At 70.1% G+C, this 57671-nt stretch carries 52 protein-coding genes (1 of these 52 cut by a window edge); 41 read left to right on the top strand and 11 right to left on the bottom strand.

Annotated elements, in window-relative coordinates:
• Positions 1–93 precede the first annotated feature (93 nt).
• A complete protein-coding gene (locus BJ972_RS06320) occupies positions 94–318 on the bottom strand; it encodes an acyl-CoA carboxylase subunit epsilon (RefSeq protein ID WP_129172961.1) in 225 nt (74 codons plus the stop codon).
• Positions 315–1925 carry an acyl-CoA carboxylase subunit beta gene (locus BJ972_RS06315; protein ID WP_372487669.1) on the bottom strand — a complete coding sequence of 537 codons (1611 nt, stop codon included), beginning with the start codon at positions 1923–1925 and terminating at the stop codon, positions 315–317. Before BJ972_RS06315 ends, BJ972_RS06320 begins: the two co-directional genes overlap by 4 nt.
• 196 nt (positions 1926–2121) lie before the next feature.
• Between BJ972_RS06315 and BJ972_RS06310 the strand changes: the two genes are divergently transcribed.
• The 15 genes from BJ972_RS06310 (at position 2122) to BJ972_RS06240 (ending at position 18762) form a co-directional block, all read left to right on the top strand.
• Positions 2122–2922, top strand: coding sequence for a biotin--[acetyl-CoA-carboxylase] ligase (locus BJ972_RS06310; RefSeq protein ID WP_129172959.1), 801 nt, complete (start codon positions 2122–2124; stop codon positions 2920–2922).
• Positions 2923–2929: 7 nt separating this feature from the next.
• Positions 2930–3481, top strand: a complete 552-nt coding sequence (locus tag BJ972_RS06305; protein WP_129172958.1) for a PH domain-containing protein — start codon at positions 2930–2932, stop codon at positions 3479–3481.
• A gap of 100 nt (positions 3482–3581) precedes the next feature.
• Entirely contained in the window at positions 3582–4199 is a 618-nt protein-coding gene (locus BJ972_RS17650; RefSeq protein WP_129172957.1) for a TetR/AcrR family transcriptional regulator, read from the top strand.
• A 281-nt stretch (positions 4200–4480) separates the two neighbouring features.
• The gene (locus tag BJ972_RS06295) at positions 4481–6016 is read left to right on the top strand and encodes an ABC transporter substrate-binding protein (protein WP_129172956.1); all 1536 of its coding nucleotides are present in this window, start codon (positions 4481–4483) and stop codon (positions 6014–6016) included.
• 69 nt (positions 6017–6085) lie between these two features.
• Positions 6086–7027 (top strand): ABC transporter permease, encoded by a 942-nt coding sequence (locus tag BJ972_RS06290; RefSeq protein WP_129172955.1) that lies wholly within the window; start codon positions 6086–6088, stop codon positions 7025–7027.
• Positions 7024–8892 (top strand): dipeptide/oligopeptide/nickel ABC transporter permease/ATP-binding protein, encoded by a 1869-nt coding sequence (locus BJ972_RS06285; RefSeq protein WP_129172954.1) that lies wholly within the window; start codon positions 7024–7026, stop codon positions 8890–8892. The genes BJ972_RS06290 and BJ972_RS06285 overlap by 4 nt, the downstream gene beginning before the upstream one ends.
• A complete protein-coding gene (locus BJ972_RS06280) occupies positions 8889–9758 on the top strand; it encodes an ATP-binding cassette domain-containing protein (RefSeq protein WP_129172953.1) in 870 nt (289 codons plus the stop codon). The genes BJ972_RS06285 and BJ972_RS06280 overlap by 4 nt, the downstream gene beginning before the upstream one ends.
• Complete coding sequence (locus BJ972_RS06275) at positions 9755–11317, top strand: carboxylesterase/lipase family protein (protein WP_241830727.1); 1563 nt, start codon at positions 9755–9757, stop codon at positions 11315–11317. The genes BJ972_RS06280 and BJ972_RS06275 overlap by 4 nt, the downstream gene beginning before the upstream one ends.
• On the top strand, positions 11310–12506 hold the full coding sequence (locus tag BJ972_RS06270) for a CaiB/BaiF CoA transferase family protein (protein WP_129172952.1): 1197 nt from the start codon (positions 11310–11312) through the stop codon (positions 12504–12506). The genes BJ972_RS06275 and BJ972_RS06270 overlap by 8 nt, the downstream gene beginning before the upstream one ends.
• Positions 12503–13993 (top strand): carboxyl transferase domain-containing protein, encoded by a 1491-nt coding sequence (locus BJ972_RS06265; RefSeq protein WP_129172951.1) that lies wholly within the window; start codon positions 12503–12505, stop codon positions 13991–13993. The genes BJ972_RS06270 and BJ972_RS06265 overlap by 4 nt, the downstream gene beginning before the upstream one ends.
• 61 nt (positions 13994–14054) lie before the next feature.
• Positions 14055–15191 carry a 5-(carboxyamino)imidazole ribonucleotide synthase gene (locus tag BJ972_RS06260; protein WP_129172950.1) on the top strand — a complete coding sequence of 379 codons (1137 nt, stop codon included), beginning with the start codon at positions 14055–14057 and terminating at the stop codon, positions 15189–15191.
• Between the two features lie 127 nt (positions 15192–15318).
• Positions 15319–15786: a 5-(carboxyamino)imidazole ribonucleotide mutase gene (gene purE / locus BJ972_RS06255; RefSeq protein ID WP_179419970.1), complete on the top strand. Its 468-nt coding sequence runs from the start codon at positions 15319–15321 to the stop codon at positions 15784–15786.
• Complete coding sequence (locus tag BJ972_RS06250; RefSeq protein ID WP_129172949.1) at positions 15783–17159, top strand: LCP family protein; 1377 nt, start codon at positions 15783–15785, stop codon at positions 17157–17159. The genes purE and BJ972_RS06250 overlap by 4 nt, the downstream gene beginning before the upstream one ends.
• The gene (locus tag BJ972_RS06245) at positions 17156–18016 is read left to right on the top strand and encodes an ABC transporter permease (protein WP_129172948.1); all 861 of its coding nucleotides are present in this window, start codon (positions 17156–17158) and stop codon (positions 18014–18016) included. Before BJ972_RS06250 ends, BJ972_RS06245 begins: the two co-directional genes overlap by 4 nt.
• Entirely contained in the window at positions 18016–18762 is a 747-nt protein-coding gene (locus BJ972_RS06240; protein ID WP_129172947.1) for an ABC transporter ATP-binding protein, read from the top strand. Before BJ972_RS06245 ends, BJ972_RS06240 begins: the two co-directional genes overlap by 1 nt.
• Positions 18763–18772: 10 nt before the next feature.
• Here the strand turns inward: BJ972_RS06240 and BJ972_RS06235 are convergent, their stop codons facing one another.
• Positions 18773–19849, bottom strand: coding sequence for a glycosyltransferase (locus tag BJ972_RS06235; protein WP_164989881.1), 1077 nt, complete (start codon positions 19847–19849; stop codon positions 18773–18775).
• 122 nt (positions 19850–19971) lie between these two features.
• Between BJ972_RS06235 and BJ972_RS06230 the strand changes: the two genes are divergently transcribed.
• The 5 genes from BJ972_RS06230 (at position 19972) to BJ972_RS06210 (ending at position 27119) form a co-directional block, all read left to right on the top strand.
• Positions 19972–20928 (top strand): glycosyltransferase, encoded by a 957-nt coding sequence (locus BJ972_RS06230; RefSeq protein ID WP_129172945.1) that lies wholly within the window; start codon positions 19972–19974, stop codon positions 20926–20928.
• Complete coding sequence (locus tag BJ972_RS06225) at positions 20921–21769, top strand: glycosyltransferase (protein ID WP_308790465.1); 849 nt, start codon at positions 20921–20923, stop codon at positions 21767–21769. The genes BJ972_RS06230 and BJ972_RS06225 overlap by 8 nt, the downstream gene beginning before the upstream one ends.
• A 153-nt stretch (positions 21770–21922) precedes the next feature.
• Positions 21923–23851 (top strand): cell wall-binding repeat-containing protein, encoded by a 1929-nt coding sequence (locus BJ972_RS06220; RefSeq protein ID WP_129172944.1) that lies wholly within the window; start codon positions 21923–21925, stop codon positions 23849–23851.
• The gene (locus BJ972_RS06215) at positions 23845–25065 is read left to right on the top strand and encodes a glycosyltransferase (protein WP_129172943.1); all 1221 of its coding nucleotides are present in this window, start codon (positions 23845–23847) and stop codon (positions 25063–25065) included. The genes BJ972_RS06220 and BJ972_RS06215 overlap by 7 nt, the downstream gene beginning before the upstream one ends.
• 92 nt (positions 25066–25157) lie before the next feature.
• The gene (locus BJ972_RS06210) at positions 25158–27119 is read left to right on the top strand and encodes a DUF6541 family protein (RefSeq protein ID WP_129172942.1); all 1962 of its coding nucleotides are present in this window, start codon (positions 25158–25160) and stop codon (positions 27117–27119) included.
• Positions 27120–27122: 3 nt separating this feature from the next.
• Here BJ972_RS06210 and BJ972_RS06205 read toward each other — a convergent pair whose 3' ends face one another.
• Positions 27123–27479, bottom strand: a complete 357-nt coding sequence (locus tag BJ972_RS06205; RefSeq protein ID WP_129172941.1) for a DUF2304 domain-containing protein — start codon at positions 27477–27479, stop codon at positions 27123–27125.
• Positions 27479–28189, bottom strand: coding sequence for a glycosyltransferase family 2 protein (locus tag BJ972_RS06200; protein ID WP_129172940.1), 711 nt, complete (start codon positions 28187–28189; stop codon positions 27479–27481). The genes BJ972_RS06205 and BJ972_RS06200 overlap by 1 nt, the downstream gene beginning before the upstream one ends.
• Before the next feature lie 90 nt (positions 28190–28279).
• On the opposite strand from BJ972_RS06200, the gene BJ972_RS06195 reads away from it, so the two are divergent.
• The 9 genes from BJ972_RS06195 to BJ972_RS06155 are packed head-to-tail and all read left to right on the top strand — an operon-like array spanning position 28280 to position 38586.
• Positions 28280–28870, top strand: a complete 591-nt coding sequence (locus BJ972_RS06195) for an acyltransferase (RefSeq protein WP_129172939.1) — start codon at positions 28280–28282, stop codon at positions 28868–28870.
• Positions 28863–29972, top strand: coding sequence for a DegT/DnrJ/EryC1/StrS family aminotransferase (locus BJ972_RS06190; protein WP_129172938.1), 1110 nt, complete (start codon positions 28863–28865; stop codon positions 29970–29972). Before BJ972_RS06195 ends, BJ972_RS06190 begins: the two co-directional genes overlap by 8 nt.
• Positions 29972–30958, top strand: coding sequence for a Gfo/Idh/MocA family protein (locus BJ972_RS06185; protein ID WP_129172937.1), 987 nt, complete (start codon positions 29972–29974; stop codon positions 30956–30958). The genes BJ972_RS06190 and BJ972_RS06185 overlap by 1 nt, the downstream gene beginning before the upstream one ends.
• Positions 30959–30960: 2 nt before the next feature.
• Positions 30961–32127, top strand: coding sequence for a glycosyltransferase family 4 protein (locus tag BJ972_RS06180; RefSeq protein ID WP_164989880.1), 1167 nt, complete (start codon positions 30961–30963; stop codon positions 32125–32127).
• Entirely contained in the window at positions 32124–33242 is a 1119-nt protein-coding gene (locus BJ972_RS06175; protein ID WP_129172935.1) for a glycosyltransferase, read from the top strand. Before BJ972_RS06180 ends, BJ972_RS06175 begins: the two co-directional genes overlap by 4 nt.
• Positions 33243–33290: 48 nt before the next feature.
• Positions 33291–35096, top strand: a complete 1806-nt coding sequence (locus BJ972_RS06170) for an ABC transporter ATP-binding protein (protein WP_129172934.1) — start codon at positions 33291–33293, stop codon at positions 35094–35096.
• Positions 35093–36163 carry a glycosyltransferase gene (locus BJ972_RS06165; RefSeq protein WP_164989879.1) on the top strand — a complete coding sequence of 357 codons (1071 nt, stop codon included), beginning with the start codon at positions 35093–35095 and terminating at the stop codon, positions 36161–36163. The genes BJ972_RS06170 and BJ972_RS06165 overlap by 4 nt, the downstream gene beginning before the upstream one ends.
• A gap of 12 nt (positions 36164–36175) precedes the next feature.
• A complete protein-coding gene (locus BJ972_RS06160; RefSeq protein WP_129172932.1) occupies positions 36176–37414 on the top strand; it encodes a glycosyltransferase in 1239 nt (412 codons plus the stop codon).
• Positions 37411–38586 carry a glycosyltransferase family protein gene (locus BJ972_RS06155; protein WP_129172931.1) on the top strand — a complete coding sequence of 392 codons (1176 nt, stop codon included), beginning with the start codon at positions 37411–37413 and terminating at the stop codon, positions 38584–38586. The genes BJ972_RS06160 and BJ972_RS06155 overlap by 4 nt, the downstream gene beginning before the upstream one ends.
• A 16-nt stretch (positions 38587–38602) precedes the next feature.
• Here the strand turns inward: BJ972_RS06155 and BJ972_RS06150 are convergent, their stop codons facing one another.
• Positions 38603–39673, bottom strand: coding sequence for a glycosyltransferase (locus tag BJ972_RS06150; RefSeq protein ID WP_164989878.1), 1071 nt, complete (start codon positions 39671–39673; stop codon positions 38603–38605).
• An 80-nt stretch (positions 39674–39753) separates the two neighbouring features.
• On the opposite strand from BJ972_RS06150, the gene wecB reads away from it, so the two are divergent.
• Positions 39754–40821, top strand: a complete 1068-nt coding sequence (gene wecB / locus BJ972_RS06145; protein ID WP_129172929.1) for a non-hydrolyzing UDP-N-acetylglucosamine 2-epimerase — start codon at positions 39754–39756, stop codon at positions 40819–40821.
• Positions 40818–41900, top strand: a complete 1083-nt coding sequence (locus BJ972_RS06140; RefSeq protein WP_129172928.1) for an acyltransferase family protein — start codon at positions 40818–40820, stop codon at positions 41898–41900. Before wecB ends, BJ972_RS06140 begins: the two co-directional genes overlap by 4 nt.
• A gap of 22 nt (positions 41901–41922) precedes the next feature.
• Here BJ972_RS06140 and BJ972_RS06135 read toward each other — a convergent pair whose 3' ends face one another.
• A complete protein-coding gene (locus tag BJ972_RS06135; RefSeq protein WP_241830725.1) occupies positions 41923–43074 on the bottom strand; it encodes an acyltransferase family protein in 1152 nt (383 codons plus the stop codon).
• A gap of 84 nt (positions 43075–43158) precedes the next feature.
• On the opposite strand from BJ972_RS06135, the gene BJ972_RS06130 reads away from it, so the two are divergent.
• Positions 43159–44466, top strand: a complete 1308-nt coding sequence (locus BJ972_RS06130) for a nucleotide sugar dehydrogenase (RefSeq protein ID WP_129172927.1) — start codon at positions 43159–43161, stop codon at positions 44464–44466.
• 90 nt (positions 44467–44556) lie between these two features.
• Here the strand turns inward: BJ972_RS06130 and BJ972_RS06125 are convergent, their stop codons facing one another.
• From BJ972_RS06125 to rfbB, 3 genes are read right to left on the bottom strand one after another with little or no spacing between them, the layout of a single operon-like run.
• Positions 44557–45819, bottom strand: a complete 1263-nt coding sequence (locus BJ972_RS06125; protein WP_129172926.1) for a lipopolysaccharide biosynthesis protein — start codon at positions 45817–45819, stop codon at positions 44557–44559.
• Positions 45816–46667, bottom strand: coding sequence for a dTDP-4-dehydrorhamnose reductase (rfbD, locus tag BJ972_RS06120; RefSeq protein WP_129172925.1), 852 nt, complete (start codon positions 46665–46667; stop codon positions 45816–45818). The genes BJ972_RS06125 and rfbD overlap by 4 nt, the downstream gene beginning before the upstream one ends.
• Positions 46668–46671: 4 nt before the next feature.
• Positions 46672–47667, bottom strand: a complete 996-nt coding sequence (gene rfbB / locus BJ972_RS06115; RefSeq protein ID WP_129172924.1) for a dTDP-glucose 4,6-dehydratase — start codon at positions 47665–47667, stop codon at positions 46672–46674.
• A 92-nt stretch (positions 47668–47759) separates the two neighbouring features.
• Between rfbB and rfbC the strand changes: the two genes are divergently transcribed.
• The 5 genes from rfbC (at position 47760) to BJ972_RS06090 (ending at position 52466) form a co-directional block, all read left to right on the top strand.
• Entirely contained in the window at positions 47760–48371 is a 612-nt protein-coding gene (gene rfbC / locus BJ972_RS06110) for a dTDP-4-dehydrorhamnose 3,5-epimerase (RefSeq protein ID WP_129172923.1), read from the top strand.
• 3 nt (positions 48372–48374) lie between these two features.
• The gene (gene rfbA, locus BJ972_RS06105; protein ID WP_129172922.1) at positions 48375–49238 is read left to right on the top strand and encodes a glucose-1-phosphate thymidylyltransferase RfbA; all 864 of its coding nucleotides are present in this window, start codon (positions 48375–48377) and stop codon (positions 49236–49238) included.
• 103 nt (positions 49239–49341) lie between these two features.
• Positions 49342–51315: a DUF6541 family protein gene (locus BJ972_RS06100; protein ID WP_129172921.1), complete on the top strand. Its 1974-nt coding sequence runs from the start codon at positions 49342–49344 to the stop codon at positions 51313–51315.
• Between the two features lie 12 nt (positions 51316–51327).
• Positions 51328–52056 (top strand): glycosyltransferase family 2 protein, encoded by a 729-nt coding sequence (locus BJ972_RS06095; RefSeq protein ID WP_129172920.1) that lies wholly within the window; start codon positions 51328–51330, stop codon positions 52054–52056.
• The gene (locus BJ972_RS06090) at positions 52053–52466 is read left to right on the top strand and encodes a DUF2304 domain-containing protein (protein ID WP_129172919.1); all 414 of its coding nucleotides are present in this window, start codon (positions 52053–52055) and stop codon (positions 52464–52466) included. The genes BJ972_RS06095 and BJ972_RS06090 overlap by 4 nt, the downstream gene beginning before the upstream one ends.
• Here the strand turns inward: BJ972_RS06090 and BJ972_RS06085 are convergent.
• The gene (locus tag BJ972_RS06085; RefSeq protein ID WP_129172918.1) at positions 52463–53323 is read right to left on the bottom strand and encodes a glycosyltransferase; all 861 of its coding nucleotides are present in this window, start codon (positions 53321–53323) and stop codon (positions 52463–52465) included. The genes BJ972_RS06090 and BJ972_RS06085 overlap by 4 nt on opposite strands.
• A 94-nt stretch (positions 53324–53417) precedes the next feature.
• Between BJ972_RS06085 and BJ972_RS06080 the strand changes: the two genes are divergently transcribed.
• The 4 genes from BJ972_RS06080 to BJ972_RS06065 form a co-directional block, all read left to right on the top strand.
• Complete coding sequence (locus tag BJ972_RS06080) at positions 53418–54659, top strand: glycosyltransferase (RefSeq protein WP_129172917.1); 1242 nt, start codon at positions 53418–53420, stop codon at positions 54657–54659.
• Positions 54656–55912, top strand: coding sequence for a polysaccharide biosynthesis protein (locus BJ972_RS06075; protein WP_129172916.1), 1257 nt, complete (start codon positions 54656–54658; stop codon positions 55910–55912). Before BJ972_RS06080 ends, BJ972_RS06075 begins: the two co-directional genes overlap by 4 nt.
• A gap of 103 nt (positions 55913–56015) precedes the next feature.
• A complete protein-coding gene (gene glf, locus BJ972_RS06070; RefSeq protein ID WP_129172915.1) occupies positions 56016–57173 on the top strand; it encodes a UDP-galactopyranose mutase in 1158 nt (385 codons plus the stop codon).
• Positions 57173–57671: the 5' end (the start) of a glycosyltransferase gene (locus BJ972_RS06065; protein ID WP_129172914.1), read on the top strand. The gene runs 1487 nt beyond the window's last position; the window shows 499 of its 1986 coding nt (coding positions 1–499); its start codon is at positions 57173–57175; the stop codon falls past the right edge of the window. Before glf ends, BJ972_RS06065 begins: the two co-directional genes overlap by 1 nt.

The following is a 57671-nucleotide window of genomic DNA, read 5'->3' as shown; positions in this document are numbered from 1 at the left end:
AGTGGGTGTCACGCCTCCGAGGCTGCCCGGAGAACAACTCGACAGGCACCACGGGGCTATTCACCGGAAATTCCCAGTAAGTACGCGGCTGCGTCAGCCCGTGAAGCCGCGCCAGGCGGACGGGCCGGGCCACGTCGCGGCCCGGAGGCCCCGACTGCTCTTCTGCCAGGCGTCCAGACCGGTCGCTGCCGGGCGTCGAGCTCCCGCGGATTCCTCCGCGAGGAGCGCCTCGATGACGGCGAAGACCGTCGCCTTCTCCTCGGGCGACACGTCGCGCGTGACGAAGCGGACGAGCTCGTCCGGCTGCTCGTCGCTCACAGGGGGATGTTCCCGTGCTTCTTCGGCGGCAGGCTCGCCCGCTTGGTGCGGAGGGCCCGCAGCGCCTTCGTCACCGAGATGCGCGTCGCCGCGGGCTCGATGACTCCGTCGAGCTCACCGCGCTCCGCAGCGAGGAACGGGGACGCCACGTTGTAGGTGTACTCGTTCGCAAGCTTCGTGCGCACCGCGGCGACGTCTTCGCCGGCCTCTTCCGCGCGCTTGATCTCGCCGCGGTAGAGGATGTTGACGGCGCCCTGACCGCCCATGACGGCGATCTCGGCGGTGGGCCAGGCGAGGTTCATGTCGGCACCGAGCTGCTTCGAACCCATGACGATGTACGCGCCGCCGTAGGCCTTGCGCGTGATGACCGTGACGAGGGGCACGGTGGCCTCGGCGTAGGCGTAGAGCAGCTTCGCGCCGCGGCGGATGACGCCCGTCCACTCCTGGTCGGTTCCGGGCAGGTAGCCGGGAACGTCGACGAGCGTGAGGATCGGGATCGAGAACGCGTCGCAGAACCGCACGAAGCGGCTGGCCTTCTCGCCGGCCTCGATGTTGAGGGTTCCCGCCATCTGGTTCGGCTGGTTCGCGATGATGCCGACCGAGCGGCCTTCGACGCGCGCGAAGCCGATGAGGATGTTCGGCGCGAAGAGCGGCTGCACCTCGAGGAACTCGCCGTTGTCGACGATGCCCTGGATGACCGAGTGCATGTCGTAGGGCTGGTTCGGCGAATCGGGGATGACCGTGTTGAGGCGACGGTCGGCGTCGGTGATCTCGAGCTCGATCTCGCTCTCGTACACCGGCAGCTCGGCGAGGTTGTTGTCGGGGAGGTAGCTGATGAGCGAGCGCGCGTAGTCGAGCGCGTCGGACTCGTCGCTCGCGAGGTAGTGCGCGACGCCCGAGACCTTGTTGTGGGTGAGCGCGCCGCCGAGCTCCTCCATGCCGACGTCCTCGCCCGTGACCGTCTTGATGACGTCGGGGCCGGTGACGAACATCTGGCTCGTCTTGTCGACCATGATGACGAAGTCGGTGAGGGCGGGGGAGTACACGGCGCCGCCGGCGGCAGGGCCGCAGACGATCGAGATCTGGGGGATGACTCCGGAGGCCTGCGTGTTGCGGCGGAAGATCTCGCCGTACTTGCCGAGGGCGACGACGCCCTCCTGGATGCGGGCTCCGCCCGAGTCGAGGATGCCGATGATCGGCACACCGGTCTTCAGCGCGTGATCCATGACCTTGATGATCTTCTCGCCCGCGACCTCGCCGAGCGAGCCGCCGAAGATCGTGAAGTCCTGCGAGTAGACCGCGACCTGGCGGCCGTGGATCGTTCCGACTCCCGTGACGACGGAGTCGCCGTAGGGGCGCTTGGCCTCCATGCCGAAGGCGTGGGTGCGGTGTCGCACGAACTCGTCGAACTCGACGAAGGAGCCCGGGTCGAGCAGTTCGGCGATGCGCTCGCGCGCCGTCATCTTGCCCTTGGCGTGCTGCTTCTCGACCGCGGCCTCGCCGCTCGCCGTCACGGCTTCGTGATAGCGATCCTTCAGATCGGCGAGCTTGCCGGCGGTCGTGGACAAATCGGGGCCAGGAGTGGTCTCTTCGGTCACGTCGTTCACTCTACCGTCCACCTCTCGGGCCGAACCGTTGACGATTCCCCACAAAGCGCACCCCAACGACTGGCCCATTCCTCCGAGTCGCGCGCTCGCCGTCATCCGCTCGCCCGGCCGTTCGTGACTCCGTGATGTCGTTTTCGGGGGTCGAGAACGACACGAACGAGTCACAAACAGGGGAGGAGGGCGGGAGGATGGGGGGATGGGACGGGAATGGGCCGAGACGATCAGGGAGAGCGCCGCGATCGCGACGCTCGACGAAGCGGGATCGACGAACGACGAGCTCGCGCGGCGAGCGGTGACGGATGCCGCGGCCTGGCCCGACCTCTCCGTCGTGGTGACCGACACGCAGACGAACGGCCGCGGGCGCCTCGGGCGGGTCTGGGTCGCGCCGCCGGGCGAGTGCCTCGCGATCTCGGTGCTCGTGCGGCCGGCGACTCCCTCGGGGGCGGCGCTCGACCCCGAGCGGTTCGGCTGGCTGCCGCTCCTCGCCGGTGCAGCCATGACGCGGGCGTTGCGGCGGCTGACCGACGGCGCGGCGATCGACCTCAAGTGGCCGAACGACGTGCTGACCGAGGGGCGGAAGCTCTCCGGCATCCTCTCGGAACTGCTGCCCGACCTGTCGGGGGTCGTCATCGGAGCGGGCGTCAACGTGACCGTCGCGTCCGAGGCGCTGCCGACGCCGACGTCGAGCTCGCTGCTCGTGCTGACGGGGGAGCGGTTCGACGTCGACGCCGTCGCGAGCGCCTACTTGCGTGAGTTCCGGCCGCTCTACGATGCCTACCTCGCCTCGGGCGGCGACGCCGAGCGATCGGGCCTCCGCGCCGAGGTGCGCGGGGTGTGCGGAACGCTCGGCTCCCGCGTGCGAGTCGAGCTGCCGGGGGGCGCCGATCTGGTGGGCGTCGCGCGCGACATCGACGGCGACGGCCGGCTCGTCGTCGAGGACGAGAATGGCCGACTGCAGTCTGTCGCCGCCGGAGACGTGACCCACCTGAGGTATTAATGGGCATATGAGCAACACCGCTTCGACGCCCCGCGGCGCGGAGGCCCCTCCTGAGCGTGTGGTCGTCCGCCTGCGCAGCAACGCGCGTCGGCTGGTGTGGTCGGTGCTCGTGCTCGTCGCGGTCGCCGGTGCGCTCGGCTACTTCCTCGGCAACTTCGCCGAACCGTGGCACGAGATCGCGGCGCTCGCCGGTGCGGCCGCCATCGTGCTGCTCGCGTGCATCCTGCCGTTCTTCGGCTGGCTCGCGCGCCGCTACACGATCACGTCGCGCCGCCTGATCGTGCGGAGCGGGCTGTTCGTGCGCGTGCGACGGGAGATCCCGCACTCACGCGGCTACGACGTGACGGTGCGGCGCACGTGGGTGCAGTCGGCGTTCGGCTCGGGAGACGTCCGCGTCTCGACGGGCGCCGAGTCGCCGGTGACCCTGCGTAACGTGCCGAACCCGGGACTCGTGCAGTCGGTGCTCAACGAGCTCGTCGAAGCCGCCCGGCCCGCGATGGCGCCGTACCGCCCGCCGTCGACGGCGTACGACGACACCGTCGCGTGGGGCGGACGCTAAGGCGTCGCGCTCATCGCTTCGTACGCGCGAGAGACATCCCGACCGACTGATCGGTTCGACAATCCCCTCATCTCGTTGGGTATCGGCCTAGGATGACGGTGTGGGAGCAAAACTCGGTCAGAACAACGTCAAGGGCGAAGCGACGAAGGCGGCCATCCTCGATGCCGCTGCGGCGGCGCTCGCCGAGTCGGGCTACCGCGGCGCGAGTCTCGCGGGGATCGCCGAGCGCGCGGGCGTGACGCAGTCGGGGCTCCTCCACCATTTCGGATCGAAGGAGGACCTCCTCCTCGCCGTCCTCGACGAGCACGGCCGGCACGACGACGCCCTGCTCGCCCGGCCCCTCGGTCGCGGCGGCCTCGGCGTGATCGCGGGCCTCCGCGACCTGCTCGCCGAGTATGCGAACGACCGTGTGTCGGTGCGGCTCTTTGTCGTGCTCGTCGCCGAGAGCACGTCGCCCGAGCACCCCGGCCACGCGTACATGCGCGACCGCTACGAGAAGCTGCGCAATCGACTCGTCGGTTCGCTCCTCGTCGGCGTCGACCGCGGCGAGTTTGCGGCGGATGCCGACCTCGAGTCGCTCTCGACGGGCCTCATCGCCCTCATGGACGGCGTCCAGCTGCAGTGGGTGTACAACTCGGCGATCGACATGCCCGCAGCCTTCGAGGTGCTCGCGACGGCGCTCGCGCGCGATCTCGGCGCCCTCGGCCCCGCGGACTGACCTCCCCTCTTCCCTCGGTGTCGCACCGATTAACCGACCATGCGCGCTGAGAATACGCGCGGCCTCCGCGCGCTTACGGTATAAACCGTCCGTTCGCTCTGTCCTTTCCTTCCTCTCGCACGCTCTGATGCGCCTCGAAAGTGCCGGAATTCCGTCGATTTCGGCATACGCGCTGGCCTGTTCTGCGGTCGACGCCGCGCTTGTGCTTGATTTACCAACCGTGCACACGGTAAGTTAATTGACACGAGCCTCACGGCCGTCTCACACTCGAAGGAGAGAACATGAGAATCACAGCACGGCTCGCCACGGCGGCCGCCCTGATCGCCGCGGGCGCCCTCGCCCTCACCGGATGCTCGGCCGGAGGGACGACACCTGCGTCGACCTCCGCCGCCTCGGGCGGCACGCTCACCCTCGGCGCCGCGCTCGACGCGTCGTCGTGGGACCCGGCGGACGCCGAGTTCGGCAACCGGCTGCAGTACATGCAGCCCGTCTACGACTCGCTGCTCCACATCACCGCCGACCTCGAGATCGAGCCGTGGCTCGCGAGCGCCTACGAGTACGACGAGTCGCTGACGACCCTGACGCTCACGCTCCGCGACGACGTAGTGTTCACGGACGGCGAAGCCTTCACCGCCGACGTGGCCAAGGCGAACCTCGAGCACTTCGCGGCCGGCACCGGTCAGAACTCCATCACCCTCGCAGCCGTCTCCTCGATCGAGGCCCCGAGCCCCACCGAGCTCGTGCTCACCCTCTCGGCGCCCGACCCGGCGCTCCTCCGCAACCTCGCCCTCGTCTCCGGCATGCAGGCGAGCCCGGCCGCCCTCGAAGGCGGCGACCTGAAGACGACGCCCGTCGGCTCCGGTCCCTACGAACTCGACGCCGACGCGACCGTCGTCGGCAGCACCTACACCTACACGCGGAACCCCGAGTACTGGAACCCGGACGCCTTCCCCTACGACTCGATCGTCATCACTCCGCTGACCGACCTCACGGCTCGCCTCAACGCCCTCAAGTCGGGTCAGATCGACGCGGCGATCGCCGACGCGAAGAGCATGAAGGAGGCCGAGGTCTCGGGCCTCACCGTCAACACGATGGAGGGCGACTGGCAGGGTCTGTTCATCGTCGACCGCGCGGGCACGAAGGTTCCGGCCCTCGCCGACGCCCGGGTGCGCCAGGCACTCAACCTCGCCGTCGACGGCGACGCGATCCTCAAGAACGTGCGCCTCGGCCAGGGTTCGCCGACGACCCAGATCTTCAACCCGACGAGCACCGCCTACGACGAGGCGCTCGACGACGCGTACCCCTACGATCCCGAGAAGGCCAAGGAGCTCCTCGCCGAGGCCGGCTACCCCGACGGCTTCTCGCTCACGATGCCCGCGATCACGGGCTTCGAAGACCTGACGACGCTCGTGTCGCAGCAGCTCGGCGAGGTCGGCATCACGGTCGAGACGCAGCCCGTCACTCCCGACCAGGTCATCTCGAGCCTCCTGAGCGGCGAGTTCCCCGTCTTCATCTTCTCGTGGGGTTCGTCGAACTCGTGGCAGGACATCCTGAAGCTCGTGCAGCCGACGGCACCGTGGAACATGTACGCGAACGAGACCCCCGAGCTCGACGCCCTCATCCTCGCCGCGCAGCAGTCGACGCCGGAGGACGCGGAGGACGCCTTCCGCGCCGTGAGCGAATACCTCGTCGACGAGGCCTGGTTCGCGCCCTGGTATGTGCAGAACAACATCTACCTGAGCTCCGCCGACACGACGGTCACCATGCAGCCGCAGAACGTCGTTCCGTACATCTGGAACTACGCACCCGCGAGCTGATCCGCGTGCCCCGGCCGGTCCTGTGACGGCCGGCCGGGGCGCCGCACGACCTTCGAAAGCGACATCGACATGTTGATCTTCCTCATGAAACGCATCGCCGCAGGCGTCGTTCTGATCTTCGCGGTGGCGACGCTCACGTTCTTCCTCATGAGCGTCGGCGGCACCGATCCGGCACGGAACATCCTCGGCGAGGGCGCGACCGAGGCCCAGGTGGCGGCGAAGTCCGCCGAACTCGGCCTCGACCAGCCCCTGCTCGTCCGCTATGGCGAGTGGCTCTCGCACGCGGTGCAGGGCGACTTCGGTCGTTCGTGGTTCACGAACGAACCGGTCATCGACTCCCTCGCCAACAAGTTCCCCGTCTCGCTGTCGATCGTCGTGACCGCGATCATCCTCACCGCGATCGTGAGCGCCGTCCTCGGCGTCACGGCGGCCGTGCGTCGCGGCTGGGTCGACCGCTTCGTGCAGTTCTTCGCGATCTTCGGATTCGCACTCCCGAACTTCTGGGTGGCACTCGTGCTCGTGAGCGTCTTCGCCGTGAGCCTCCGCCTCCTCCCGGCGACCGGCTACACCCCGATCGCGACCGATCCCGCCGCGTGGGCGCTCGGGCTCGTGCTCCCGGTGCTCGCCCTCGTCACCGGCACCATCGCCTCGACGGCGCAGCAGGTGCGCGGTGCGACGATCGACGTGCTGCGGCAGGACTACGTGCGCACGCTCCGCAGTCGCGGCGTCTCGAAGAGCTCGCTGCTCTTCCGTCACGTGCTCCGGAACGCCGCGCCGCCGGCACTCACCGTGCTCTCGCTGCAGTTCGTCGGACTGCTCGGCGGCGCGATCATCATCGAGAAGATCTTCGCCCTCCCCGGCATCGGCTCGCTCGCGGTGAGCTCCACGATCCAGGGCGACCTGCCGCCGATCCTCGGCCTCGTCGTCGGAATGGTCGTGCTCGTCGTGCTCGTCAACCTCCTCATCGACCTCGCCACCGGCTGGCTCAACCCGAAGGCGCGTCTGTCATGACCGAATCGCTCTCAGCCCCCGTCACCATCGATCCGACATCCGTGCCCGCGAAGGGCCGCGACGCGCTCTGGCGGCGTGTGCTCAAGAACCCGATGGCGCTCGGAGCGCTCATCGTGCTCGGCCTCGTCATCCTCTCGGCGATCATCGGGCCGCTCCTCAGCCCCTGGGACCCGAATCGCGCCGACGTCGAGGCCGTGCTCGCGCCGCCCTTCGGCGAGCACCTGCTCGGCGCCGACGGCTCGGGTCGCGACGTGCTCGCGCGCCTCCTCTACGGCGGCCGCACGAGCCTCGTCGGTGCGGCCATCGCCCTCGTCGTGGCACTCGCCATCGGCATCCCCACGGGTCTCGTCGCCGGGTACTACCAGGGCTGGTTCGACACGGTCTCGAACTGGTTCGCCAACCTGCTCATGGCGATGCCCGGCCTCATCGTGCTGCTCGCGGCCATCTCGGTCATGGGCCCCGGCATCATGTCGCTCATGGCGATCTTCGGCGTGCTGCTCTCGCCCGGCGTCTACCGGCTCACCCGCTCGGGAGTGCTCTCCGTGCGGAACGAGCTCTACATCGACGCCGCCCGCGTCTCGGGCCTCACCGACGCGCGCATCCTCGCTCGTCACGTACTCGGCGTCGTGCGTGCCCCCCTCGTCATCCAGGGCTCGATGATGGCGGGAATCGCGATCGTCCTGCAGGCCGGCCTCGAGTTCCTCGGCGTCGGCGACTCGCGCACCGCGAGCTGGGGCCAGATGCTGAACGACGCGTTCATCAACATCTACGTGTCGCCACTCGCCTTCCTCTGGCCCGGACTCATCATCGGCGTCACCGTCGGTTCGCTCGCCGTCTTCGGTGCGGCGCTCCGCGACGTGGTGCAGGGCTCAGAGGCGAAGCCGCGGCGCCGGTCGCGATCGGCGAGTGCTCCGGCGAGCGAGTCGACGACGGCGATCACGGTCGCCGACGACCCGCTCACGGATGCCGTCGCGACGGCCTCATCCGACAGCCTCCTCGTCGTCGACGGGCTGCGTGTCGGGTACCCGCTGCCGGGAGGCGGCGAGAAGATCGTCGTCGACGGCGTGAGCCTCCACGTCGAGCGCGGCGAAGTGCTCGGACTCGTCGGGGAGTCGGGCTCGGGCAAGTCGCAGACGGCCTTCTCGATCCTCGGTCTCCTGCCCGAGGGTGGCGAGGTCGTCGGCGGTCGCATCACCTTCGCGGGCGAGACGCTCGCGGGCGCCGACGGCGGCGGGCGCGACCGAGCACGGCGCATCCGCACGATCGAGAAGCTCCGCGGCAGCCGCATCGGCTACATCCCGCAGGAACCGATGTCGAACCTCGACCCGACGTTCACGCTCGGCTTCCAGCTCGTCGAGCCCATGCGCCGCATCCTCGGCCTCAGCAAGGCCGACGCCAAGAAGCGCGCGCTCGCACTGCTCGATCGGGTCGGCATCGTCGACCCGGCGCGCACGTTCGACGCCTACCCGCACGAGGTCTCGGGCGGCATGGCGCAGCGCGTGCTCATCGCGGGCGCCGTCGCGTGCGATCCCGAACTACTCATCGCCGACGAGCCGACCACGGCGCTCGACGTCACGGTGCAGGCCGAGGTGCTCGACCTGTTGCGCTCGCTGCAGCAGGAACGGCGGATGGGCGTCATCCTCGTCACCCACAACTTCGGTGTCGTCGCCGACATCTGCGACCGCGTCGCCGTCATGCAGACGGGTCGCATCGTCGAGCAGAACACGGCGGAGCGTCTCTTCGACGCCCCGCGGCACCCCTACACGCAGGCCCTGCTCGGGGCGACGCTCGAAGACGCCGAACCGCGCAGCGGGCTCGTCGCTCGACACGACGCACCGGCGACCTCCGAAAGGACCGAGGCATGAGCACGAACACCGCACCCCTCCTCGATGCGACGGACGTCGTCGTCGAGTACCCGATGAAGGGATGGCGGACGCCGCCGTTCCGCGCCCTGAAAGGCGTCTCAGCCCGCATCGAGGCCGGGCGTACCCTCGGTCTCGTGGGCGAATCCGGTTCGGGAAAGACGACGCTCGGCCGTGCCGTGCTCGGCCTCGCTCCGGTCACGGGCGGGAGCATCCGCTTCCGCGGGCAGGAGATCGCGCACCTGCCGCGCGCGGAGCGCCGGGCGCTCTCGAGCGAGATCCAGGTCGTGTTCCAGGACCCGTACACGTCGCTCAACCCCGCGATGACGGTCGGCGACATCCTCTCCGAACCCCTCGAGGTCGCCGGAGTCGCGCGTGTCGCGGCGCGCGACCGCATCCGCGAGCTGCTCGACCAGGTGAATCTGCCCGGAGACTCGATCGATCGCCTTCCGCGCGAGTTCTCCGGCGGTCAGCGCCAACGCGTCGCGATCGCCCGCGCGCTCGCCCTCGACCCGGCCCTCATCGTCTGCGACGAGCCCGTCTCGGCGCTCGACCTGTCGACGCAGGCCCGCGTGCTCGACCTCTTCATCGAGATCCAGGAGCGCACGGGGGTCGCGTACCTCTTCGTGTCGCACGACCTCAGCGTCATCCGTCATATCTCGCACGACGTCGCGGTCATGTACCGCGGCGAGATCGTCGAGACGGGCGACGCCGAGCGCGTCACGAGTTCGCCCTCGCACCCGTACACGCAGCGGCTCATGATGGCGGCGCCTGTCGCGCACCCGCGTCGTCAGGCCCTCCGCCGCGCCGAACGGCGCGAACTGCTCGACGCGCAGGCCGCCGCCGACGTCCTCGAGGTCGCTTCGTGATCGTCGACACCCCGAACGGCAGGATCGCCGGCACGACGACGCTCACGAAGCGCGCCGACGTGCAGTGCTACCTGGGGATCCCGTTCGCGCAGGGCCCCGATGGCGACTTCCGCTTCCGCCCGCCGGTCGCCCCTGAACCGTGGGAGGGTACGCTCGACGCGCGTTCGTCGGGCCCGGCGGCTCCGCAGAACCCCGATCCTCTCCTCGCGCAGAGCGGGTTCCGGCAGGCGCACTGGAGCGAGCACGGCTCGCTCACGGTCAACGTCTGGACCCCGCGCGCCGACGAACGACGGCGCCCCGTGCTGGTCTGGTTCCACGGCGGTGCGTACGTCTCCGGCTCGAACTCGTCGGGCTACAACAACGGTGCCGAGCTCGCCGCGACGTTCGAGGTCGTCGTCGTGTCGATCAACTACCGGCTCGGAGCGTTCGGCTTCCTGAACCTCGCGCACGTGCTCGGCGAGGGCTACGAGGACTCCGGCAACGTCGGCGTGCTCGACATGATCGCCGCGCTCCGCTGGGTCGCCGGGAACATCGAGTACTTCGGGGGCGACCCCGACCGCGTCACCGTCTTCGGCGAGTCCGCGGGCGCGGCGGCCGTCGGAACCCTGCTCGGCACCCCCGCGACCGAGGGGCTCTTCTCGCGGGCGATCATGCAGAGCGGAACCGCCGAGCGTGCGCGCTCTCAAGCCGAATCGGAAGAGATCACCGAGCGGTTCCTGCACGTCGCAGGGCTCGAGCCGGAACGCGCGGGCGAACTGACGACATGGAGCGCTCGGAAGCTGCTCGGGGCGCAGAAACGATTCGCGGACGAGTTCGCCGCGGGCGTCATCGGGCTCCCGCTCCCGTTCCAACCGACGATCGACGGGCGCACCCTGCACGAGCTCCCGCTCGACGCCGTGAGGCGCGGCGTGAACAGCGCCGTCGACCTGCTCATCGGCACGAACCTCAACGAGGCCTCGTTCTTCACCGAGTTCGCGCCCGACACGGTCGAACCCGCGCGATCGCACGCCGATCGACTGCTCGCCGCGGTCCGCGAGGATCAACTGGGAGAACCCGAGACCGTGGTCGCGGAGTACCGCGAGTCGGTGGCGCACGAGCTCGGCTCCGCACCGACGGATGCCGCGGTGCTGGAGTCGTACCTGTCGGACCGTCTCTATCGGCAGCCGTCGAACCGCCTGCTCGACGCCCGTCGGTCGAGTGCGGGCTCGAATCACGCGTACCTCTTCACGTGGAAGAGCCCCATGATGGAGGGCCGCCTCGGAGCGTGCCATGCCCTCGACGTGCCGTTCGTCTTCAGACAGCTCCACCGTCTCGAAGCCGTGACCCTCGTCGGCGACGAGCCGCCGCACGAGCTCTCCGACTGGATGAGCGCCGCGTGGATCTCGTTCGCCGACACCGGGAGGCCGAACTCCGCCGGGTTGCCGGTCTGGCCTGTGTACGACGCCGAGGAGCGACGCACCATGCGGCTCGACGTCGACCCCGAGGTGCTGAGCGACCCGCGCGGCGGTCTCCGCCGGTTCTGGGCGGAACGCGCGCGTGTGGAGTCGGCCCATGTCTGAGCGTTCGGGCGGACCGCTCGACGGCGTCCTCGTCATCGACCTCTCGCGCGCACTCGCAGGGCCGCACGCCGGCATGATGCTCGGCGACCTCGGCGCGCGCGTCATCAAGGTCGAGTCGCCGGTCACCGGTGACGACACGCGCTCGTGGGGGCCGCCCTTCGTCGGCCCCGAGGGAGACCCGCAGGCGACGTACTTCCTCTCGTGCAACCGCAACAAGGAGTCGATCGCCCTCGACCTGAAGAGCGCCGACGGCCGCGCCGTGCTCGACGGACTGCTCGATCGGGCCGACGTCGTCGTCGAGAACTTCCGCACGGGCGTCATGGACCGGCTCGGCTATTCGACGACCGCCCTGCTCGAGCGCAACCCTCGACTCGTCGTGCTCTCGATCACGGGCTTCGGGCACGACGGCCCCGAGGGCGGCCGTGCGGGCTACGACCAGATCGCTCAGGGCGAGGCCGGGCTCATGTCGCTCACGGGCTCGGGCCCGGACGACGTCCAGCGCGTCGGGGTGCCGATCGCCGACCTGCTCTCGGGCATGTACGGCGCCTCGGGCGTGCTCGCCGCGCTCCTCGAGCGCGAGCGCACCGGTCGGGGACAGGTCGTCCGCACCTCCCTCCTCGCTGCGACGATCGGTGTGCACGCCTTCCAGGGCACACGGCAGACGGTCGCGGGCGAGGTTCCGCAGGCGCAGGGCAACCACCACCCGTCGATCGCGCCCTACGGCCTCTTCCGTACGCGAGACGGCGCCGTGCAGATCAGCGTCGCGAACGATTCGCTGTGGCGCCGGTTCTGCGCCGCGTTCGGCCTCGACCCCGACGCCGAGGGGCTCGCGACGAACGCCGAGCGGGTCTCGAACCGTGAACGCACGATCGCGGTCGTCGAGGCGGCGTTCGCCGAGCGCTCGTCGGCCGATCTCCTCGTCGACCTCACGGCGAGCGGCATCCCGGCGGGTCGCGTGCGCACCCTCGACGAGGTGTACGCGTGGGATCAGGTCGCGTCGCAGAAGCTCCTCATCGACGTGAAGCACCCCGTGCTCGGCGACATCCGTCTGCCCGGCATGCCCCTGCGGTTCTTCGACGTCGACGATGCAGGGGAGTATGAGACGACCCGCACGACGCATCTCTCGCCGCCGCTCCTCGACGGCGATGGTGCGGCGATCCGCTCGTGGCTCGGAGAGAAGGCAGCATGACGGCACCGAGGATCTCGGCTCGCGAACTCATCGAGCTCCTCGCCGATCCGGGCACGTTCCGCTCGTGGGACTCGACCCCTCGGGATGTCGCGACGGATGCCGCCTATGCAGCCGATCTCGCGGCCGCCCGCGCGTCGAGCGGTGTCGACGAATCCGTCATCACGGGAGAGGGCACCATCCGGGGCCGTCGTGTCGCGCTCGTCGCGTGCGAGTTCCGCTTCCTCGCCGGGTCGATCGGTCTCGCTGCCGCGAACCGCCTCGTCGCGGCGATCGAGCGCGCGACCCTCGAGGGCCTCCCGCTCCTCGCCGGTCCGGCGTCGGGCGGCACCCGCATGCAGGAGGGAACGCGCGCGTTCGTCTCGATGATCGCGATCGCCGCGGCCGTCGCCCGGCACAAGGCAGCCGGCCTTCCCTATCTCGTCTACCTCCGTCATCCGACGACCGGGGGAGTGCTCGCCTCGTGGGGCTCGCTCGGCCACGTCACGGTCGCCGAACCCGGCGCCCTCATCGGCTTCCTCGGCCCGCGCGTCTACGAGGCGCTCTACGACGAACCGTTCCCCTCCGGAGTGCAGACGGCCGAGAACCTCTTCCGCCACGGACTCATCGACGGGGTGCTCGCCCCGCGCGACCTGCCCGGTGTCGTCGAGCGCGTGCTCAACGTGCTCGGCGCACGCGACGCCGCGATCGATCCGAGCCCGCCGGAGTGGTGGACGGGCGACGCCGGCCCCGTGTGGCCGTCGATCGAACGCTCGCGGCGGGCATCCCGCCCCGGCATCCGCACGCTCCTGAAGCATGCGGCGACCGACGTCCTTCCCCTCAACGGCACCGGACAGGGCGAGAAGGACCCCGGTCTCGTGCTCGCCCTCGCCCGCTTCGGCGGTGCGGCGTGCGTCGTGATGGGTCAGGACCGCCAGGTGCAGCGGCGACAAGCGCCGCTCGGCCCCGCGGCCCTCCGCGAGGCCCGGCGCGGCATGCGGCTCTCGAACGAACTCGGTCTGCCGCTCGTGAGCATCATCGACACCCCGGGCGCCGCGCTCTCGCGCGAGGCCGAAGAGGGTGGGCTCGCGGGCGAGATCGCGCGTTCGCTCGCGCAGCTCGTCATGCATCGCGGCGTCACCCTCTCGGTCCTCCTCGGCGAGGGGACCGGCGGGGGAGCGCTCGCGCTCCTGCCCGCCGACCGGACGATCGCCGCGCGCCACGCGTGGCTCTCGCCGCTCCCGCCCGAGGGGGCGAGCGCGATCGTGCACCGCGACACGGCCCACGCCGCCGAGATGGCCGAGTCGCAGGGCGTCGGCGCCGCCGATCTGCTGCGCGACGGCATCGTCGACGCGATCGTTCCCGAGCACGACGACGCCGCCGACGAACCGCTCGCGTTCTCACTACGCATGGGCCGGGCCATCGAGCACACGATCGGGGCGCTCCGCACGCAGAACCCGGATGCGCGCCTCGATGCCCGGCTGCAGCGCTACCGGCGCCTCGGGCGCTGACGTACGCCCCGCCGCCCGGTATGCGCGACAATGGTGGGCGGAACGAACAGCAGGGGAGAGCATGCCCAGAACCATCGGCGTCATCGGTGCAGGTCAACTCGCGAGGATGATGATCCCCGCGGCCGTCGAACTCGGCCTCGAGATCCGCGTCCTCGCCGAGGGCGAGGGGATGTCGGCGGCGCTCGCCGCGGTGCAGGTCGGCGACTATCGCGACCGTGAGACCGTGCTAGCGTTCGCCGAGACCGTCGACGTCATCACGTTCGACCACGAGCACGTGCCGCAGGAGATCCTCCGCGAACTCGTCGACCGCGGTGTTCCCGTGCACCCGGGCCCCGACGCCCTGCTCTACGCGCAGGACAAGCTGCTCATGCGCGAGAAGCTCTCCGAGCTCGGCCTCCCCGTGCCCGACTGGGCGCGCGTCGAATCGATCGAGCAGCTCGACGACTTCATCGCCGAGCACGGCGGCCGTGCCGTCGTGAAGACCCCGCGCGGCGGATACGACGGCAAGGGAGTCCGTGTCGTCGCCCACGGCCGCGAGGTCGCGGAGTGGTTCACGGCGCTCGCCGAAGACGGTCGTGGCGGTGCGCTCCTCGTCGAGGAGCTCGTCGAGTTCCGTCGTGAACTGGCGCAGCTCGTCGCCCGTCGCCCGAGCGGCGACATCGCCGCGTGGCCCGTCGTCGAGACCGTGCAGGTCGGCGGTGTCTGCAGCGAGGTCATCGCTCCCGCGCCGCACTCCGCGGGAAAGCTCGCCGATGTCGCGGCCGACATCGCCCTGACGATCGCCGACGGCCTCGGAGTGACGGGCGTCCTCGCCGTCGAGCTCTTCGAGACGACCGACGACCGCCTGCTCGTCAACGAACTCGCCATGCGACCGCACAACAGCGGCCACTGGTCGATGGACGGCGCGACCACCGGTCAGTTCGAGCAGCACCTGCGTGCCGTGCTCGACCTTCCGCTCGGCGCCACGGGCTCGCGCGACGACTGGTCCGTCATGGTCAACATCCTCGGCGGGCCGGCCGAGGGCGCACTCGCCGACCGCTACGACGCTGCGTTCGCGGCGCACCCGACGGTCAAGGTCCACAACTACGGCAAGGACCCGCGTCCCGGCCGGAAGGTCGGCCACGTGACGGCCGGCGGCGACGACCTCGACGATGTCGTCTACGAGGCGCGCGCGACCGCGGCCATCTTCCAGGACTGATGCGGCGCGCCCCGTCGGTGCGCTCGCACTCCTCGACCCGCGGCGACCGCTGCGGCCTTTTCCCAGCACGGACTCTTAGGATCATCGGGTGGCAGTGAACAGCGGGACGCCCCTCGTCGGCGTCGTCATGGGCAGCGACTCCGACTGGCGCATCATGTCGGACGCCTCGACCCTCCTCAACGAATTCGGCATCGACCACGAGGTCGAGGTCGTCTCGGCGCACCGGACGCCCGAGAAGATGATCGCGTACGGCCGTGAGGCCGCGGCCCGCGGCATCCGGGTGATCGTCGCCGGTGCCGGCGGTGCCGCGCACCTCCCCGGAATGCTCGCCGCGGTCACGACGCTGCCCGTCATCGGTGTGCCCGTGCCGCTCGCGAAGCTCGACGGTCTCGACTCGCTGCTCTCCATCGTGCAGATGCCCGCCGGCGTGCCCGTCGCGACCGTCTCGATCGGCGGCGCCACGAACGCCGGTCTCCTCGCCGTCAAGATCCTCGCCACGAGCGACGACGACCTCACCGCCCGCCTCGCGGCCTATGCCGAGAACCTCGCCGTCGTCGTCGAGGAGAAGAACGCCCGCCTCCACTCGACCCTATGAGCCTCGCCGCCAGCCCGATCCGCTTCCCCGACACCTCGTCGCGTCCCGTCATGACGAGGCGAGCGTGGTGGCTCGTCGTCCTCAACGTGCTCATCCCGGGTTCCGTGCAGGTGCTCGCGGGCGACCGCAAGCTCGGCCGATTCGGTCTCGGTGCCACCCTCGTGCTGTGGGCCCTCGTCGTCGTCGCGATCGTCGTCTCGATCCTCTGGCCCACGGTTCTCTACACGCTCGCGAGCACGACGATCACCCTGTGGCTCGCGGCCCTCGTGCTGCTCTTCTACGCGGTGCTCTGGGTCGTGCTGACGCTCGACACGCTCCGGCTCATCCGGCTCGTCAAGACGGCGCCGAAAGCGCGCGGCTGGCTCGCCGTGCTCTCGATCGGCGTCGTCGGCCTGCTCGCGGGCGGATCGGTGTGGGGGTCCTACCTCGCGATCACGACGAGCGGATTCCTCTCGAGCGTCTTCGTCGCCGGTCCGAGCGAGCCTCCCGTCGACGGCAAGTACAACATCCTCCTGCTCGGCGGTGACGCGGGGCCCGACCGCGAGGGCATGCGTCCCGACAGCATGTCGGTCGTGTCGATCGACGCCGAGACGGGCCAGGCCGTCATGATCGGTCTGCCGCGCGACCTCGAAGACGTGCCGTTCCCCGCCGACTCGCCGCTCGCCGCCGTCTACCCCGAGGGCTACGGCGCGATCGACGGATGCGAGGTCGACGTGTGCCTCCTCAACTCGATCTACACCGAGGTCGAGCTGAAGAGCCCCGAGATGTACCCGAACGCCGTCGCCGAGGGCTCCGAGCCCGGCATCGAGGGCATGCGCGATGCCGCCGAGGGCATCACGGGCCTCACCATCCAGTACTACGTGCTCATCGACATGTACGGCTTCGAGTCGCTCATCGACGCGCTCGGCGGCGTCGACATCAACGTCGAGACACGCATCCCGATCGGCGGCGACGAGAACAACGACGGCGTCGACGGCTGGATCGAGCCCGGCCAGCAGCACCTCACCGGGTACTACGCGCTCTGGTACGGTCGTGCGCGGTACGGAGTCGCCGGCGGCGACTACGAGCGCATGGCTCGCCAGCGCATCCTGCAGGAGGCGGTGCTCCGGCAGTTCACCCCCGCGAACGTCCTCACGAAGTTCCAGGACGTCGCGAACGCGGGAGCCGACGTGGTGAAGACCGACGTGCCCCAGGGCATGCTCGGCTACTTCGTCAACCTCGCACTGAAGACCAAGGAGCTTCCCATCACGAACGTCGAACTCGTTCCCGCCAACGGCGTCGATCCCATGGATCCCGACTGGGACTACATCCGATCGCTCATCGAGCCCGCGGTGTACCCGCCGACGCCCGAACCGACCGAGGGCGAAGGATGACGGACCTCGACCTGACCGGATTCCAGACGCCGGGCCGCGGCCGCGGCATCCTCGATGTCTTCCGGTGGCACTACCTGCTGCGCCTGCTCGTGCGGAAGGGCATCTCGACGCGGTACCGCAACTCGGTGCTCGGCTGGACCTGGTCGTACGTGAAGCCCGCGGCGCAGTTCCTCGTCTACTACCTGGTGATGGGCATCATCCTCCAGATCCACCGCAACGTCGAGAACTTCCCCGTGTACCTCTTCGCGGGCGTCGTCGTCGTCAACCTCTTCAACGAGGCCTTCGGCAACGCGACGAACTCGATCGTCGACAACCGCGCGCTCGTCAAGAAGATCTACCTGCCGCGCGAGCTCTTCCCCATCTCGGCGATCATCGTGGCCTTCGTGCACTTCCTGCCGCAGGTCGCGATCCTGCTCGTCGTCTGCATCCTCATCGGCTGGGTGCCGAGCTTCGCCGCGCTCGGCGCCTTCCTGCTCGCCCTCGCTATCACGATGCTCGTCGCCCTCGGCGTCGGGCTGTTCTTCGGTGCGATCAACGTGCGCTTCCGCGATGCGGCGAGCTTCGTCGAGATCATCCGCATGCTCTCGACGTGGAGCGCCCCCGTGCTCTACACGTGGACGATGGTCGCAGCGGCCCTCCCGGGCTGGGCGCTCGAGATCTACTTCCTGAACCCGCTCGCTCCCGCCGTCGAGCTCTTCCACCTCGCGTTCTGGGAGCCCACGATCTCGGGGTCGGCCGAGCTTCCGCCCGACTTCATCCGCTACGTGCTGCAGTCCATCGTCGTCGCGCTCACCCTGGTCGTCATCGGCCAGGTCGTGTTCCGCCGCTTCGAGCGTCGATTCGCGCAGGACCTCTGATGGGAGCGAACGTGGTCGAAACACGGCCGAGCATCGTCGTCGACGACGTCCGGAAGGACTTCCTCCTCCGCCACACGCACTCGCTCAAAGAGACGTTCGTCGCGTGGGTGCAGCGCAAGAAGTCGGGCTCCTCGACGTTCCAGGCGCTCGACGGCGTCGAGTTCCACGTCGGCGAGGGCGAGTCCGTCGCCGTCCTCGGCCTCAACGGGTCGGGCAAGTCGACGCTCCTGAAGCTCATCTCGGGCGTGCTCGAACCCGACGCGGGCCGCGTGCTCACGCGCGGGCGACTCGCGGGTCTCATCGAGGTCGGCGCGGGCTTCCACCCCGATCTCTCGGGTCGCGAGAACGTCTACCTCAACGCCGCGATCCTCGGCATGAACCGGGCCGAGACCGAGGCGCGCTTCGACGAGATCGTCGCGTTCTCCGAGATCGGCGAGTTCATCGACCAGGAGGTCAAGCACTACTCCTCGGGCATGTTCCTGCGCCTGGCGTTCTCCGTCGCGATCCACGTCGAGCTCGACATCCTGCTCGTCGACGAGATCCTCTCGGTCGGCGATGCCCCGTTCCGCGAGAAGTGCAAGACGAAGATCCTCGAGCTCGCCGATCAGGGCAAGACGATGCTCGTCGTGAGTCACAACATGTCGATGATCAAGGAGATCTGCACGCGAGGCATCGTCCTGAAGAAGGGCAAGCTCATCTTCGACGGGCCGGTCGACGAGGCGATCGAGGCGATGAACAAGCGCTGAGGCTCGTGCCTCAGAGGTCGGCGTGCAACTGCCAGACCCGCCACGCCGTCTCGCGCCACGAGAACGCCCGCGCGCGATCTGCTCCGGCGACCCGCAACCGTTCGGTGAACTCGGCGTCGTCGACGACCGCGGAGAGCAGGGCGGCGAGCGAGTCGGCGTCGGCGAAGGCCGCACCCGCTTCGCCCGCGACCTCGAGGAGCGCCGCCGTGTCGGCGTGGAGCACCGGAACCTCGAGCGCGAAGGCCTCGATGAGCGCCGTTCCCGAGAGGTCGTCGCGGTCGGCGGCGATGAAGGCGCGGGCTCCGGCGAGGACGGCGGCGTGGTCGGCCGCATCGAGCGGGCCGGGATCGGTCGCACCGGATGTCTCGTCGCCGGCCTCATCGGCGGTGCGCTGCGGAGCATCGAGTGCGACGATCGCGACGCCTCGGAGCTCGGCTGCGTCGAGGGCCGTGCGCACGACGTCGACGGGGCCGGTCACCGCGACGTAGTCGGAGCGCAGACCGAGCCGTGCGCGGCGCTCGTCACCGTCATCCGTGACCGCGAGACCATCGCGCGGGGCGCTCGGGATCACGCGGATGCGACTGCCGACCCCCGCGAGGTCGTCGAGCTGTTCCGCGAGGGCGTGCGTCGGCACGACGAAGGCGTCGGCGTGCTTGCGGGCACGCTTGAGCGACGCGCGCTGCCAGGCGACGACCGTGGCGGGAAGGAGGTCGGTGCGGGTCCAGGCGAGGAGGTCGTGGACGGTGACGACGACCTGATCACCCGACGCCCGATCGTGCTTCCGGAACGGGGCGAAGAGACTCGGCGAGTGGATCATGCCGCCGCCCGGCGAGCTGCCGAGACCGAGCTGCCACGCGGCCATGACCTCGCGGCGGGGGAGCGTCGTGCGGTAGAGATCGGCGAGACCGGGGATGCGCTCCTCGACCGAGGCGATCTCTGCCGCCGTCGACGCCGCGACGATGCCGGCGACATCGCAGCCGTCGGGCGCGGTCGCGATGAGCGCGCGCGTGAGATCGGCCGTGTAGCGCGCGAGCGCGGGCGAATCGGGGGTGAGGACGGAGTCGACGACGACGCGCAGTGTGGTCATCCGCCGTCCTCCTGTCTGTCGCGCATCCTCCATTCTGTCACCGCCCGCTCCGCGTCGGAGTCGGTGCTTCGCGCGGTGACACGGCAAGATAGAGGGGTTCCCCGCCACCCCTGTGAAAGTACATGTCGAGCCAGAACCCCCTCCCTCGCGTCACCGCCGTCGTGGTCGCCTACAACCGACGCGACCTCCTCGGCGAGGTGCTCGACGCGCTCGCGGTGCAGACGGCGCCGGGTCTCGACGTCGTCGTCGTCGACAACGCGTCGTCCGACGACTCGGCGGACGTCGCGCGCGCCCACGGCGTGCGCCTCGTGTCGCTCTCGCGCAACACCGGTGGTGCGGGCGGTTTCGCGGCGGGCATGGCGGCGGCCCTCGACATGCCGGCGGATGACGCCCCCGAGTGGCTCTGGCTCATGGACGACGACACCGTGCCGACGCCCACCGCCCTCGAGAAGCTCCTCGCGGCCGTCGTCGACACGTCGTTCGTCGCCGCCGGGTCCCGCGTGATCTGGACCGACGGCTCCGAGCACCCCATGAACACGCCGCGCGAGAAGCCGTTCGTCTCGAAGGCCGAGCGCGTGGCCGCAGCCCGCCGCGGAGGCATGGCGGTGCGGAGCACGTCGTTCGTCTCGATGCTCGTGCGCACCGACGTCGTGCGCGAGGTCGGCCTGCCGATCGCCGACTACTTCATCTGGAACGACGACTTCGAGTACTCGACGCGCGTGCTCCGTGGCCGCCGCGGCCTGCACGTGCCCGCGAGCATCGTCGTGCACAAGACCAGGGCACTCGCCTCGACCGACGCCGACCCCGGGGAGCGCTTCTACAACGAGGTCCGCAACAAACTCTGGATGCTGCGACGCTCCGACTCCCTCTCACCCGCCGAGAAGGCGCTCTACGGAGCATCGACGCTGCGGCGTTGGGTACTCACGTTCGTGCGGTCGAGCGATCGCGCGGTCCTCCGCCGAGGGCTCCGTCGCGGCTACCGCGACGGCACGCGCACGAGGCCGCGCCCGAACTCGCTCTCGCTCGCCGGCCTCTCGGTCACCGATGCGGTGCGGGCCGTCGAGGGGGATCGTGGCTGAGTCGTTCTCCCTCCTCCTGCCCGTCTACCGTGCCGACGACGCCGCGCACTTCCTGAAGGCGTTCACGTCGAGCGTCGGCGAGCAGTCGCGGAGGCCCGACGAGGTCGTGCTCGTGCAGGACGGCCCCGTCGAGGCGGAGCTCGCCGATGCGCTGGCTTCCGTCGTCGCGTCGAGCCCCGTGCCCGTCGTCCACCACGTCATCGCCGAGAACATCGGTCTCGCACGCGCCCTGAGCATCGGCCTCGAACTCTGCAGCCACGACATCGTCGCGCGCATGGATGCCGACGACATCTCGCTGCCCTCCCGATTCGAGTTGCAGCTACCCCTCGTCGAGAGCGGCCTCGACCTCGTCGGCACGGGCATGTACGAGTTCCTCGACGAGGTCGGTTCGATCGTCGGCCGTCGCGTGCCGCGCACCGAGCAGCACGAGATCGTGAGCTACGCGCGCTTCCACGATCCGTTCAGTCACCCCACCGTCGTCTACCGGCGAAGCGCGGTGAAGCATGCCGGCGGCTACGAGCCGCTCGGACTGATGGAGGACTACTGGCTGTTCGCCCGCATGATCCATGCGGGTGCTCGTGTCGGCAACGTCGCCGACCCCCTCGTCATGTATCGCGTCGGGGCGGGCGCTTACGCTCGTCGCGGCGGGCGGGAGCAGTGGAAGAGCGAGCGCGCACTGCAGCGCGCCTTCCGCCGCATCGGCTTCACGACGAGGCGTCAGTACGTGCGGAACATCGTCGTGCGCGGCGTCTACCGGTTCATCCCCGAGCCGATCCGCAAGGTCGCCTACCGCACGTTCATCGCGGGCGGTCGCGGGCTCGCACCGACCGAATCGCAGTGAGCCGAGCCGGTCGACGGCACTCTCTCGAGCCTGAAATCCATGATCGGGTGCGGAATTCGGCGTTCGCAGAATAGTCTGGTGGCAACACGGGGAGCTTGTGCAATGAAACGTTTGATCGCTGGAATCGCTTCCGGCTTGCTCGCGGTGACGTTGATGTCATCGCCCGCCTGGGCCGCTGAGCCCGAACCCACCGGGGGAGTGATCGAGTCCGGCGAGACCGCGACGCCGACTCCTGAACCCACGGAACTACCGGAACCGACCGAGGTTCCCGCGCCGACGGAGGAGCCGGTTCCGACCGAGCAGCCGACCGAGGCACCCGTTCCGAGCGAGGAGCCCGAACCGACGGAGGCTCCCGAGCCGACCGCGGTGCCGGAGCCGACGGAAGCGCCCGCGCCCGCCGAGGACGAGTACGACTTCCCGACGTATGTGCCGAGCGAGTCGTTCGCCGCGCTCAACGGATGGCTCGACTTCACGAAGCGCGCCGTCGCGTCGAACTTCCGCCCCGGCAACATCATCAGCGACTTCAACTTCTACAACGGCTCGGCGATGACCGAGGCCGAGATCCAGCGCTTCCTCGAGGTGCAGGGCGCATCGTGCAACGGCCCGCTGTGTCTCAAGAACCTGCGCGTCGACACGCCGACCCGCACGTGGAGCTTCGGCACGTGCAGTACCTACCAGGGTGCGGCGGGCGAGTCGGCCGCACGCATCATCTACAAGGTGCAGCGCGCGTGCAACCTGAGCGCCAAGGTCATCCTCGTCACGCTCCAGAAGGAGCAGACGCTCATCACGCGTTCGAGCGTGAGCGAGAGCGACCTGCGGAAGGCCATGGGCTACGGCTGCCCCGACACGTCGGTCTGCGACTCGACGTACTACGGGTTCTTCAACCAGATCTTCGCGGCCGGCCGCCAGCTGACCTGGTACAGCAACCCGGGCGGTTCCTTCACGTCGATCAAGATCGGCCAGTCGAACCCCATCCGGTTCAGCCCCGACGCGAGCTGCGGTTCGTCGAACGTCGTCGTGGAGAACCGCGCGACCGCGGCGCTCTACTACTACACGCCGTATCAGCCGAACGCGTCGGCTCTCGCGAACCTCTACGGAACCGGTGACCGCTGCGGCGCCTACGGCAACCGCAACTTCTGGGTCTTCTACACCGACTGGTTCGGCGACCCGCGACTCACGACGTTCCTGCCGATCGAGCGATTGTCGGGCGACTCGCGCTACGAGACCGCTGCGGCGATCTCGCGCGCGACGTACGGCGCCTCCGGTATCCCCGTCGTCTACATCGCCTCCGGCGGAGACTTCCCCGACGCGCTCTCGGCGGCACCCGCCGCCGTCAAGCAGGGCGGGCCGCTCCTCCTCGTGAACCCGGGCGGCACGCCGTCGGCCACGATCGCCGAGCTCGCTCGCCTGAAGCCCAAACGCATCGTCATCGTCGGAGGAACCGGTGCGGTGAGCGAGACCGTCGCGAACCAGGTCGCCTCCTACGCACCCGTCACCCGCATCGCCGGCGAGGACCGCTACGAGACGTCACGGAAGGTCGTCGAGTACGCCTTCCCGAGCGTCTCGAGCGCGTACATCGCGACGGGCGCCGACTTCCCCGACGCGCTCTCGGCGGGCGCCGCCGCCGGATCGAAGGGCGTTCCCGTCCTCCTCGTTCCGGGAACGGGCAACTCGCTCGACCCGCAGACGACGAAGGCGCTCACCGACCGCGGAATCCGCTCGGCGAAGATCGCCGGAGGCGCGGGTGTCGTGACGACCGGTGTCGAGCAGGCGCTCACGAACGCCGGCATCGGCACGGCCCGCCTCTCGGGAGCGGACCGTTACCTCACGAGCGTCGCGATCAACAAGGATGCGTTCGGCAACGTCGGCACCGCGTATGTCGCCACGGGCATGGACTACCCCGACGCGCTCGCGGGTGCCGCGGGCGCCGGCAAGTCGAAGGCGCCGCTCTACCTCAGCTGGCCGTCGTGCATGACGAGCCAGGTGCGCGGTGACATCACGAGCAGCAACGTGAAGACGCTGCGCCTCCTCGGAGGTTCCGCGGTCCTGAACGACCGCGTCGCCTTCACGACCGTGTGCTGAGCGGTCTCAGACGTCGCGCGAGTCGCGCCGCCGATCGGGTGATCGGCGGCGCGTTCGCCGTCTTGCCGGAGCGCTGGGCGGTCGCTGTCGCCCCTCGCCGCTTCGGGTTCACGAACACCGACGTGCCCGGCATGCCTCCCGTTCCCGCGGGTCGTGTCCGCCTGTACATCGCCCCGGTGAACTTCGCGGCGCAGGCTCACGCGTGGGCGCGCGCGGCGTCGCGCCTCGACGGCGTCGGCGCGGTGAACACGCAGTACTCCGGCCCCGACGGCTTCGCCTTCCCCGCCGATCTCGATGTGCCCGTCGCGGTCTTCGCGAACTCGACGCGGTGGCAGCGTCAGCACTTCGAACGGGTGTCGCGCGAGTTCACCCACGTGCTCGTCGAGGCCGAACGGCCGATCTTCGGGCCTCTCTTCGACACGGATGTCGCACGCGAGGTCGCCGCTCTCCGCGCGCGCGGCGTGAGCGTGGCCTTCGTCTCGCACGGCAGCGACCTCCGCCTGCCGAGCCGGCACCGCGACATCGACCGCTGGTCGCCCTTCCACGACGCCGATCCGCTCGTCGCCACCCTCGAGCAGCAGGCTGTGGCCCACCGCGCGATCCTCGCGAACGCCGATGCCCCGGTCTTCGTCTCGACGCCCGATCTGCTCGAGGACTGGCCCGCGGCGACGTGGCTCCCCGTCGTCGTCGATCCCGATCGCTGGGCGAGCGACGCCCCGGTGCTCGAGCGCGACGTGCCGGTCGTCATCCATGCCCCGACGAGTTCCTTCCTCAAGGGCTCCGACCTCGTCGAGCCCGCGCTCATCGACGAGACGGAGTCTGGCCGCATCGACTACCGGCGGGTCCCCCGCATGCCCTCGGCCGAGATGCCCGCGATCGTGCACGCCTCCGACATCCTCGTCGAGCAGTTCCGCATCGGGACGTACTCCGTCGCCGCGGTCGAGGCCCTGGCGGCGGGCCGACTCGTCGTCGCGCACGTGCACGAGCAGGTGCGTGATCACGTGCGGGCTGCCACCGGGCTCGAGGTGCCCGTCGTCGAGGCGACGCCCGGCACGCTCGTCGCCGTGCTGAACGACATCCGCGAGCGCCGCGAGCACTACCGGGCGATCGCCGAGAGCGGCCCCGCATTCGTCCGCGCCGTGCACGACGGGCGACGGTCGGCCGGCGTGCTCGCGCCGTTCCTCGGCGTCGCCGACGAAAGCGCGAACGGGTAGCGACCGAGTCTGCGGCTACGCTGGAGAGTCGTGGCACCGCGCGGCCCGGCGAGTGACGTCGACGTCGCGCACGAGCATCGGAAGAGGTACACGTGGGCGCGTCGTGGTTCGGGATGATCCCGGTCGTCCTCGTCGCGATCATCGTGATCGCGGGGCCCGGCCTCCTCCTACTCCGCCTCCTGGCCGCGCGCGGCTTCCTTCTCGTCGCCGCGGCTCCCGCCGTCTCCGTCGCGTTCTACGGCGGGTTCGCCGTCGTGCTCGGCGCACTCGGCATCGGCTGGTCGCTCGCGACCATCGGTGCGGCGCTCCTGGCCTCGGCACTCGTCTGCTTCGGGATCGGCCGCCTCGTCGTGCGGCGTGCCGCCCCCGCGGCTGCGGTCGCCGAACCCGGCGGGGGAGTGCGTACGGTGCTGCCCGCGTGGGCGCTCGCGTCCGCTCTCGTCGCGACTTCCGTCGTCATCGGGCTCGGTTCGCCCGACGCGCTCTCGCAGACGTTCGACAACGCGTTCCACCTGAACGGCATCCGCTTCATCCTCGACACCGGTGACGCATCGTCGTTCTCCCTCACGGGCGTCATCGGCGCGAGCGGCATCTATCCCGCCGCGTGGCACGACGTCGTATCGGTCGTCGTCCTCGCGACCGGTGCGAGCATCCCGGTGGCGACGAACGCGACGACGATCGTGCTCGCCGCGATCGTCTGGCCCGGCGCGGCCCTCCTCCTCGCGCGAGCGGTCGCCGGTCGCGGACGGGCGGCGACGTGGAGCGGCGCCGTGCTCGCCGCAGCACTGCCGTCGTTCCCGCTCCTGCCCCTCACCTTCGGTGTCCTCTACCCGTACTTCCTCGCGGCGCTCCTGCTCCCCGTCGCCCTCGCCGTCGGCCTCTCGCTGCTCGGCCGAGGAGACCCGTACGGCGCTCCGGCGATCACGCGCATCCTGCTCCTCGTCGCGGCGTTCGCGGCGATGGCGCTCGCTCAGCCGGCCCTCGCATTCGTCGCCGCGGCCTTCCTGCTCGTGCCGCTCCTCGGCCGCGGATTCGACCTCGCGCGCGACGGCTCGATCGGCCGACGCGTGCTGCTCGCCGTCGGTGCCGTGGTGCTCGTCGTCGGTTTCGCGGCCGCCTGGGTCGTCATCGGCCGATTCGGGTCGAGCGCCCCGTGGGGGCCGCGCGTCGGACCGCGTCGCGGCCTCGTCGAGCTCCTCCTGCAGACCCGCGAAGACCTGCCGCCGGCGATCATCGTCGCGGTCCTCGTCGTCGTCGGCCTCGTCGTGTGCTTCCGCCGTCCGCGGCGGATCTGGCTCGCCGTCGTGTGGCTGTTCGCCGCGGGGCTCTTCTTCGTCGCCGAGGCGATCTCGTCACCTCTCGCCCGCGACATCCTGCTCGGTCTCTTCTACAAGGACCCGCCGCGTCTCGCCGTCGTGTTCGCGATCGCGTCGTTGCCGGTCGCCGTGGTCGGCGCCGTCGCGCTGTGGAGCGGTGCGATCCGACTGCTCGACCGCGCCCGTCCGGCGGCCGACGCGGGCCGCGATCGCGTGCGTCTCGTCGCCGGGGCGCTCGCCCTCGTGCTCATCGCCGCCGCGAGCATCCTGCCCGTGCGTGCCGCGACGCTCGACCTGCGCACGGCCTTCGCCCTCACCGACGATGCGCCCATCATCTCGATCGACGAACGCGCGCTCCTCGAACGGGTGCGGGACTCGACGAACGGCGAGGGCGTCGTCGTCGGCAACCCGTGGACGGGAACGAGCCTCCTCTACGCGCTCGACGGGCAGAGGGTGCTGAACCCGCACTTCAACGTCGTGCGGGGCACAGCGGCGCAGACCGTGAACTCGGGTCTCGTCGACCTCGCCGACGACCCCATCGTGTGCGACGCCGTGCGCGACGTCGACGCGCGTTGGGTGCTCGACTTCGGCGAGCGGGTGCGCGACGTCTCCGGCATCCTCTGGCTCAACCCGACCGCCGGTTTCGAGGGCCTCTCGGGCTTCGCGGATGCCGAAGGGTTCACCGAGGTCGACCGCGAGGGCGACGCCGCGCTCTACGCGATCACCGGCTGCGACTGAGAGCTACTCCGAGCGTCGCTCGGCCGCTTCGTCGTCGAGGGCCGCGCGGGCGAGGGTGAGTTCGCGAGCGAGCTTCGTGAGGCGGCGGTTGACCGCGACGTTGCGTCGCCACGTCGTCGCGACGAACACGAGGAACGCGAGCACGAGCGCGTACAGCAGGAGGTCGGTTCCGCGGCCGACGCCGACGAGGTTCGCGACCCAGCTGAGCCACTGCGGGAAGAGGATCGACACGATCGCGACGACGACGAACGCGAACATGAAGAGGCGACGCAGGGCGAGGTGGCTGTCACCGCCCGTGGGGCGGGCGAGGAAGATGCCGACGACGAGGACGCCGGCGACGAGAAGGATCTGGATCCACATCAGCGCACCAGCAGATCGACGAGGATGTTCACGGAGTTGAGCACGGACTGCCCCTTCGCCTTCGAGTAGTCGGTGTAGAGCAGTTCGACGGGGTGCTCCGTCCACGGCAGCCCCGTGCGCCCGAGCTTCAGGACGATCTCGGTCGCGTGCGCCATGCGGTCCTGCTCGAGCTCGATGAGGCGCGCGGCATCGACGCGGATGACGCGGAGGCCGTTGTGCGCATCGGTGAGGCGGAGGCCCGTCGTCATGTTCGTGACGCGCACGGCCGTCTTGAGGATGACGCGCTTCAGCCATCCCGGGTTCGTGCGGTCGTCGAGGAAGCGGGAGCCGAAGACGATGGCGTAGCCGCCCGCCTCCGCGGCGTCGATCATCTCGAGGGCATCGGCGACGCGGTGCTGACCGTCGGCGTCGAACGTGACGAGGTAGCGCGCACCGGGCTGCCGGCTCGCGTACGAGATGCCCGTCTGGAGGGCCGCGCCCTGACCGAGGTTGATGGGGTGCTGGAGCACGCGGGCCCCGGCTGCACGGGCGACCTCGGCGCTCGCGTCGGTCGAGCCGTCGTCGATGCACACGACGTGGTCGAACGACTCGAACAGGTCGAGCACGACGCCCGCGATCACGGCCTCTTCGTTGTAGAGGGGTACGACGACCCAGGTGTCGTCGGCGTGCCGCCGGGGTTCCGGGGTCGCCCCGTGGTGCGGTACCTGCATACGGGCCATTCTTGCAGAAGCCGGTAGTCTGGAGGGTGGCGCCCCCGCCCCGAACACCTCAGGAGCTGTGCAGTGACAGAGATTCCGTCCGTGAGGATCCTGGACTCCGCAGACGTCTCGCCCGAGGCGATCATCGGCGCCGGGTCATCCATCTGGCACCTCGCCCAGGTGCGCGAAGGCGCGCGACTCGGCGAGAACTGCATCGTCGGGCGGAGCGCCTACATCGGCACGGGCGTCGTGCTCGGCGACAACTGCAAGGTGCAGAACCTCGCGCTCGTCTACGAGCCCGCCGTGCTCGGCCACGGCGTCTTCATCGGCCCGGCGGTCGTGCTCACGAACGACACCTACCCCCGCGCGATCAACCCCGACGGCTCGCAGAAGAGCGCGCACGACTGGAAGCCGGTCGGCGTCGAGATCGGCGACGGCGCATCGATCGGCGCACGAGCCGTCTGCATCGCCCCCGCACGCATCGGCGCCTGGGCGACGGTAGCTGCGGGCGCCGTCGTCACGAAGGACGTCCCGGCCTTCGCCCTCGTCGCCGGCGTGCCCGCACGCCGCATCGGCTGGGTCGGCAAGGCCGGCCACCCGCTCGAACTCGTCGACGGCGGCTGGATGTGCCCGGCCACCGGCGACCGCTACACCGAAACCGACGGCATTCTCGAGGAGGCCATCGATGACTGAGTCATCTGCAGAGTTCATTCCGGCCGCGAAGCCCATCATCGGCGACGACGAGCGTCTCGCCGTCGACCGGGTCATGCGCTCGGGCATGGTCGCGCAGGGCCCCGAGGTCGCCGCGTTCGAGACCGAGTTCGCCGACGCGCTCGTCTCGGGTCGCACCTCGGTCGCCGTCAACTCGGGCACGTCGGGGCTCCACCTCGGTCTCCTCGCGGCGGGCATCGGCCCGGGCGACGAGGTCATCGTGCCGTCGTTCACGTTCGCCGCGACGGGCAACTCGGTCGCCCTCACGGGTGCGACCCCCGTCTTCGTCGACATCGAGCCCGACCACTTCGGCCTCGACCCCGTCGCCGTCGAGGCGGCGATCACCGAGCGCACGCGCGGCATCATGCCCGTGCACCTCTACGGTCACCCCGCGCGGGTCGTCGAGCTCGCCGCGATCGCCGAGCGCCACGGCATCCATCTCTTCGAGGACGCGGCCCAGGCCCACGGCGCCGAGATCGACGGTCGCCGCGTCGGCACCTTCGGCCGGTTCGCGATGTTCAGCCTCTACCCGACGAAGAACATGACGAGCGGCGAGGGCGGCATGGTCGTCTGCGACGGCGCCGACATCGCGCGCGCGGTCCGCCTCCTCCGCAACCAGGGCATGGAGAAGCAGTACGAGAACGAGGTCGTCGGGTTCAACGCTCGCATGACCGACATCCACGCCGCGATCGGCCGCGTGCAGCTCACCAAGGTCGACGCCTGGACCGAGACGCGCCGCGAGAACGCCGCCTTCCTCGACGCGAACCTCGAGGGCGTCACCGTTCCGCCCGTGCAGCAGGGCGCGCGTCACGTCTACCACCAGTACACGATCCGCGTCGCCGACGACCGTGACGGCTTCGTCGCCGCGCTCCGCAACGAGTACGCGATCGGCAGCGGCGTCTACTACCCGATCCCGAACCACCGTCTCCCGTCGCTCACCCACTTCGCGCCGGGCCTCGACCTGCCCGAGACCGAGCGCGCCGCGCGCGAGGTCGTCTCGCTCCCCGTGCACCCGTCCCTCAGCGCGGGCGACCTCGACCGCATCGTCGCCGCCGTCAACGCTCTCGCCGGGGCGGGCGCCTGATGGCCGCGCTGCGGGCCGGGCTCCTCGGCGTCGGCATGATGGGTCGCCACCACGCTCGCGTGCTGCGCGAGGTCGAGGGCGTCGAGCTCGTCGCGATCGCCGACCCGGGCGGTGACCCGCACGGCGTCGCCGGCCCGCTCACCGTGCTCCCCGACCTCGATGCGCTCATCGCCGAGGGCGTCGACATGGTCGTCGTCGCGGTTCCGACCCAGTTCCACGAGAAGGCCGCGCTCACTCTCGCCGAGGCGGGCGTGCACGCGCTCGTCGAGAAGCCCATCGCGCACTCGATCGAGGCGGGCAAGCGGATGACGCGTGCCTTCGCCGACCGCGGGCTCGTGGGTGCCGTCGGCCACGTCGAACGCTTCAACCCCGCACTGCAGGAGCTCCGTCGCCGACTCGCCGAGGGCGACCTGGGCGACGTCTACCAGATTGCCACCCGTCGCCAGAGCGGCTTCCCGACGCGCATCGCCGACGTCGGCGTCGCGAAAGACCTCGCGTCGCACGACATCGACCTCACCGCGTGGGTCGCGCAGAGCGACTACGCCTCGGTCTTCGCGCAGACGACGTTCAAGAGCGGCCGCAGCCACGAAGACATGATCGCCGTGACGGGTCGTCTCGAGAGCGGCGTGATCGTCAACCACCTCGTCAACTGGCTGAGCCCCATGAAGGAGCGGGTCACGGTCGTAACGGGCGAGCGCGGCGCGTTCGTCGCCGACACCGCGACGGGCGACCTCACGTTCTACGCGAACGGCACGATCCCGCTCGAGTGGGAATCGGTCTCGTCGTTCCGCGGGGTCTCCGAGGGCGACGTCACCCGGTTCTCGTTCGCGAAGCGCGAGCCGCTGCGCGTCGAGCACGAAGTGTTCCGCGATGCCGTGCTCGGCGAGAAGAACGACCTCGTCACGTTCGAACAGGGCCTCCGCACGCTCACCGTCGTCGAGGCGGCCCTCGACTCGGCACGCACCGGAACGTCCGTGAGCCTCTGACCGTGCGGGTCACGCTCGTCAGTCGCATCTACACCCCCGAGCCGGCGGCGGCCTCGTTCCGTCTGCGGGCTCTCGTCGACGCCCTCGTCGAGCGCGGTCACGAGGTGCGCGTGCTCACGACGCGGGTCCCGCGGCTGCGGCGCGACGACGGGGGAGCGCACGTCAAGCGCTGGCCGGTCCTCCGCGACCGCGACGGCTACGTGCGCGGCTACGTCAACTATCTGAGCTTCGACGTGCCCGTGTTCTTCCGTCTGCTGCTCGGGCGGAAGCAGGACGTCTACGTCACCGAGCCGCCGCCCACGACGGGATTCGTCGTGCGCGTCGTCGCCACGCTGCTCGGCCGGCCCTACGTCTACTACGCCGCCGACATCTGGTCGGATGCCGCGGCCAACACCGACGCGCCCGCGTGGGTGCTCGGTGCGGTGCGCCGCGTCGAACGCGGCTCGATGGCGCACGCGACGGCCGTGCTGAGCGTCTCCGAGTCGGTCACGCGCCGCCTGGCCGCCTGGGGTGTCAGGAAGAACGTCGCGACGATCGGCAACGGCGTCGACGTCACGGCTCTCGCCGCCGGTCGGGGCACGTCGACGGATGACGCGGGTGCGCCTCTCCTCGTCTACACGGGCACCGCGTCGGAGGTGCACGGCGCGACGATCTTCGTCGAGGCCTTCGCCGACGTGCTGCAGTCGCGACCCGACGCCCGCCTCGTCTTCATCGGTCATGGGTCGGAGTGGCCGGAGCTCACGGCGCTCGCCGAGAAGCTCCCCGCCGGCAGCGTCACGTTCCGCCCGCGCCTTCCGCTCGACGAGCTCGGTGCGGTGCTCGACCGCGCGACGGCCGCGCTCGCGAGCGTGCGCCCCGGGCGCGGATACGACTTCGCCTTCCCCACGAAGCTCTACGCGGCGGCGGCGCGCGGCGTTCCCGCCGTCTTCACGGGTGTGGGCCCCGCGATCGACTTCGTCGAGCGCAGCGGCGCGGGCGAAGCCGTCGCGTACGACCGCTCATCCGTCGCGGCGGCCATGCTGCGCGCGATCGAGAACCCGCCCACCGCCGACAGCCGCGCGACGCTCTCCGCGTGGGCGGCCGAGGAGGTCGATCTCGCCGCCGTCGGGCGCCGAGGTGCCGACGTCGTCGAGACGGCCGCGCTGCAGAAGAAACGGAGCCCACGATGACCTCCCTTCTCATCCTCTCGTTCTCGCCCATCGCGAGTGACGCGCGAGTGCTCAAGCAGGTCGAGGCCTTCCGCGACCGCTACACGGTCACGACGTGCGGCTACGGTCCGGCGCCGGAGGGTGTCGCCGAGCACATCCGCATCCCCGACGACATCCTGCACAACGTGCTGCACGACGGGCTCATCACGAAGAAGCGCTACAAGCGCGCGTACTGGTCGCTGTGGTCGGTCAAGTGGGTGAAGCGGGCGCTTCGTCGCCGCACGTGGGACATCGTGCTCGCGAACGACGTCGAGGCGGTGCCGGTCGCACTCCAGACGAAGCCGACGCGCGGCGTGCACGCCGATCTCCACGAGTACTCGCCGCTCCTCCACGAGGACTGGCAGGGCTGGCGCGACAAGGTCACGCCGTTCGTCGAGTGGCAGTGCTCCGAGTACGTCGCCCACGCCGCGTCGTGGACCACGGTGGGCGAGGGCATCGCCGACGAGTACGAACGCAACTTCGGCTTCCGGGCCGAGGTCGTCACGAACGCTGCGCCCTACGTCGACGCCTCGCCGACGCCCGTGAGCGAACCGATCGCGCTCGTGCACTCGGGTGCGGCCATGGGCGACCGCCGCCTCGAGGTGCTCATCGACGGTGTCGCGTCCGCCGACGCCGACGTGACACTCGACCTGTACCTCACGGCCAACCAGCCGGCGTACCTCGACGAGCTGAAGGCGCGTGCGCAGGCGACCGAGGGGCGTGTGCGGGTCAACGACCCCGTTCCCTACAGCGACCTCTCCGACACGCTCCGGCGCTACGACGTCGGCGTGCACCTGCTGCCGCCGACCAACTTCAACAACCGCTGGGCGCTGCCGAACAAGCTCTTCGACTACGTGCAGGCACGTCTCGGCGTCATCATCGGCCCGACACCCGAGATGGCGAACGTCGTGACGGCGAACGAAGTGGGCATCGTCGCCGACGGATTCGATGCCGAAGACTTCGCTCGCGCACTCGAGTCGATCGACCGATCGCAGGTCGAGGGCTGGAAGCGCGCCGCCGACGAGCACGCGCACGACCTCTCTGCCGAATCCCAGGTGCGCATCTGGGAAGCGGCGATCGCCCGTCTGGCGGGCTGAGACGGTGCACGGCGAGCTCCGATCAGCCGGGTGGTAGGGTCGCACCCGATGAAGCTCCTCTGGTCGACCCTCCGCGAACTCCTGCCTCTCCTCCCTGCGGGGGCGCGTCGCTTCTTCCTCGTCTACATCGGTATGACGAGCGCGCTCACCCTCATCGACGTCGCCGCGATGGCGCTCCTCGCCGTCGTCATCAGCGCGATCGTGACCGGGTCGAGCTTCGCGATCCCCGTGATCGGCTCGCTGCCGTCATCCGCGGCCCCGCTCCTCATCCTCGTCGCGTGCATCCTCATCATCGTGAAGAGCGCGCTCTCGGTCTTCCTGCACTGGATCGCGACGCGTCGCTTCGCCCGGTACGAACTGCAGATCGGTCAGCGCATGTTCCACGCGTACGTGCGCTCGTCGTGGGAGGAGCGCTCGAAGCGCACCGTCGCCGAGGTCACGCGCATCGCCGACGGCGGCATCGCGAACACCATCATGGGCTTCCTGCTGCCGCTCGCCCTCGTGCCCGGCAACGTCCTGACCTTCGTCCTCATCCTCGCCGTGCTCGTCGTCGCCCAGCCGCTCACCGCGGTCATCGCGCTCGTCTACCTCGGCATCATCGCGATCATCGTCAACCAGGTCGTCACGAAGCGCGCGCTCCTCGCGGGTCGCGTCAATCGCGACGCGAGCTACCGCGTCGCGATCTTCATGACCGAGATGGTCGAGGCGCTCAAGGAGATCACGCTCCGCAACAAGCTCGAGCAGGTCGCGGGCGTCGTCACGGAGGAGCGGAAGCGCGCCGTCCGTGCGCGAGCGAATGCCTCGTTCCTCGGCATCATCCCGAAGTACACGTTCGAAGCCGCGCTCGTCGGCGGCTTCCTCCTCATCGGCGGCGCCGGCCTCCTCATCTCCGGTCCGGAGGAGGCGATCGTCTCGGTCGCGCTCTTCGCGACCACGGGCTTCCGTCTGATCCCCGCCATCAACGGCGTGCAGGGCGGCATCATCCAGGCGACGGCGACGCTGCCGAGCGCCCAGGACGTCATCGGCGACATCACGCGCACCGAGCGCGACGTCGCCGCCAACGACACGAGCCGCGACGTGCAGGAGCTGCCCGCCGAACCGACGCTCCTGCGTCTCGAATCGGTGCGCTTCCGCTACCCGAAGTCGCAGGCCGACGTGCTCGACGGCGTCGACATCGACATCCCCTTCGGAAGCTCGCTCGGAATCGTCGGCCCCTCGGGCGCGGGCAAGTCGACCCTCATCGACCTGCTGCTCGGTCTCAGCACGCCGACGGGCGGTCGCCTCGCGATCGACGGTCTGCCCCTCACCGACGTCATCAACCAGTGGCGCGGACGGGTCGGCTACGTTCCGCAGCGCGTCGCGCTCTTCGATGCGAGCATCGCGCAGAACGTCGCCCTCACGTGGGACCACGACTTCGACGAGGAGCGGGTCGTGCGCGCCCTCGAGATGGCGCAGCTCTCGGGCCTCGTCGCCGAGCGGGATGCCGGTATCCACACGCGCATCGGTGAGCGCGGCGTCGCCCTCTCGGGCGGCCAGCAGCAGCGCCTCGGCATCGCCCGCGCCCTCTACGTCGACCCTCTCGTGCTCGTGCTCGACGAAGCGACGAGCTCGCTCGACACGAAGACGGAAGACGGCGTGACGCGCGCGATCCGGGGACTCCACGGCGAGACGACCGTCATCTCGGTCGCGCACCGCCTCTCGACCGTCAAGGACTACGACCGTATCTGCTACCTCGCCGACGGCCAGGTGCAGGGTCTCGACACGTTCTACCGTCTCGCCGAGACGCTGCCCGCCTTCGGCGAGCAGGTCGCTCTCGCCGGCCTCGCGCGCGGACCGGAGGGGCGGATCGCGTGAGTGCGATCGACCTCGACGTCGTCGTCGCGGCCCATGATCCCCGTCGCCGCGTCGACCGTGCTGTCGCCTCCGTCCTCGCCGCCCGCGACGCGCGGGTGCGCGTCACCGTCGTCGCCCACGGCCGCGATCCCGAGGAGTTCGCCGAGCAGTTCGCGCGCTTCGCGGGCGACGGTCGCCTGCGCGTCGTGCCCTTCGCCGACGGCATCCCGTCTCCCGCCGGCCCGTTCATGCACGGCCTCGCGATCGCCGAGGCGCCGTTCGTCTCGATCATGGGCTCCGACGACCTCCTCGCCGACGGAGCCGTCGACGCATGGGTCTCGCACGTGCAGCGTGCGAAGACCGCCTACCTCATCGCCCGCCTCGAGAACCACGACGGCGCCGTGTGGCGCGACCCGCTCGCGCGGCCGTTCCGCGCACGAGGCCTCGATCCCGTGCATGATCGGCTGAATTATCGTGCGGCGCCCCTCGGCGTCATCCGTCGCTCGTATCTCGAGGCGACGGGCATCGCGCTCACGCCCGGCCTCTCGACGGGTGAGGACATCGAGCTCGGGCTCGCGCTTCTGAACGCGGGTGGGCGGATCGACGACGGCCGACGTCTGCCGGCGTACCTCATCGGCGCCGACGCACCCGAGCGCGTGACGTTCGCCCCCCGTCCTCTCGCCGACGAGCTCGAGGCGCTCCGCCTGCTCTCAGAGAAGCGCTGGGTCGGCGCACTGCCCGCGAAGCGGCGTGAGGCGATCGCCGTCAAGCTCTGGCGCCTGAACCTCGTGCCGTCGATCGTGGTGCGTGCCGAGCCGGGCGTGCTCGGCGAGAGCGATGCCACTGCTGCTGCCGCGGTCGGTGCGTGGCTGCGCTCGATCGCGCCGCACGCCGAACGCTCGCTCTCGCGTACCGAGACGGAGATCGCCCACGCGGTGTCGAGCGGCGATGCCGACGCGCTCCGTGCCGCCGTCGTGCGCATCCGCGCGGCGTCGCGCGTCGAGCGCCTGCTGACCCCTCGCCCCGCCGACAACCTGCGTCGCGATTCGATGCTGCGACGCGAGCTCCGCGTCCGCGCCCCCTGGTGAACGGATGACGCGATGAGCCGCCTCCTCTCCGCCCCGCGCCGACTCGTCGACGGGCTCCTCCGCGACCGCACCCGGCTGCCGCGGTTCGTGAACCGGACGATCGATCACATCGCCGATCACCCCGACGGGCTCCTCGGTCGCCTCGCGGCGCGATCGCTCGGAGGCTTCGACGCGAGCGACATCCCCCCGCCGACGGCGGCGCCGGCGACCGCAGCCCGCGTGTACATCGGCCCGACCAACTACGCGGCGCAGGGGCGGCTGTGGGCGGCCGCGCTCGACGCGTCCGACGCCGATGTCGGAGCGCGCAACATGGCCGTCGACGTGCCCGGGGGATTCGACTTCCCGGCCGACACGATCGTTCCCGTTCCCGTCTACACGCGCTCGCGCGAGTGGCAGGAGGCGGAGCTCGAAGCGGTGGGCCGCTTCAGCCATGTGCTCGTCGAGGCCGAGCGCGCACTGTTCGGGCGGCTCTTCTCGCGCGACGTCGAACGCGAGACGGCCGAGCTCGAGAGGCGCGGCCTCTCGGTCGCGTTCCTCTGCCACGGCACCGACATCCGTCTTCCGAGCCGGCACGTCGGGCTCACGCCGTGGTCGCCCTACGCCGACGCCGACTCGTACAACACGAAGTTCGAGCGGGATGCCTCACGTAACCGCGCCCTCCTCGACCGGCTGGATCGCCCGACGTTCGTGTCGACGCCCGACCTGCTCCTCGACGTGCCGTACGCGCAGTGGTGCCCCGTCGTCGTCGACGGCGCGGTGTGGCAAGTCGACGCCGAGCCCGAGAACGCGCGGCCGCTCGTCGTTCATGTGCCGAGCAAGTCGGCCGTCAAGGGCACGGCCCTCATCGAGCGCCCGGTGCGCGGGCTCGAGGCCGAGGGGCTCCTCGACTACCGCACCGTCTCGGGGGTCGCCGCCCGGCAGATGCCCGAGCTGTATCGCTCGGCCGACATCGTGCTCGATCAGTTCCGTCTCGGGTCGTACGGGGTCGCCGCCGTCGAAGCCATGGCGGCGGGCCGCGTCGTCGTCGGCCACGTGCTCGAGTCCGTGCGCCGCTCCGTGAGCGAGGCCACGGGGTTCGCCGTACCGATCGTCGAGGCGACGCCCGACACCGTCGGCGACGTGCTGCGTGAGCTCGCCGCCGACCCCGAACGGCGCGCGCGCCTCGGTCGCGAGGGCGTCGCGTTCGCCGAAGCCGTGCACGACGGGCGTCGGAGCGCGCGCGTGCTCCTCGACGGATGGATCGAGTCGTGAAGCTGCCCACCGCCATCGACGTCTGGCGTCGACTGCCCTCGTTCCTCCAGGACCCGTTGTCGGTCGCGGTCGCCCGTGCCAAGGGCGAGCGGCTCCCGCCGCCTCCCGTTCCTGCCGATCGGCCCATCCGCCTCTACATCGCCCCGGCGAACTACGCGGGGCAGGGCTTCCGCTGGGCCCGCGCGGTCGAGAAGAACCCCGACATCGCGGCGATGAACATGGTCTACGACTCGATCAATCCGTTCGCGTACCCCGTCGACTATCCGGTCTCCGGTCGGATCGCCGCGCACTCGCGCCGCTGGCAGCGCGCGCAGTTCCGCGCGATCACCGAGCGGTTCACGCACATGATGATCGAGGCCGAGATGGCGCCGCTCGGCAGCCTCGACGGCGGTTCCGTGCTCGCTCAGGCGCAGGCCGTCGAGCGTGCGGGAGTGCGCCTCGCGATGATGTGCCACGGCTCCGACATCCGTCTGCCGTCGCGCCACGCCGCCGCCGACCCGTGGTCGCCGTTCCACAATGACGACTGGGTTCCCGTCGCCGCCCTCGAAGAGATCGTGCTCGGCAACCTGCGGGTGCTCGACGAGCTCGGTGCACCGGTGTTCGTCTCGACGCCGGGACTCCTCCTCGACGTTCCGCGCGCGCGACTCGTGCCCGTCGTGATCGACCCCGACACGTGGCGTCAGGAGACATCCGTGCTCGAGCGCGAGCGACCGCGCGTCGTGCACGTGCCGTCGAACCCGCTCGTGAAGGGAACGGCCGAGATCACCCCGCTGCTCACCGCGCTCCACGACGAGGGCGTCATCGAGTACTCGACGGTCTCGGGCGTCGCGCACGACGCCATGCCCGCGATCTTCGGCGACGCCGACATCGTGCTCGACCAGTTCCGCCTCGGCGACTACGGCGTCGCGGCGTGCGAGGCGATGGCGGCGGGCCGACTCGTCATCTCGCACGTGAGCGACGAGGCCCGCGCCGCCGTGCTCGAGACGACGGGTCATGAGCTCCCCATCGTCCAGGCGACGATCGCCGATCTCGAGGCCGTGCTGCGCGACGTCGTCGCCCGCCGCGACGTGTATCGCGATCGCGCCGCCGCCGGGCCCGGCTTCGTGCGCGCCGCGCACGACGGCGAGTTGTCGCGCCGGGTGCTCGAAGACAGGTTCCTGCTCGCTCCGTGAGTCGAGGCCTGCGCCGTCAGCGCAGGGCGAGAGCGGATGCCGCAGAGAAACGCAGCGGTCCGTCGACCGAGAGCACGCGGCTCAGGTCGCGCGGCACGAGAGCGTCGAACGACACCCTCCTCCGGCGCCGATGGGAGAGGTCGATGAGCCGTGGCGTCGGCACGCCGCCGTCGAGGATCGCGTCGAGAAGAGCCCGATCGGCGCGCGACAGCACACGCTCGGCACCGGGTGCCGTGGCCAGGAGGCGAGCGGCGGCCGCCGCGAGCGCGCCGCGCTCCTCGATCGTCCAGGAATCGGTCGAGGAGCGGTTCGACACCGCCCCGAAGAGCTGCACGCGCACGAGCTTCACGACGAGCGACTCGCGCTGCGCGCGCGGCAGCCCCGCGAATGCGGGGTCGGAGAGCACGGAGTCGACGGCCGCGAACTCGGCTGCGATGGCGCGGGCGGTCTGGGTCACGCGGCCCGCGCCGCCGTGGATGAGGTAGGCGGGGCCACGACGGTCGTAGGCGACGGGTCGCCCCGAGTACCAGACGCGAGTGACGTAGGGCAGGTCTTCACCGCTCGGCAGGCCGACCGCGAAGCGGACGTCGCCGAAGTGCTCGCGGGAGACGAGCCCGAGCGGGGCGCTCCGGTAGGCGAGCCGGTCCCGCACGGGGTGCAGGTGGCGCGAGCGCAGCGGCCTGGCCGGGGGAGTGGGGACGGCGCGGCCTCCCGCATGGCGGAGCCGTGCGATGACGGCGTCGGCACTCGCACGGTCGGCGAGTGCGAGCCACGAGTCGATCGCTCCCGCCTCGAGTTCGTCGTCGGAGCCGAGTACGGAGGTGAACCTGCCCGTCGCCTCGTCGAGCCCGAGGTTGAAGGGCCCCGCGGGGCTCGCGATGCCGTCGCGCAGTTCGAGGATGCGCACGCGCTCGTCGTCGGCGAGCGTGCCCAAACGGCCCGCGACGGAGGCCTCGTCGATGCCGTGGGCAACGACCGTGACGCGCACGTTCCGGGCGTTGCGGAGCGCGGATGCCGTGGCCCGCTCGATGGGGCGTGCCTCGTCGTGAACGGCGATGACCACGTCGACCTCGGGGAGTTGTCGCACGTGCGCACCGCCTTCGTCAGGGACTCGTTCCACGCTACCCCGCGTGGCCGCCCGCTCGTGCCCGCTTAGACTCGATACCCGTGAGAGTCATGAGTGTCGTGGGCGCCCGCCCGCAGTTCGTCAAGCTGGGACCGGTCGCGAAAGCCGCCGCACGAGCCGGGGTCGAGCACACCATCGTGCACACCGGTCAGCACTACGACCCCATCCTCTCCGATGTCTTCTTCGCCGATCTCGGCATCGCCGCCCCCGATGTGCACCTCGGCGTGGGCTCCGGTTCGCACGGAGCCCAGACGGGCGCGATGCTCGCTTCGCTCGACGCCGTCATGACCGACGACCGCCCCGACTGGGTGCTCGTCTACGGCGACACGAACTCGACGCTCGCCGCGGCCGTGAGCGCGGTGAAACTGCACCTCCCCGTCGCGCACCTCGAGGCGGGTCTCCGGTCGTTCAACCGACGGATGCCCGAGGAGCACAACCGCGTGCTGACCGATCATGCCGCCGACCTGCTCCTCGCACCCACCGAAGTCGCGCGCGGACACCTCGCGGCGGAGGGCCTCGCCGATCGCACGGTGCTCGTCGGCGACGTCATGACCGACGTGCTCTTCGAGATCCGAGATCGAGTCGGAACCACTCCGTCCGTGCTGCTCGACGAGCTCTCGCTCGAGGCGGGCGCGTTCCACGTCGCGACGATCCACCGCGCGGAGAATACCGACGACCCGGCGCGTCTCGCCGGTATCCTCGCCGCTCTCGCGGCCCAGCCGCACCCCGTCGTCTTGCTCGCGCACCCGCGACTCGTCGCGAAGGCCGCCGAACACGGTCTCTCGCTCGACCAGGGGTCGCTCGTGAGTCACACGCCGCTCGCGTACCCCGACCTCATCGCGGCGACCCTCGCGTCCCGCGGCGTCATCACCGACTCGGGCGGCCTCCAGAAGGAGGCGTTCCTGCTGCGTGTGCCCTGCACGACCGTCCGTACCGAGACCGAATGGGTCGAGACCGTCGAACTCGGCTGGAACGTGCTCGCCTCCGAGCCCGACGAGATCGAGGCCGCGGTCGCCCGCTCGCAGCCCGCGCCGACCGATGCGGCGCCGTACGGCGACGGCCACGCCGCGGGCCGGGTGATCGAGGCCCTGCTCGAGCACCACCGATGACGGCGTCGACGCGGCTCGACTGGATCGACATCGCCAAAGCGGCGGCGATCGTCCTCATCGTGCTGTTCCACACGACGGACTGGTTCCTCGACGCGCTGCTCCCCGGCTCGCAGGGCGCGGTCGTCCGTCTCTGGAACGACGTGAGCATCTCGCTCATCCCCGTGCGCATCCCGCTCTTCTTCCTCGTCTCCGGGCTCCTCGCGGTGAGCGCGCTCGAGCGGCCGTGGCGCACTCTCACGGTGACGCGCTTCCTCGCCCTGCTCTGGCCGTTCTTCGTCTGGACGCTCCTCGTCATGCCCTTCTGGATGCTGCGTGCGTCGTACGACGACCCGCTCGCGATCCTGCCGCTCGCCGTATCGACGCTCTTCTTCGCGGGCGCGCACTACTGGTATCTGCCGGCGCTCATCGTCGCGCTCGTCATCGCGAAGCTCACCCGGCGACTGCCGCTCACGACCCTCGTGGCGGCGGCGCTCCTCGCGTTCAGCCCGCGCACGGTGCTCGAGCCGCTCCTCGGGGCCCTGCCGACGATCCTCGGCGTCAACGTCGACCGGTGGTTCACCTTCACGTTCTGGTTCCTCGTCGGCTGCTTCGCGCGCCCCGTGCTCGAGCGCATCGCCGCGTGGCCGCGCTGGGCGGCGTTCGTCGCTGTGGCCGGTTTCGGAGGCCTCATCGCCGTTCAACGCACCGTCGGCGTGCTCGCGCTCACGACGGCGCTCGTGAGCATCGTCGGCATCATCGCTGCGATCCTCCTGAGCGCGTGGGCGTCGCGCTCGCCGAGCGTCGTGCGCGTCGGCCGCTATCTCGCGGCGCGCACCCTGCCGATCTACGTCGGCCACGCGTTCCTCTTCGAGCTCGTCGCGGTCATCGCCGAGTCGTCGCGACGCGCAGGGTTCGCGCCCTCGATCGGCAACACCGTGACAGGAGTGCTCGTCATCCCTGTCGTCGTCATCGCGGCCGTCGCCGCGAGTGCGGCTCTTTACGACGCCTCCCGGCGCTGGAACTTCGCCTGGCTCTACGAACCGCCCGCGCGGCTCCGCACCCGGCTCGGGTACTGGGCGGCGCACCACGCGTCACGCTGAGCGAGCGCGGCGTGAGCTCGCGTCATCCGCCGACGGCAGCGCTCTTCTTCTCGGCCCGCGCCGACGACTTCGCCTGCTGCCACCGGCGCAGGCGCGTCTCGAGGGGCTTCTCGACGCCGAGGTGCAGTGCCGCCGCGGCGGCCGTCGCGACCACGAGCAGCACGGCGAACCACGCAAGGTTCGCCCATCGGGCCGGCTGCAGTCCGAAGACCTCGAGCGCGACGTAGATGATCGTCGCGTGCACGAGGTAGAACGCGAACGACCACTCGCCGAGCGCGACGAGCGGCTTCGAGGCCGTCCAGCCCGCGCGTCCTCGGAGCTCGCGCGACGCCGTCGCGATGATGAGGGCTGCGCAGAGCACCGTCACGACCTCGCTCGCGTAGGGCGTGATGACGACCTCGAGGGGCTGGTCGATGGCGTCGATGCCCGGGGTGTCGGCGACGACGAGGAAGTAGACGAGCAGGCCGACGAGCGGGATGACGGGATGGAGCTTGGGGCGCCAGCCGAGACGGAACGCCCACGCGATGCAGATGCCGAGCACGAACTCGTTGAGCCGGAGGATCGGCCAGGGGAGCCCGGCGATCCAGCCAGTCGGCGCGAGCAGGGTCGCGATGCGGGTGAGCACGGCGAAGGCGATGACGCCTCCCGCAGCCCACAGCGCGCCGCGCTTCGAGAAGCGGGCGACGACGGGTGCGATGAACGGGTGCACCGCGTAGAAGAACATCTCGACGGTGAGGGTCCACGCCGCCGGGTTGCCGGAGAACAGGATCGCCGGATCACGCGACCAGCCCTGCAGGAGCACGACCGAGAGCAGGAGGATACCGATGCTCACGGGCTTCACCCACCAGTCCGCCGGATCGGGGTGGAAGCTGTAGAAGACGGGGATGGCGAGCAGGAGCGTGACGAGGCTCAGCGGGTAGATGCGGGCGAACCGTCGCCAGTAGAAAGTGGCCTTCGTCGTGCCGGGTCGCATCGACCACGTGAGCACGAAGCCCGAGAGCACGAAGAAGAACGTCACGCCGAAGTGACCGAACTGCAGCAGGCTCGCGGCCGACGCCGGGAGCGGCGCGAAGACGAGCATGTGGTAGCCGAAGACCACGAATGCGGCCCACCACCGGAGTCCGGTGATGGAGTCGAGCCTCGTCGCGTGGCCCACCCCTGGCTGTTCCGTCACGGCCGCTGAGTCTACATCGGCCACCCGGATGACGCGGGAGGCGCCGCGGGCCGGTGGGTGTGCGCCCGCACGTAGACTTGGCCGGTGCGTATCGCAGTCATCGCCCTGGGAAAGATCGGGCTCCCCCTCGCCGTTCAGTTCGCCGACAGTGGTCACGAGGTCGTCGGAGTCGACGTCAACGCGAAACTCGTCGAACTCGTGAACGCCGGTCAGGAGCCGTTCCCCGGTGAGGCAGGACTCCAGGACAAGCTCTCGGCTCTCGTGCCGACCGGTCGCCTTCGCGCGACGACCGACTACGCCGACGCCGTTCCCGGCGCCGATGCGGTCGTCGTGGTCGTGCCGCTCTTCGTCGACAACGCCTCGTGGGAACCCGACTTCGGCTGGATGGACGAGGCGACCCGCTCTCTCGCCGAGCACCTGACGCCCGGCACGCTCGTCTCGTACGAGACGACGCTGCCCGTCGGCACGACGCGCACGCGCTGGAAGCCCATGATCGAAGCCGGATCGGGTCTCGTCGAAGGCACCGATTTCCACCTCGTCTTCTCTCCGGAGCGAGTGCTCACGGGCCGTGTCTTCGCCGACCTCCGCAAGTACCCGAAGCTCGTCGGCGGTCTCGACGCCGCCGGTGCGAACGCCGCACGCGAGTTCTACGAGGCCGTATTGCAGTTCGATGAGCGCGACGATCTGCCTCGACCGAACGGGGTCTGGGACCTGGGCTCGGCCGAGGCGGCCGAGATGGCCAAGCTCGCCGAGACGACGTACCGCGACGTCAACATCGGGCTCGCGAACCAGTTCGCGCTCTTCGCCGAGCAGGTCGGAGTCGACGTCTACGACGTCATCGAGGCGTGCAACTCGCAGCCCTACAGCCACATCCACCGGCCCGGCATCGCCGTCGGCGGCCACTGCATCCCCGTCTACCCGCGCCTCTACCTCGCGACCGACCGTGAGGCCGACATCGTGCGCACCGCACGACTGCTGAACGCGTCGATGCCCGAGCGCACCGTCGCCGAGGCCGCACGCCTCTACGGCGACCTCACCGGCGTGCGCACCGTGGTCCTCGGCGCGGCGTACCGCGGCGGCGTCAAGGAGACGGCGTTCTCGGGCGTCTTCGCGACGGTCGACGCCCTCCGCGAGCGCGGCGCCGACGTGCTCGTGCACGACCCGCTCTACTCCGACGACGAGATCCGCGGCTTCGGCTGGGAGCCCTACACGCGAGGTGACGCGATCGACATCGCCATCCTCCAGGCCGACCACGCCGAGTACCGTGCGCTCGTGCCGGCCGACCTCCCCGGCATCCGGCTGCTCGTCGACGGCCGCAACGCGACCGATCCCGCCCTCTGGTCGGGTGTGCCGAGGCTCGTCATCGGTGGCGGGGGAGTGCACGCCGCCTAGGTTCGAGCCGTCAGGATCTCGGCGCCGTCGTCGGTGATCGATCAAATCCGTGTCGCGACGCCCGCCTTCCCGACGATCGTGTCGTAGCGACTACTCCGGCGGAAGCACGGGCTCGACGGGCTCCGCAGGCTTCTCCGGCGGGGGAGCGGCGAACGCGCGACGCAGGGCGACGAGCTGCACCGCGAGCACGGCGAGCTCCGAGATCGCGAGACCCCAGGCAAGGCCCACGACGCCGAAGGCGAACGTCAGCGGGATCATGAGCACGGTGCCGACGATGGCGCCGACGATCGTCGACCGCGCGAGCTCGCGCGCGAGTCCGAATGCCGTGAGGCACGCGAAGCCCGTGAGCTGTGACGCGAGGAGGGCCGCGAGGTTCGCGCCCATCGCGATCGCGAGCGCCGAGCCGAGGTCGATGGCACCGCCCGAGAGGATTGTTCCGACCCACGGGCCGAGCACCGCGAAGGCGAGTCCGCCTGCGCCGCCGAGCACGAGGCCGATGAGGGTGACGCGCTTGGCGCGTGCGACGAGGTCGAGGTGCTCGGGCGCGGGCACGTAGCCCTGTGCGATCTGCACGACGGGTCGGGTCGCGTAGAGCGAGAGGCGCACGATGCGCTCCGCGAGCGCGTAGACGGCGGTCGCGCTCGGCAGGAAGAGCTGCACGATGACGATCGGCACGTTGACGTAGAGCGACGTCGTCGCGGCCATCGTGACGGGAGCGGCCTGACCGCGGAGGTTCCGGAGCGCACGCATCGGCGAGGCCGTGAACGACCACGAGCGGTAGCGGCGGAGGATGCTCGCGCTCGAGATGATCGCCGCGGCGACGACGCCCGCGAGCTGGATGCCGGCGAACCAGCGGGCATCGCCCGTCGCGAGCAGCACTCCCGCTCCCACGACCGTGCCGATGATGCGCGGCGCCGTGTCGAGCACGAGGAATCGGATCGGGCTCTTCTCGCCGACGAAGAACCAGCCGGCGCCGAGGGCGACGAGGATGCCGCTCGCGGTGGTCAGGCCGGCGAGCAGGGGGTCGCCCCGCGAGAGGATGATCGAGAGCGGGATCGAGATCGGCACGATGATGAGGCTCAGCCACGTGCGGCTGAGGAGCGACTCGAAGAAGTAGCGCCCGCGCTCGACGGAGCCGCGCGACGCGACGTCTGTCGGACCGGTGACGCCCCACCCGAAGACGGCGAGCACGAACGCGAAGCCCGCGACGGCCTGCGACACGGCGATTGTGACCCACGCCGTCTCCCCGGCGGCGATGATGACCGCAGGGATGACCGCGATGCTGACGACGCCGCTGACGACGACCGAGAGCCCGTAGGCGCTCGTCGCTTTCAGCAGGCCGGCCGACCTCATCGAGGGTCGATGATGCCGCGCGCGGCGGCGACGTCGAGCGCCTCACGCCAATCGCGGATCGGCGAGAGACCCGCTGCCGCCCACGTGTCGTGTGCGAGAACCGAGTAGTCGGGTCGGGGAGCGGGGCGCTGGAACGCCGAGCTGTCGGTCGGTGTGATGCGTTCGGGGTCGAGACCCGCGGTCTCGAGGATGGCCCGCGCGAAGCCGAACCACGTCGTCTCGCCCGACGAGGTGCCGTGGTAGATGCCCGCCGGTGCGTCGGCATCGACGAGACGGATGACGGCGTCGGCGAGGTCGACCGTCCATGTCGGCTGACCGCGCTGGTCGTCGACGACCGACCACGTGTCGCGGTTAGCGGCGAGCGTGCGCATCGTGCGGGCGAAGTTGTTGCCGTGCTCGCCGTAGAGCCAGGCCGTGCGCACGATGTACGAGGCGTCCGGCAGCAGCTCGCTCACGAACTCCTCGCCCGCCGCCTTGGTGCGCCCGTAGGCCGAGATCGGTGCTCGCGCGGCATCCTCGGCGTACGGGCTCGTGCCGCGTCCGTCGAAGACGTAGTCGGTCGAGATCTGCACGAGACGCGCCCCGGCGGCTGCCGCACCGCGCGCGAGGTTCCGCGGGCCGAGCGCGTTGAGCGCGTAGGCGGCGTCTTCGTCGGTCTCGGCGTCGTCGACGGCCGTGTAGGCCGCCGCGTTGATGACGACGTCGTGACCGGCGACGGCGGCGATGACCGCAGCCTCATCGGTGATGTCGAGGTCGGCACGCGTCGCTGCCGTCACGTCGCGGCCCGCGAGCGCGGTCTGGAGATCGCGCCCGAGCATTCCACCGGCTCCGGTGATGAGGAAACGCATGGCGCTACTGGCCCTGCGCCGTGTAACGGGCTTCGGTGGCGTCCTTCTGCGGCGCCCACCATGCCTCGTTGTCCTGGTACCAGCGGATCGTCTCCTTGAGGCCGGCCTCGAAGTCGCTGAAGCGCGGCGTCCAGCCGAGTTCCGCGCGGAGCTTCGTCGAGTCGATCGCGTAGCGCAGGTCGTGGCCGGGGCGGTCGGTGACGAGGTCGTAAGCGTCGGAGGGCTGGCCGAGCTCGCTCAGGATGAGCTCGACGACGTCCTTGTTGTTCTTCTCGCCGTCGGCGCCGATGAGGTAGGTCTCGCCGATGACGCCCTTCTCGAGGATCGTGAGCACGGCCGACGAGTGGTCGTCGGCGTGGATCCAGTCGCGCACGTTCTCGCCCGTGCCGTAGAGCTTGGGGCGCTCGCCGCGGAGCACGTTCGTGATCTGGCGCGGGATGAACTTCTCGACGTGCTGGTAGGGGCCGTAGTTGTTCGAGCAGTTCGAGATCGTCGCCTGGACGCCGAAGGAGCGCACCCACGCGCGCACGAGGAGGTCGCTGCCGGCCTTCGTCGACGAGTACGGGCTCGACGGGTTGTAGGGCGTGTCCTCGGTGAACCGTGCGGGGTCGTCGAGCTCGAGGTCGCCGTAGACCTCGTCGGTCGAGATGTGGTGCAGGCGACGGTTGTGGCGACGCGCGGCCTCGAGCAGCGTGTACGTACCGATGATGTTGGTGTCGAGGAACGGGCGAGGGTCGTCGAGCGAGTTGTCGTTGTGGCTCTCGGCCGCATAGTGCACGACCGCGTCGTGCTCGGCGAACAGGCGGTCGACGAGCTCGGCGTCGATGATGTCGCCCTCGACGAAACGGAAGCGGTCGGCGGGAAGGCCGTCGAGTGAAGCGCGGTTGCCCGCGTAGGTGAGCTTGTCGAGCACCGTGACCGAGTGGTCGGTGTGCTCGAGCACGTGGTGCACGAAGTTGGAGCCGATGAAGCCGGCACCGCCGGTGACGAGGAGGTTCATAGGAGGTGCTTTCCGTTCGTTCGCGATCCCCGCGATTCTAGCTGGCGGCTCTGACCGGACGTGTAGACAGCCCGATTGCTAGGCTGTCGCCCGTGCAGATTCGCGAACTCTCCGTACCCGACGCCTACGAGATCACGCCGAAGCAGTTCGGCGACGACCGAGGCCTCTTCGCCGAGTGGTACCGATTCGACGCCCTCGAAGACGTCGTCGGCCACGCCCTCGACCTCAAGCAGGCGAATCTCTCGGTCTCGAAGCGCGGGGTGCTCCGCGGCATCCACTTCGCCGATCTCCCCGGCGGACAGGCCAAGTACGTCATGGCCGCCCACGGCGCCGTGCTCGACTTCGCGATCGACATCCGCGTCGGCTCGCCGACGTTCGGGAAGTGGGACTCGGTCCTGCTCGACGACGTCGACCGCCGCGCCATCTACGTGGGCGAGGGCATCGGCCACGCCTTCGTCGCGCTGACGGATGACGCGACCGTGACGTACCTCTGCTCCGACGTGTTCCGCCCCGAGCGCGAGCACGGCATCAACCCGCTCGACCCCGAGATCGGCCTGCGCATCCCCGCCGAGGCGGGGGAGGCGCTCCTCTCGCCGAAGGACGCCGAGGCTCCGACGCTCGCCGAGGCGCTCGAGTCGGGTCTCCTGCCGACGTGGGAAGCCGCCCGCGATCACTACGCGAGCATCGCGACGAAGGGACTCTGACCCATGCGCGGAATCATCCTCGCCGGCGGATCGGGCACGCGCCTGTGGCCGATCACCAAGGGCATCTCGAAGCAGCTCATGCCGATCTTCGACAAGCCCATGATCTACTACCCGCTCTCGACGCTCATGATGGCGGGCATCAACGAGATCCTCATCATCACGACGCCTGAGTACAACGCGCAGTTCCGCGCCCTGCTCGGTGACGGCTCGCAGCTCGGCATCCGTCTCGAGTACGCCGAGCAGCCGTCGCCCGACGGCCTCGCGCAGGCCTTCATCATCGGCGAGGAATTCATCGGCGACGAGTCGGTCGCCCTCGTGCTCGGCGACAACATCTTCCACGGCGCGGGCCTCGGCACCGCGCTCCGCACGAACACCGACATCGACGGCGCGCGCATCTTCGCGTACCACGTGGCGAACCCGCGCGACTACGGCGTCGTCGAGTTCGACGACGACGGCACCGTGCTCTCGATCGAAGAGAAGCCCGTCGTGCCGAAGAGCAACTACGCCGTGCCGGGTCTCTACTTCTACGACAACACGGTCGTCGAGATCGCGAAGACGATCGAACCGAGCGCACGCGGCGAGCTCGAGATCTCGACCGTCAACGAGCGCTACCTGCACGAGGGGCGCTTGAGCGTCCAGGTGCTCGACCGCGGCACGGCGTGGCTCGACACGGGAACGTTCACGTCGATGATGCAGGCCGGCGACTACGTGCGCGTCATCGAGGAGCGCCAGGGCTTCAAGATCGGCTGCATCGAAGAGATCGCCTGGCGCGCCGGCTGGATCGACGACGCCGAGCTCCGCGAACTCGCCCGCCCGCTCGTCAAGAGCGGCTACGGCACTTACCTGGAGCAGCTCCTCGACTCCTGACGGCTGACGCCGCTGCCGGGGTGTTGCTGCGTTCTCCCAGGGGAACGCTCGTTATCCTGGGTCGTCGGCCGCTTCGGGACCGACGCGGTGAAAGGGTCGCTTCGTGGATTGGGTGGGACTCGCCTTCGCAGCCCTGACGGGGATCGCCGTGCTCGGCGTCGTCGGGCTCGTGCTCTCGTGGGCTCTCGGGCTGCGCGGCTTCTGGGCGATCGCGGTCGCACCGGCATTCGCCGTCACCGTGATCGCCGGCACCGCTGTCGTCGCGGGCTTCGCGGGTATCGGCTGGTCGATCCTGCCGGTCGTCGTCGTGACGATCGTGCTCGCCGCGGTGCTGCGCGGTGCGCGCTTCCTCGTCGAGCGCCGGTTCGGTGCGCCCGCGCCGACCGAGCGGCGTCGCTTCGACGGATGGCTGCTGACCGGCGTCATCCTCGCCGCCCTCATCATCACGGTGCGCTTCGCTCAGATCATCGGTGATCCGGGCAACATCTCGCAGACCTTCGACAACATCTTCCACCTGAACGCCGTGCGCTTCATGCTCGAGACGGGCGACGCCTCGTCGCTCGACATCGGCCGAATGACGAACCCCGGAGGCAGCCTCGGGTTCTACCCGGCCGCGTGGCACGCATCCGTCGCCCTCATCGTGCAGCTCTCGGGTGCGAGCATCCCGGCAGCCGTCAACGCGTTCACGCTCGTCATCTCGGCGGTCATCTGGCCGCTCGGCATCCTGCTGCTCACGCGTTCGCTCTTCGCCGCCGCGCGCGCCCGCCTCGATTCGCGCGTGCTCGTGCTCTTCGCCGGTCTGCTCGCGGCCTCGCTCCCGACGTTCCCGTTCCTCCTCATGGACTACGGGGTGCTCTACCCGTACCAGCTCGGTCTTGCCCTCGTGCCGGCCGCCCTCGCGGTGACGCTCGCCGCCCTCGGCCTCGATCGCACGAGCACGCTCGGTGTCGCCCGTGTCTGGTGGGTCGTCGCGCTCCTCGGCATCCTCCCCGGGCTCGCGATCGCGCACCCCACGGCGTTCGTGAGCTGGCTCGCGCTCAGCCTGCCGATGGTGATCGCCTTCGCCGTCCAGCGCTGGCGCGCCGCGGCATCGGCGGGAGGCCGCGTTCTCGTCGTCGCACTCTTCCTCGCTTACGGCGGCGTCGGATTCGTCGCCCTCCGCGTGCTGCGCCCGCCGGGTGAGGCGCGCGGGTGGCCGCCCGTCACGACGATCGCGGATGCCGCGCAGCAGGTGCTCCTCGGCTCGACCTGGTACGCGATCCCCGCCGTGCTCGCCGCGATCCTCGTCATCGTCGGAATCGTGTGGGCGTTCATCGTGCGAACGCCCGGTGCGATCGTCGCCGTCGGCATGTACCTCGTGGCCGCGTACCTCTTCGTCAACGTCGCCGCGCTCTCGATCCCGTCGCTCCGCGACCTCTTCACGGGCACCTGGTACAACAACATCCCGCGCCTCGCGGCGCTCCTGCCGATCGTCATGGTGCCGCTCGGGGCATTCGGCATCGCGTGCACGGCGACGTGGCTCGCGAACCGCGCGGCCGTGCGCCGCACCCTCGACGCCGCGCCGCGCTGGGCGAAGGCCGCGCTCGGCGGTGTCGTCGTCGTGGGCGCCGTCGCCGCACTCCAGGCCGGGCCCGTGCCTCGTGCCGTCGAGTGGGCGAGCCGCGTGTTCGCGGTCACCCCCGACTCTGCGCTCCTCTCGACCGACGAATTCGCGCTCCTCGATCGCCTCGACGAGCACGTGCCCGAGGGCATCGCCATCGCGGGCAGTCCGTGGACGGGGTCGTCGCTCGCCTTCGCCATCACGGGTCGCCCCGTGCTCATGCCGCACACCCTCATGGAGATCAGCGACGACCTCGAGCTCATCAACGACGAGCTCGGCGAGGCGACGCCCGGCAGCGCCGTCTGCTCCGCCGTCGACGATCTCGACGTCGGATTCGTGCTCGACTTCGGCGGCCGCGAGGTGCACCCCGGCGAGCACGTCTTCCCCGGCTTGACCGACCTCGAGAACTCCGACGCCGTGCGTCTCGTCGACGAGCAGGGCGCGGCTCGCCTCTTCGAGATCGTCGCGTGTGGCTAGGATTCGGTGAGTATGAGTGAGCCGTCCGACCGCGTCCTGATCATCGTTCCCGCGTGGAACGAGGCCCGAAGCGTCGGCGGAACCGTGCGCGAGATCCGCTCCGGCAACCCGCTGTACGACATCGCCGTCATCGACGACGGGTCGACGGATGACACGGCCGAGGTCGCCCGTCAGGCCGGTGCGATCGTGCTGCAGCTGCCGTTCAACCTCGGTGTCGGCGGAGCGATGCGCACGGGCTTCACCTACGCGCAGCGTCACGGCTACACGCGCGTCATCCAGGTCGACGCCGACGGTCAGCACAACCCGTCCGACATCGATCGCGTGCTCGAAGGACTCGAGCGCGCCGACATCTCGATCGGTGCGCGCTTCGCCGACGTCGGTGACTACACCGTGCGCGGACCCCGCCGCTGGGCGATGATCGTGCTCGCGAAGGTCGTCTCCCGCGTCGCGGGCACGACCCTCACCGACGTCACGAGCGGATTCCGCGCGGCCAACGAGCGCGCCGTCGCGCAGTACGTGCGCTACTACCCGGCCGAGTACCTCGGCGACACGCTCGACTCGCTCGTGGCGGCGTGCCACGCGGGCCTCACGGTCACGCAGGTGCCCGTCGCGATGCGCCCGCGCGTGCACGGAACGCCGAGCCAGAGCCCGGTCGGCGCCGCGATCTACCTGCTGCGCTCCGTCGTGGCCCTCACTCTCGCGATCATGCGTCGCCCGTCGCGGAAGGCGGTCGCCGCATGATCGTCGCTTTCGGCATCATCCTCGCCGCCGTCATCCTGATCTTCGTCATCTGGATGCTGCTCGCGCGGCGCCTCCGCGAAAAGTACGCGGCCCTGTGGCTCATCATCGGTCTCGCGGTGCTCGTGCTCGGCCTCTGGCCGCAGCTGCTCCTCGCCCTCACCGACTTCCTCGGCGTGCAGGTGCCGGCGAACCTGCTGTTCTCGGCGGCCATCGTGCTGCTCCTCGCCGTCGCCCTGCACCACTCGTGGGAGCTGTCGCAGGCTGAGGACGAGATCCGGCGCTCCGCTGAGGAGTCCGCGATCGCGCGCGCCGAGATCCAGCGGCTCTCGGAGCGTCTCGACGCGCTCGAGGGGCGCTCGACGGATGACGGTCGGAACGAACCTCCGACGGCTCGGCCCGACGCGCTCTAGCGGACGGGCGGCTTGCCCGAGAGCCCGCGGCGCCCGTCGCGCCAGCCGCGCCACGCGTCACGGAGCGGCGGCCGGCGTCGGTCGAGGATCGCGACGGCGCTCTCCTCGGCGACGCGTCGAGCCACGGCGAGGGCGTTCGGCACCGAGCCGATGCCCGACCGCTCGGCGAAGAGCGTCATGTTGCGGATGCCGAGGTAGGTCGGGTGGGCACCCGGGTCCTGATAGGCGAGAGTGTCGCCGCTCACGACCGACGCATAACCCGCGCGGCGCAGGCGCCAACTCGTGTCGACGTCTTCGAAGTAGAGGAAGTAGCGCTCGTCGAGCCACTCGATCTCGTCGAGCGCGTCGACCGAATAGAGCACGATGGCGCCGTCGAGCCAGTCGACGGCGGGGGTCGTGCCCGAGGCGGGCGCATCGACGACGTGGCTCGCACGACCGCCGCGAGAGAGCCGACCGCCGGCCGAGAATAGCCGGTCGCGGTTCGACGCGCGGTGCAGCACGGGGCCGGCGGCACCGATCGTGTCGTCGCCGTCGAGTATCTCGAGCAGCGTCTCGGCGAGCTCGGGCTCGAAGTCGGCGTCGTGCGTGAGCACGAGGAGCCGCGTCGCACCATCGGCCCGGACGAACGGACGCGCCTCGTTGACGGCCGCGGCGTAGCCGGGGTTGTCGGGGCGCGGTACGACGTCGATCGGGCACTCGGGGCGGTCGCCGCCGAGCGCCGCATCGCCGAGTTCGCCGCCGTTGTCGACGATGACGATGCGCGACGGCGGCACGGTCTGCAGAGCGAGAGCGGCGAGCACATCGCGGATGAGGTCGTCGCGCTTGTAGGCGATGATCAGTGCGGTGTAGGCCGTCATGATGTCCTCACGCACCGAGCGGGTGCGGTGCTCTCGTCGTGCGGGTCCGCGGGGCGCGAAGCCCCGGCGGGGGAGGGTGACCTAGGCTGAAGCCATGCAGGACCCCAGCGGATACGCCGCCGATTCCCCAGCGCGCCCGCGAGTCGCGAGCCTGACGAAGTATATCCCGTACGCCGGAATCCCCCACGCGGGAGGGCAGTACGCACTGCAGCACTACGCGGCACTCGCCGAGCGTTTCGACGTCGACGCCTACGCGCCGTCGACGCAGGACAACCGTGACGCCATGAACGCGCTTCCCGACTCCGTCGCGCGCGCTGAGCTCATCTCGGGCACGGGTCCGTTCCGTCACGGCCGCTTCAAGCTCGCCGCCGACATCGACTCGGTGCTGCGGGGGAGTGCGCTGAACCGCAGCGTGCAGAACGAGTTCATGACGGATGACACGTGGGTCGGCCACATCGAGAACGCGGGCGTCGTCGAGTTCCAGTGGTCGGAGACCGCGAGCCTCGCGCCGTTCGTGCGTGAACGCCTGCCGCGCATGAAGACCGTCATCGTCGCCCACGACCTCATCACGCAGCGCTGGTCGCGCCTCGCGACGGGGCGGAAGAACCCCGCGACGCGCCTCGCCTATTCGGCCGCGGCGGAGCTGAGCCGGAAGCGCGAGCGCCAGTCGCTCGGTGCCGTCGACCTCGTGGTCGTCTTCAGCGAGAAGGACGCGTCGATCGCCCGCGACATCCAACCCGCCGCGAACGTGCACGTCGTGCGGCCGGGCCTCGGCGGCCCCGAGCTCGACACCGCGCCGCATCGTGCGGCCGCTCCGGTCGTGCTCTTCACGGGTGCCATGAACCGCCCCGACAACTACGAGGGCGTGCTGTGGTTCCTCGCCGAGGTCTGGCCGACGGTACGCTCGCGCGTGCCCGGTGCCCGATTCGTCATCGCGGGCGCGCAGCCGCCGAAGCACCTGAGCGACCGCGTCGCGGCTCTCTCCGACGTCGAACTCACGGGATACGTCGACTCGCTCGAGCCGTACTACGCGGATGCGGCCGTCTTCGTCTCGCCGATCTTCACGGGGGCCGGGGTCAAGTTCAAGACGATCGACGCCATGCTCCGCGGCGTGCCCATCGTCTCGACCGCCGTCGGAGCAGAAGGCGTCGGCAGCCCCGACCTGTACGCGGGCGTGCACAACGACGTGCCCGGTTTCGCCGCGGCGGTCACCGCGGCTCTCCTCAGCCCCGACGAGGTCGCCGTCGACCGGGCGCAGCAGTGGGCCTCCGAGAACTTCGGCTTCGGCCAGTTCCGCGAATCGCTCCTCGAGCTCTACTCCGAGCTCCTCTCGTGAACGCGCTTCGCGGCATCCACCGTCATCCGCTCGTCAAACGCACCGCGCTCTTCTCGGCGTCGATCGGCCTGTCGACGATCGTCGGAATCTTCTCGATCCCGATCCTCGTCTCGCAGCTCGGCGCCTCGCTCTGGGCGATCCTCGCCGTCTTCCAGTCGGTGTGCGCGTTCTTCGCGGTCTTCATCGCCTGGGGATGGGGCGCGACGGGGCCGAGCATCGTCGCGGGTCTGCCCGTCGACGAACGCCGACAGCTCTACGCCACGTCGGTCGTCGCTCGCGTGCTCCTCTTCGTCGTCGCGGTGCCCGTCGCGATCGTGGTCGGGGTGCTCGTCACGCAGGAGTCGTGGCTCGTCGCCACCCTCGCCGCGCTCGCCTACCTCTTGCCCGGTCTGAGCGCGGCCTGGTTCTTCATCGGCACCAATCGCCCGATCAAGCTCTTCCTGCTCGACTCGTTCCCCGTCATCCTCGGCAACATCGTCGGCCTCGTCGTCGTGCTCATCGTGCCGTCGCTCGAGGCCTACCTCGCCTCGATCGCGGTGTTCTCGCTCGTCGGCGTCGTCGCCGCGAACGCATCGGCATCGCTCAGCGGACCGGGCGCCGTCGTCTGGCGGCACTCGCCCCGCAGCCTGTTCGACACGTACAAGAGTCAGCTCGCCGGTGTCACGACGACGGTGACCTCGAGCTTCTACTCGTCGATCCCGACCGTCGCCGTCCGCCTGTTCGCACCGCAAGCCCTTGAGGTCTTCGTCATGGCCGACCGTCTCTACCGTTACGGCGTTCTCGTACTCGCGCCGATCCTGCAGTCGATCCAGAGCTGGATCCCTGAGTCGGGCGTCGCCGAGGCGAAGCGCCGCTCGCGCCAGTCGCTCACGATCGGCATCGGCATCGGCGTGCTCGGCGCGGTCTTCCTGGTGATCTTCGCCGCTCCGGTCTCGAGTCTTTTGACCCATGGAGAGGTCGTCGTGCCGCTCGGCCTCATGGTGCTCATGAGCATCGCGTTCGCGGGCGATGCAGTCGCGCAGGTCACGGGGCTCGCGGGGCTCGTCGCGCTCGGCGGCTCGCGGCAGCTCGCGCTCTCGGCGCTCTTCGGCACGCTCGCGGGAAGCGGCCTCGTGCTGCTCGGCGCGAGTATGGCGAGCGTGTTCGGCTCGGAGCCGACGGCGGGCGCGGTCGGCGTCGCCGCGGCGATCGCCCTCACGTGCGTCGGGCTCGCGACGTATCGCAGCGCCGTGCTCGTGCGACTCGCGCGCTGAACGCGTACCGGCGGCGCGCGTCTGCGCCTCACATCGGCGGCGCACGACACGCCGACTAGACTCGACGGGGTGCCCTGACGGGTGCGGGAAAGGAACCACCGATATGGATCTGCTCGTCGTCGGATCAGGCTTCTTCGGCCTCACGATCGCGGAACGCGTCGCCAACGAACTCGACCTCAAGGTCGTCGTCATCGACCGCCGCGACCACATCGGCGGCAACGCGTACAGCGAGGCGGAGCCCGAGACGGGGATCGAGGTGCACCGCTACGGAGCGCACCTCTTCCACACGTCGAACCCGAGCGTCTGGGAGTACGTCAACCGCTTCACGACGTTCACGAACTACGTGCACAAGGTCTACACGAACCACGGCGGAGAGATCTTCCCGCTGCCGTTCAACCTGCACACCATCAACCAGTTCTTCCGCTCGGCGCACGGGCCGGCATCCGCTCGCGAACTCATCGCCGAGCAGGCGTCAGAGCTCACGCCCGGCGAGGCCGCGAACCTCGAAGAGAAGGCCATCTCGCTCATCGGCCGTCCGCTCTACGAGGCGTTCGTGCGCGACTACACGGCCAAGCAGTGGCAGACCGACCCGACCGAACTCCCCGCCGAGGTCATCAGCCGCCTGCCCGTGCGATACACGTACGACAACCGCTACTTCAACGACACGTGGGAGGGCCTGCCGACCGACGGCTACACCGCGTGGATCGAGCGTATGGCCGACCACCCGAACATCGAGGTGCGTCTGTCGACCGACTTCTTCGACGAGTCGCAGCCGCTCAACAAGGCCGCCCTCGTCGGTCGAGTGCCGATCATCTACACCGGCCCCATCGACCGCTACTTCGACTTCGCCGAGGGCGAGCTCGGCTGGCGCACGCTCGACTTCGAGCAGGAGGTGCTCCCGACGGGCGACTACCAGGGCACGACGGTCATGAACTACGCCGACAGCGAGGTGCCCTACACGCGCATCCACGAGTTCCGGCACTTCCACCCCGAACGCGACGACTACCCGACCGACAAGACCGTCATCATGCGCGAGTTCTCGCGTTTCGCCGAGCGCGGTGACGAGCCGTACTACCCGGTCAACACCCCGGAGGACCGCGCGCGCCTGCTCGCCTACCGCGAACTCGGCAAGGCGGAGGAGGGTGTGTTCTTCGGCGGTCGCCTCGGCACGTACCAGTACCTCGACATGCACATGGCGATCGGCTCGGCCCTCTCGATGTACGAGAACAAGCTCAAGCCGGCCCTCGGTACGGACGCGTGATGACCGAAGCCTCCACCCGCCCGGTGCTGCAGAGGGTCATCTTCCCCGAGCACGGCGACCCCCAGGCCCTGCCCCTCTACCTCGACCCCGAGGTGTGGACGTTCGAGCCGAACCTCGAGGACGAGTCGATGCGACTCGCGAAGGCGCGCGGCTTCACGCCTGAGGACTCGGCGAAGCACCCCCTGCGTCTCACCAACACGAGCGGTCTCGCATGGCTCGAAGGGCGGCGCTCGCTGCGTCTGCCCCCGACCCGCACCGTGTCGCTCGCGAGCTACTTCAACGCGTTCCCAGCGAGTTACTGGAGCGCGTGGACCGGACTCCGCAGCGTGACGCTGCGCGTCAGCACGAGTGGCACCGGCCGTGTCATCGTCTTCCGCTCGAACGCGCGCGGCATCATCCAGCGCATCGACGGCGTCGAGGTGTCGGGTGAGCAGACCAATGAGTTCGATCTGTCTCTCGACGCCTACCTCGATGGCGGATGGCTGTGGTTCGACCTCA

Origin of the sequence: Agromyces atrinae (genome assembly GCF_013407835.1) — a bacterium.
In the GTDB taxonomy this organism is placed as follows: Bacteria; Actinomycetota; Actinomycetes; order Actinomycetales; family Microbacteriaceae; genus Agromyces; species Agromyces atrinae.
This window is presented reverse-complemented; position numbering and strand designations above follow the sequence as displayed.

What these genes read in the sequence shown, in the direction of transcription:
- BJ972_RS06310 (WP_129172959.1), top strand. Translation starts at nt 2,122, where the DNA reads ATGGGACGGGAATGGGCCGAGACGATCAGGGAGAGCGCCGCGATCGCG.
- BJ972_RS06305 (WP_129172958.1), top strand. Translation starts at nt 2,930, where the DNA reads ATGAGCAACACCGCTTCGACGCCCCGCGGCGCGGAGGCCCCTCCTGAG.
- BJ972_RS06295 (WP_129172956.1), top strand. Translation starts at nt 4,481, where the DNA reads ATGAGAATCACAGCACGGCTCGCCACGGCGGCCGCCCTGATCGCCGCG.
- BJ972_RS06290 (WP_129172955.1), top strand. Translation starts at nt 6,086, where the DNA reads ATGTTGATCTTCCTCATGAAACGCATCGCCGCAGGCGTCGTTCTGATC.
- BJ972_RS06285 (WP_129172954.1), top strand. Translation starts at nt 7,024, where the DNA reads ATGACCGAATCGCTCTCAGCCCCCGTCACCATCGATCCGACATCCGTG.
- BJ972_RS06280 (WP_129172953.1), top strand. Translation starts at nt 8,889, where the DNA reads ATGAGCACGAACACCGCACCCCTCCTCGATGCGACGGACGTCGTCGTC.
- BJ972_RS06270 (WP_129172952.1), top strand. Translation starts at nt 11,310, where the DNA reads ATGTCTGAGCGTTCGGGCGGACCGCTCGACGGCGTCCTCGTCATCGAC.
- BJ972_RS06265 (WP_129172951.1), top strand. Translation starts at nt 12,503, where the DNA reads ATGACGGCACCGAGGATCTCGGCTCGCGAACTCATCGAGCTCCTCGCC.
- BJ972_RS06260 (WP_129172950.1), top strand. Translation starts at nt 14,055, where the DNA reads ATGCCCAGAACCATCGGCGTCATCGGTGCAGGTCAACTCGCGAGGATG.
- purE (WP_179419970.1), top strand. Translation starts at nt 15,319, where the DNA reads ATGGGCAGCGACTCCGACTGGCGCATCATGTCGGACGCCTCGACCCTC.
- BJ972_RS06250 (WP_129172949.1), top strand. Translation starts at nt 15,783, where the DNA reads ATGAGCCTCGCCGCCAGCCCGATCCGCTTCCCCGACACCTCGTCGCGT.
- BJ972_RS06245 (WP_129172948.1), top strand. Translation starts at nt 17,156, where the DNA reads ATGACGGACCTCGACCTGACCGGATTCCAGACGCCGGGCCGCGGCCGC.
- BJ972_RS06240 (WP_129172947.1), top strand. Translation starts at nt 18,016, where the DNA reads ATGGGAGCGAACGTGGTCGAAACACGGCCGAGCATCGTCGTCGACGAC.
- BJ972_RS06235 (WP_164989881.1), bottom strand. Translation starts at nt 19,849, where the DNA reads ATGACCACACTGCGCGTCGTCGTCGACTCCGTCCTCACCCCCGATTCG.
- BJ972_RS06230 (WP_129172945.1), top strand. Translation starts at nt 19,972, where the DNA reads ATGTCGAGCCAGAACCCCCTCCCTCGCGTCACCGCCGTCGTGGTCGCC.
- BJ972_RS06220 (WP_129172944.1), top strand. Translation starts at nt 21,923, where the DNA reads ATGTCATCGCCCGCCTGGGCCGCTGAGCCCGAACCCACCGGGGGAGTG.
- BJ972_RS06205 (WP_129172941.1), bottom strand. Translation starts at nt 27,479, where the DNA reads ATGTGGATCCAGATCCTTCTCGTCGCCGGCGTCCTCGTCGTCGGCATC.
- BJ972_RS06200 (WP_129172940.1), bottom strand. Translation starts at nt 28,189, where the DNA reads ATGCAGGTACCGCACCACGGGGCGACCCCGGAACCCCGGCGGCACGCC.
- BJ972_RS06190 (WP_129172938.1), top strand. Translation starts at nt 28,863, where the DNA reads ATGACTGAGTCATCTGCAGAGTTCATTCCGGCCGCGAAGCCCATCATC.
- BJ972_RS06185 (WP_129172937.1), top strand. Translation starts at nt 29,972, where the DNA reads ATGGCCGCGCTGCGGGCCGGGCTCCTCGGCGTCGGCATGATGGGTCGC.
- BJ972_RS06175 (WP_129172935.1), top strand. Translation starts at nt 32,124, where the DNA reads ATGACCTCCCTTCTCATCCTCTCGTTCTCGCCCATCGCGAGTGACGCG.
- BJ972_RS06170 (WP_129172934.1), top strand. Translation starts at nt 33,291, where the DNA reads ATGAAGCTCCTCTGGTCGACCCTCCGCGAACTCCTGCCTCTCCTCCCT.
- BJ972_RS06160 (WP_129172932.1), top strand. Translation starts at nt 36,176, where the DNA reads ATGAGCCGCCTCCTCTCCGCCCCGCGCCGACTCGTCGACGGGCTCCTC.
- BJ972_RS06140 (WP_129172928.1), top strand. Translation starts at nt 40,818, where the DNA reads ATGACGGCGTCGACGCGGCTCGACTGGATCGACATCGCCAAAGCGGCG.
- BJ972_RS06125 (WP_129172926.1), bottom strand. Translation starts at nt 45,819, where the DNA reads ATGAGGTCGGCCGGCCTGCTGAAAGCGACGAGCGCCTACGGGCTCTCG.
- rfbD (WP_129172925.1), bottom strand. Translation starts at nt 46,667, where the DNA reads ATGCGTTTCCTCATCACCGGAGCCGGTGGAATGCTCGGGCGCGATCTC.
- rfbB (WP_129172924.1), bottom strand. Translation starts at nt 47,667, where the DNA reads ATGAACCTCCTCGTCACCGGCGGTGCCGGCTTCATCGGCTCCAACTTC.
- rfbA (WP_129172922.1), top strand. Translation starts at nt 48,375, where the DNA reads ATGCGCGGAATCATCCTCGCCGGCGGATCGGGCACGCGCCTGTGGCCG.
- BJ972_RS06095 (WP_129172920.1), top strand. Translation starts at nt 51,328, where the DNA reads ATGAGTGAGCCGTCCGACCGCGTCCTGATCATCGTTCCCGCGTGGAAC.
- BJ972_RS06090 (WP_129172919.1), top strand. Translation starts at nt 52,053, where the DNA reads ATGATCGTCGCTTTCGGCATCATCCTCGCCGCCGTCATCCTGATCTTC.
- BJ972_RS06085 (WP_129172918.1), bottom strand. Translation starts at nt 53,323, where the DNA reads ATGACGGCCTACACCGCACTGATCATCGCCTACAAGCGCGACGACCTC.
- BJ972_RS06080 (WP_129172917.1), top strand. Translation starts at nt 53,418, where the DNA reads ATGCAGGACCCCAGCGGATACGCCGCCGATTCCCCAGCGCGCCCGCGA.
- glf (WP_129172915.1), top strand. Translation starts at nt 56,016, where the DNA reads ATGGATCTGCTCGTCGTCGGATCAGGCTTCTTCGGCCTCACGATCGCG.